This is a genomic window from Marinobacter sp. bablab_jr003 (genome assembly GCF_016464245.1).
In the GTDB taxonomy this organism is placed as follows: Bacteria; Pseudomonadota; Gammaproteobacteria; order Pseudomonadales; family Oleiphilaceae; genus Marinobacter; species Marinobacter vinifirmus.
In genome coordinates this window covers 1-45,384 of sequence record NZ_JADARC010000058.1, presented here as the reverse complement: position 1 = coordinate 45,384, position 45,384 = coordinate 1, and the positions used below count along the sequence as shown (strand labels likewise).

General features: G+C 59.2%; 42 protein-coding genes and 2 tRNA genes. 16 read left to right on the top strand and 28 right to left on the bottom strand.

Annotation, left to right across the window (positions count from 1 at the left end):
- Positions 1-289 (top strand): hypothetical protein (locus tag H3Z84_RS16915; RefSeq protein WP_206768848.1); only part of this gene is annotated, 289 nt, incomplete at its 5' end.
- Positions 290-404: 115 nt separating this feature from the next.
- Here the strand turns inward: H3Z84_RS16915 and H3Z84_RS06560 are convergent.
- Positions 405-1,013, bottom strand: coding sequence for a tRNA-(ms[2]io[6]A)-hydroxylase (locus H3Z84_RS06560; RefSeq protein ID WP_199456911.1), 609 nt, complete (start codon positions 1,011-1,013; stop codon positions 405-407).
- A gap of 258 nt (positions 1,014-1,271) precedes the next feature.
- Between H3Z84_RS06560 and H3Z84_RS06555 the strand changes: the two genes are divergently transcribed.
- A complete protein-coding gene (locus H3Z84_RS06555) occupies positions 1,272-3,866 on the top strand; it encodes a bifunctional aconitate hydratase 2/2-methylisocitrate dehydratase (protein WP_036219010.1) in 2,595 nt (864 codons plus the stop codon).
- A 333-nt stretch (positions 3,867-4,199) separates the two neighbouring features.
- Here H3Z84_RS06555 and putP read toward each other — a convergent pair whose 3' ends face one another.
- From putP to H3Z84_RS06495, 12 genes are all read right to left on the bottom strand, one after another.
- Positions 4,200-5,690, bottom strand: coding sequence for a sodium/proline symporter PutP (gene putP, locus H3Z84_RS06550; RefSeq protein WP_199456910.1), 1,491 nt, complete (start codon positions 5,688-5,690; stop codon positions 4,200-4,202).
- Between the two features lie 302 nt (positions 5,691-5,992).
- Positions 5,993-6,772, bottom strand: a complete 780-nt coding sequence (locus H3Z84_RS06545; RefSeq protein WP_199456909.1) for an AraC family transcriptional regulator — start codon at positions 6,770-6,772, stop codon at positions 5,993-5,995.
- Between the two features lie 68 nt (positions 6,773-6,840).
- The gene (tmk, locus tag H3Z84_RS06540; protein WP_199456908.1) at positions 6,841-7,476 is read right to left on the bottom strand and encodes a dTMP kinase; all 636 of its coding nucleotides are present in this window, start codon (positions 7,474-7,476) and stop codon (positions 6,841-6,843) included.
- Positions 7,476-8,546 (bottom strand): endolytic transglycosylase MltG, encoded by a 1,071-nt coding sequence (mltG, locus tag H3Z84_RS06535; RefSeq protein ID WP_022988067.1) that lies wholly within the window; start codon positions 8,544-8,546, stop codon positions 7,476-7,478. Before mltG ends, tmk begins: the two co-directional genes overlap by 1 nt.
- Positions 8,546-9,358, bottom strand: a complete 813-nt coding sequence (gene pabC, locus H3Z84_RS06530) for an aminodeoxychorismate lyase (RefSeq protein WP_199456907.1) — start codon at positions 9,356-9,358, stop codon at positions 8,546-8,548. The genes mltG and pabC overlap by 1 nt, the downstream gene beginning before the upstream one ends.
- A 7-nt stretch (positions 9,359-9,365) precedes the next feature.
- Positions 9,366-10,613 carry a beta-ketoacyl-ACP synthase II gene (fabF, locus tag H3Z84_RS06525; RefSeq protein ID WP_199456906.1) on the bottom strand — a complete coding sequence of 416 codons (1,248 nt, stop codon included), beginning with the start codon at positions 10,611-10,613 and terminating at the stop codon, positions 9,366-9,368.
- A 125-nt stretch (positions 10,614-10,738) separates the two neighbouring features.
- The gene (acpP, locus tag H3Z84_RS06520) at positions 10,739-10,972 is read right to left on the bottom strand and encodes an acyl carrier protein (protein WP_022988070.1); all 234 of its coding nucleotides are present in this window, start codon (positions 10,970-10,972) and stop codon (positions 10,739-10,741) included.
- A gap of 131 nt (positions 10,973-11,103) precedes the next feature.
- Positions 11,104-11,847, bottom strand: coding sequence for a 3-oxoacyl-ACP reductase FabG (gene fabG, locus H3Z84_RS06515; RefSeq protein WP_022988071.1), 744 nt, complete (start codon positions 11,845-11,847; stop codon positions 11,104-11,106).
- Between the two features lie 15 nt (positions 11,848-11,862).
- A complete protein-coding gene (gene fabD / locus H3Z84_RS06510) occupies positions 11,863-12,801 on the bottom strand; it encodes an ACP S-malonyltransferase (protein ID WP_199456905.1) in 939 nt (312 codons plus the stop codon).
- 122 nt (positions 12,802-12,923) lie between these two features.
- Complete coding sequence (gene plsX, locus H3Z84_RS06505) at positions 12,924-13,928, bottom strand: phosphate acyltransferase PlsX (RefSeq protein ID WP_022988073.1); 1,005 nt, start codon at positions 13,926-13,928, stop codon at positions 12,924-12,926.
- A gap of 43 nt (positions 13,929-13,971) precedes the next feature.
- Positions 13,972-14,151 carry a 50S ribosomal protein L32 gene (rpmF, locus tag H3Z84_RS06500; protein WP_022988074.1) on the bottom strand — a complete coding sequence of 60 codons (180 nt, stop codon included), beginning with the start codon at positions 14,149-14,151 and terminating at the stop codon, positions 13,972-13,974.
- Between the two features lie 30 nt (positions 14,152-14,181).
- The gene (locus H3Z84_RS06495; protein ID WP_199456904.1) at positions 14,182-14,739 is read right to left on the bottom strand and encodes a YceD family protein; all 558 of its coding nucleotides are present in this window, start codon (positions 14,737-14,739) and stop codon (positions 14,182-14,184) included.
- Positions 14,740-14,889: 150 nt separating this feature from the next.
- On the opposite strand from H3Z84_RS06495, the gene H3Z84_RS06490 reads away from it, so the two are divergent.
- Entirely contained in the window at positions 14,890-15,486 is a 597-nt protein-coding gene (locus tag H3Z84_RS06490; RefSeq protein WP_199456903.1) for a Maf family protein, read from the top strand.
- 39 nt (positions 15,487-15,525) lie between these two features.
- Here the strand turns inward: H3Z84_RS06490 and H3Z84_RS06485 are convergent, their stop codons facing one another.
- From H3Z84_RS06485 to rluC, 3 genes are read right to left on the bottom strand one after another with little or no spacing between them, the layout of a single operon-like run.
- The gene (locus H3Z84_RS06485) at positions 15,526-16,590 is read right to left on the bottom strand and encodes a S49 family peptidase (RefSeq protein WP_199456902.1); all 1,065 of its coding nucleotides are present in this window, start codon (positions 16,588-16,590) and stop codon (positions 15,526-15,528) included.
- Positions 16,591-16,628: 38 nt separating this feature from the next.
- Positions 16,629-17,276, bottom strand: coding sequence for an HAD family hydrolase (locus H3Z84_RS06480; RefSeq protein WP_058340096.1), 648 nt, complete (start codon positions 17,274-17,276; stop codon positions 16,629-16,631).
- A complete protein-coding gene (rluC, locus tag H3Z84_RS06475) occupies positions 17,276-18,358 on the bottom strand; it encodes a 23S rRNA pseudouridine(955/2504/2580) synthase RluC (RefSeq protein WP_199456901.1) in 1,083 nt (360 codons plus the stop codon). Before rluC ends, H3Z84_RS06480 begins: the two co-directional genes overlap by 1 nt.
- Positions 18,359-18,948: 590 nt before the next feature.
- Between rluC and rne the strand changes: the two genes are divergently transcribed.
- Positions 18,949-21,966 (top strand): ribonuclease E, encoded by a 3,018-nt coding sequence (gene rne / locus H3Z84_RS06470; protein ID WP_199456900.1) that lies wholly within the window; start codon positions 18,949-18,951, stop codon positions 21,964-21,966.
- 2 nt (positions 21,967-21,968) lie between these two features.
- Positions 21,969-22,511 (top strand): YecA family protein, encoded by a 543-nt coding sequence (locus H3Z84_RS06465; RefSeq protein WP_058340099.1) that lies wholly within the window; start codon positions 21,969-21,971, stop codon positions 22,509-22,511.
- Here the strand turns inward: H3Z84_RS06465 and H3Z84_RS06460 are convergent.
- Positions 22,508-23,380, bottom strand: coding sequence for a PHP domain-containing protein (locus H3Z84_RS06460; protein WP_022988083.1), 873 nt, complete (start codon positions 23,378-23,380; stop codon positions 22,508-22,510). The two genes, H3Z84_RS06465 and H3Z84_RS06460, sit on opposite strands and share 4 nt — an antisense overlap.
- 85 nt (positions 23,381-23,465) lie before the next feature.
- Between H3Z84_RS06460 and H3Z84_RS06455 the strand changes: the two genes are divergently transcribed.
- Positions 23,466-23,765, top strand: a complete 300-nt coding sequence (locus H3Z84_RS06455) for a YciI family protein (protein WP_058340100.1) — start codon at positions 23,466-23,468, stop codon at positions 23,763-23,765.
- A gap of 121 nt (positions 23,766-23,886) precedes the next feature.
- Positions 23,887-24,552 carry a TIGR04211 family SH3 domain-containing protein gene (locus tag H3Z84_RS06450; RefSeq protein ID WP_199456899.1) on the top strand — a complete coding sequence of 222 codons (666 nt, stop codon included), beginning with the start codon at positions 23,887-23,889 and terminating at the stop codon, positions 24,550-24,552.
- Between the two features lie 84 nt (positions 24,553-24,636).
- Here the strand turns inward: H3Z84_RS06450 and rraA are convergent, their stop codons facing one another.
- Together rraA and ppsA are read right to left on the bottom strand one after the other, a co-directional pair.
- Positions 24,637-25,116, bottom strand: a complete 480-nt coding sequence (rraA, locus tag H3Z84_RS06445) for a ribonuclease E activity regulator RraA (protein ID WP_022988086.1) — start codon at positions 25,114-25,116, stop codon at positions 24,637-24,639.
- A gap of 31 nt (positions 25,117-25,147) precedes the next feature.
- On the bottom strand, positions 25,148-27,520 hold the full coding sequence (ppsA, locus tag H3Z84_RS06440; RefSeq protein ID WP_199456898.1) for a phosphoenolpyruvate synthase: 2,373 nt from the start codon (positions 27,518-27,520) through the stop codon (positions 25,148-25,150).
- A gap of 112 nt (positions 27,521-27,632) precedes the next feature.
- Here ppsA and H3Z84_RS06435 point away from each other — a divergent pair, with 112 nt between their 5' ends.
- The gene (locus H3Z84_RS06435; RefSeq protein WP_094624245.1) at positions 27,633-28,448 is read left to right on the top strand and encodes a pyruvate, water dikinase regulatory protein; all 816 of its coding nucleotides are present in this window, start codon (positions 27,633-27,635) and stop codon (positions 28,446-28,448) included.
- On the opposite strand, the gene H3Z84_RS06430 is transcribed toward H3Z84_RS06435, so the two are convergent.
- On the bottom strand, positions 28,445-31,369 hold the full coding sequence (locus H3Z84_RS06430) for an insulinase family protein (RefSeq protein WP_199456897.1): 2,925 nt from the start codon (positions 31,367-31,369) through the stop codon (positions 28,445-28,447). The two genes, H3Z84_RS06435 and H3Z84_RS06430, sit on opposite strands and share 4 nt — an antisense overlap.
- A gap of 100 nt (positions 31,370-31,469) precedes the next feature.
- On the opposite strand from H3Z84_RS06430, the gene H3Z84_RS06425 reads away from it, so the two are divergent.
- The 3 genes from H3Z84_RS06425 to H3Z84_RS06415 all read left to right on the top strand — a co-directional run bounded on the left by H3Z84_RS06425 (position 31,470) and on the right by H3Z84_RS06415 (position 34,438).
- Positions 31,470-31,925, top strand: a complete 456-nt coding sequence (locus H3Z84_RS06425; RefSeq protein ID WP_094624247.1) for a hypothetical protein — start codon at positions 31,470-31,472, stop codon at positions 31,923-31,925.
- Positions 31,926-32,040: 115 nt separating this feature from the next.
- On the top strand, positions 32,041-33,336 hold the full coding sequence (locus H3Z84_RS06420) for a PEGA domain-containing protein (RefSeq protein WP_199456896.1): 1,296 nt from the start codon (positions 32,041-32,043) through the stop codon (positions 33,334-33,336).
- Between the two features lie 55 nt (positions 33,337-33,391).
- Complete coding sequence (locus H3Z84_RS06415; RefSeq protein WP_199456895.1) at positions 33,392-34,438, top strand: response regulator; 1,047 nt, start codon at positions 33,392-33,394, stop codon at positions 34,436-34,438.
- Here H3Z84_RS06415 and H3Z84_RS06410 read toward each other — a convergent pair.
- The gene (locus H3Z84_RS06410) at positions 34,418-34,963 is read right to left on the bottom strand and encodes a nucleotidyltransferase family protein (RefSeq protein WP_416225963.1); all 546 of its coding nucleotides are present in this window, start codon (positions 34,961-34,963) and stop codon (positions 34,418-34,420) included. The genes H3Z84_RS06415 and H3Z84_RS06410 overlap by 21 nt on opposite strands.
- A gap of 175 nt (positions 34,964-35,138) precedes the next feature.
- Here H3Z84_RS06410 and H3Z84_RS06405 point away from each other — a divergent pair, with 175 nt between their 5' ends.
- Positions 35,139-35,990, top strand: a complete 852-nt coding sequence (locus H3Z84_RS06405; RefSeq protein ID WP_199456893.1) for a 6-carboxytetrahydropterin synthase — start codon at positions 35,139-35,141, stop codon at positions 35,988-35,990.
- 197 nt (positions 35,991-36,187) lie between these two features.
- On the opposite strand, the gene H3Z84_RS06400 is transcribed toward H3Z84_RS06405, so the two are convergent.
- The 3 genes from H3Z84_RS06400 to gltX all read right to left on the bottom strand — a co-directional run bounded on the left by H3Z84_RS06400 (position 36,188) and on the right by gltX (position 37,944).
- Positions 36,188-36,263, bottom strand: a tRNA-Glu gene (locus tag H3Z84_RS06400).
- A gap of 7 nt (positions 36,264-36,270) precedes the next feature.
- A tRNA-Ala gene (locus tag H3Z84_RS06395) sits at positions 36,271-36,346 on the bottom strand.
- Positions 36,347-36,462: 116 nt separating this feature from the next.
- Positions 36,463-37,944 carry a glutamate--tRNA ligase gene (gene gltX, locus H3Z84_RS06390; RefSeq protein WP_058340108.1) on the bottom strand — a complete coding sequence of 494 codons (1,482 nt, stop codon included), beginning with the start codon at positions 37,942-37,944 and terminating at the stop codon, positions 36,463-36,465.
- Positions 37,945-38,084: 140 nt separating this feature from the next.
- Here gltX and H3Z84_RS06385 point away from each other — a divergent pair, with 140 nt between their 5' ends.
- Positions 38,085-38,999 carry a zinc ABC transporter substrate-binding protein gene (locus tag H3Z84_RS06385; RefSeq protein ID WP_199456892.1) on the top strand — a complete coding sequence of 305 codons (915 nt, stop codon included), beginning with the start codon at positions 38,085-38,087 and terminating at the stop codon, positions 38,997-38,999.
- On the opposite strand, the gene H3Z84_RS06380 is transcribed toward H3Z84_RS06385, so the two are convergent.
- Entirely contained in the window at positions 38,976-39,890 is a 915-nt protein-coding gene (locus H3Z84_RS06380) for an AEC family transporter (RefSeq protein WP_199456891.1), read from the bottom strand. The genes H3Z84_RS06385 and H3Z84_RS06380 overlap by 24 nt on opposite strands.
- A 257-nt stretch (positions 39,891-40,147) precedes the next feature.
- Between H3Z84_RS06380 and rnk the strand changes: the two genes are divergently transcribed.
- Both rnk and H3Z84_RS06370 read left to right on the top strand, forming a co-directional pair.
- Positions 40,148-40,534, top strand: a complete 387-nt coding sequence (gene rnk, locus H3Z84_RS06375; RefSeq protein ID WP_022988098.1) for a nucleoside diphosphate kinase regulator — start codon at positions 40,148-40,150, stop codon at positions 40,532-40,534.
- Positions 40,535-40,635: 101 nt separating this feature from the next.
- On the top strand, positions 40,636-41,814 hold the full coding sequence (locus tag H3Z84_RS06370) for a cytochrome P450 (protein WP_199456890.1): 1,179 nt from the start codon (positions 40,636-40,638) through the stop codon (positions 41,812-41,814).
- Positions 41,815-41,904: 90 nt separating this feature from the next.
- Here H3Z84_RS06370 and selD read toward each other — a convergent pair whose 3' ends face one another.
- On the bottom strand, positions 41,905-42,942 hold the full coding sequence (gene selD / locus H3Z84_RS06365) for a selenide, water dikinase SelD (protein WP_199456889.1): 1,038 nt from the start codon (positions 42,940-42,942) through the stop codon (positions 41,905-41,907).
- A 169-nt stretch (positions 42,943-43,111) separates the two neighbouring features.
- Here selD and H3Z84_RS06360 point away from each other — a divergent pair, with 169 nt between their 5' ends.
- On the top strand, positions 43,112-44,275 hold the full coding sequence (locus tag H3Z84_RS06360; protein ID WP_199456888.1) for a trans-sulfuration enzyme family protein: 1,164 nt from the start codon (positions 43,112-43,114) through the stop codon (positions 44,273-44,275).
- Positions 44,276-44,345: 70 nt separating this feature from the next.
- On the opposite strand, the gene H3Z84_RS06355 is transcribed toward H3Z84_RS06360, so the two are convergent.
- Both H3Z84_RS06355 and H3Z84_RS06350 read right to left on the bottom strand, forming a co-directional pair.
- Positions 44,346-45,122: an SDR family oxidoreductase gene (locus tag H3Z84_RS06355; RefSeq protein WP_199456887.1), complete on the bottom strand. Its 777-nt coding sequence runs from the start codon at positions 45,120-45,122 to the stop codon at positions 44,346-44,348.
- A gap of 160 nt (positions 45,123-45,282) precedes the next feature.
- On the bottom strand, positions 45,283-45,384 hold a 102-nt coding region (locus tag H3Z84_RS06350; protein ID WP_199456745.1), incomplete at its 5' end, for an IS3 family transposase.

Genomic DNA, 45,384 nt, shown 5'->3' with positions numbered 1-45,384 from the left:
CAAAAGAGGTTTTTGCCAGGTCGATGCCGATCACGGTATTCTGATGCATGGTCTCCTCCTTAACTCTTGGATAGTGTCTGCAACCTCTATCCTGGCGCATTGCGACGCCGATTTGGAGTGGGGAGGAGACCATCCCATCTCTGAAAAACACGGAAAGAAAAGATTAAAGAATTTTTTGCCACTAAATCCACGAAAGGACACGAAAAGAAAAGCTTTAAAGATTTTTAGCCACGGACACTCACGGAATTACACGGACAACAACACAGAGAATTTTATCTGTTGTCAGTGAGCGTCCGTGAGTGTCCGTGGCAAAATAGTTCTTATTTTTTCGTGTTCTTTCGTGGATTTAGTGGCAAATCTTTTTCCTTTTCCGTGTCCTTCCGCGGATTCCGTGGCAAAAAATTTCAGTTAACCAAAGGCCCACTATGAAACCGGAACGCCGAATCCGGCTCTTCAATCAACTTCTGTTCAATAGCCATAAAATCCGCTACCCGCTCATCCACCGGGCCGCCGTTGGCCTGTACCGCCAGCTTCAGGTAATCCTGGTAATGCCGCGCTTCGGATTTCAGCAGGCTGTTGTAGAACTCCGCCAGCTTCTCATCCAGGTGCGGTGCCAGGGCTGCGAAGCGCTCGCAGGAGCGGGCCTCGATGATGGCACCGACAATCAGCACATCCACCAGGCGGCCCGGATCGTCCTTGCGCACGGCTTCGCGCAAGCCGGCGGCGTAGCGGGCCGGCGTCAGGTGGGTGTAGGCCACACCCCGCTTGTTCATGATCGCCAGCACCTGCTCGAAGTGCCGCAACTCTTCCCGGGCCAGGCGGGACATTTTGTTCAGCAGGTCGGTGTTGTCCACATACCGGTACATCAGGCTCAGGGCCGTGGAGGCTGCTTTCTTTTCGCAATGGGCGTGGTCAATCAGCATCAGGTCCTGGTTGGCCAGGGCATTCTCGATCCAGCGCGATGGCGTTCGGCAGGGCAGGAAATCGTGTATCTCTTGCAGGGCTTCGTTCATGGCTTTGCCAACGGTCCGGTTCAACAAGCGCGGGAGTATAACGCACCTAACAGAACTCTCCGACCTCTGTCCAACTTAACTTTATAAGGGCTTTCCTATAGAATGCAGCGCCAGATCAAGGAGTCTCTGAATAAATCCTGAAACCCCATCGGTGATTTGAGGCCTTATTCAGAGGCTCCTGCGGCCTTTTCGCCAAAAAACTCCCGCCGGGCACCACGCCCACAGCGCGGAACATTCCAACTGATGAGGGTCCATATCGTGTTAGAAGCCTATCGTGAACACGTTGCTGAACGTGAAGCCCTGGGTATCCCGCCCAAGCCCCTGAACCCCGAGCAGACTGCTGGTCTGATCGAGCTGCTGAAGAACCCGCCGGCCGGTGAAGAAGCCACCCTGGTTGACCTGCTGGAAAACCGCGTTCCGCCGGGAGTGGACGAAGCTGCTTACGTAAAAGCTGCGTTCCTGACCGCGATCGTTAAAGGCGAAGCTGCTTCCCCGCTGATCGACAAGAAGAAGGCTGTCCAGCTGCTGGGCATGATGCAGGGCGGCTACAACATCGCTACCCTGGTCGACCTTCTGGACGACAGCGAGCTGGCCGAACTGGCTGGTGAAGAACTCAAGCACACCCTGCTGATGTTCGACGCGTTCAACGACGTTAAAGAAAAGATGGACGCCGGCAACGCCGTTGCCAAGTCTGTTGTTGAGTCCTGGGCCAACGCCGAGTGGTTCACCAACAAGAACAAGGTTCCCGAAAGCACCAAGATGGTGGTGTTCAAGGTAACCGGCGAAACCAACACCGACGACCTGTCCCCGGCTCCGGATGCCTGGTCCCGCCCGGACATCCCGCTGCACGCCCGCGCCGCCTATAAGATGGAGCGCGACGGCCTGAAGCCGGAAGAGCCCGGCGTAACTGGCCCGATGAGCCAGATTGAAGAAATCAAATCCAAGGGCCTGCCGGTTGCCTTCGTAGGTGACGTAGTCGGTACCGGTTCTTCCCGTAAGTCTGCCACAAACTCTGTTCTGTGGTTCTTCGGTGACGACATCCCGGGCGTGCCGAACAAGCGTGCCGGCGGTGTGTGTATCGGTAACAAGGTTGCCCCGATTTTCTTCAACACCATGGAAGATGCCGGCGCCCTGGTTTTCGAAGCACCCGTAGACAACATGAACATGGGCGACGTGATCGAAATCCGCCCGTACGAAGGCAAGATCCTGAACGAAGCCGGCGAGACCATCTCCGAATTCAAGTTCAAGTCTGACGTCATCCTAGACGAAGTTCAGGCCGGCGGCCGTATCCCGCTGATCATCGGCCGTGGCCTGACCGCCAAGGCGCGTACTGCACTGGGCATGGGCCCGACAGACCTGTTCCGCCTGCCGAAAGATCCGGAAGCCGGCACCAAGGGCTTCACCCTGGGCCAGAAGATGGTCGGCAAGGCCTGCGGCCTGGAAGAAGGCCAGGGCGTGCGCCCGGGCACTTACTGCGAGCCGCACATGACCACCGTTGGTTCCCAGGATACCACTGGCCCAATGACCCGTGACGAGCTGAAAGACCTGGCGTGTCTGGGCTTCCAGGCTGACCTGGTTATGCAGTCTTTCTGCCACACCGCCGCTTATCCGAAGCCGGTTGACGTTGAAATGCAGCACACCATGCCGGACTTCATCCGCACCCGTGGCGGTGTTTCCCTGCGTCCGGGCGACGGTATCATCCACTCCTGGCTGAACCGCATGCTGCTGCCGGACACCGTGGGCACCGGTGGTGACTCCCACACCCGTTTCCCGATGGGCATCTCCTTCCCGGCCGGTTCTGGCCTGGTAGCGTTTGCGGCAGCCACCGGTGTTATGCCGCTGGATATGCCGGAATCCGTTCTGGTTCGCTTCAAAGGCGAAATGCAGCCGGGCATCACCCTGCGTGACCTGGTACATGCCATTCCGCTGTACGGCATCAAGAACGGCATGCTGACCGTTGAGAAGAAAGGCAAGATCAACGAGTTCTCTGGCCGCATCCTGGAAATCGAAGGTCTGGAGCACCTGACCGTTGAGCAGGCGTTCGAATTGTCTGACGCTTCTGCTGAGCGCTCTGCTGCCGGTTGTACCATCAACCTGTCTGAAGAGTCTGTTGCCGAGTACCTGCGCTCCAACATCGTGATGCTGCGCTGGATGATTGCCGAAGGTTACGGCGATCCGCGTACCCTGGAGCGTCGCGCCCAGCAGATGGAAGAGTGGCTGGCCAATCCGAAGCTGATGCGTGCTGATGCAGACGCAGAATACGCCCACGTGGTCGAAATCGACCTGGCCGACATCAAAGAGCCGATCGTGTGCTGCCCGAACGACCCTGACGATGCCAAGTTCCTGTCCGAAGTGGCTGGCGACAAGGTAGACGAAGTGTTCATCGGTTCCTGCATGACCAACATCGGTCACTTCCGCGCTGCCGGCAAGCTGCTTGAGCAGAACAAAGAGCCGCTCAAGACCCGTCTGTGGATGTCTCCGCCCACCAAGATGGACCAGCAGCAGCTGATGGAAGAAGGCTACTTCAACACCTACGGCACCGCCGGTGTTCGCACCGAGATGCCGGGCTGCTCCCTGTGCATGGGTAACCAGGCACGTGTAGCTGCCAAGTCTACGGTTCTGTCTACCTCTACCCGTAACTTCCCGAACCGTCTGGGCGATGGTGCCAACGTGTACCTGACCTCTGCGGAACTGGCAGCTGTGGGCGCGGTACTGGGCAAACTCCCGACTCCGGCGGAGTACATGGAGTACGCCAAGGACCTGAACAGCATGTCCAAAGAGATCTACAAGTATCTCAACTTCGACCAGATGGAAGAGTACACCCAGAAGGCATCTGAGGCTTCCGTAGCCTGAGATCCTCTGAGGTAGCTTTACCTCTGATCTGAAACGCCAGCCTTCGGGCTGGCGTTTTTTTATGCCCCAGGTTTACCCAAATAATTGTTTTTCAGGAAATCCGGTGCCGCTGTTACCGGCCCTAAACTCAGGCTCGGGAGTTTTGCCGGCCCCGCGGCGGGGGAGTCTTTTCTTCCGGGAAAAACAACTCGCTTCGCTCAGACATCTTTTTCCCTGCAGAAAAGGCTCCCCCACCCCGTGGCCAGCGCAGAACCATGTGTGGGTTTCAGGTACAAAAAAGGGCTCCCCTTGGGGAGCCCTTGTCAGAACACTGATGTGAATCAGTGGATTCTGTTACCGCTGGATATGCTGGTACTCACCAGAATCCTTGGTGGCCAGGCTGACCACTACGATGGCAATGAAGGCGGCAACGAAACCAGGGATGATTTCATATACGCCCGGGCCACCCATGAAGCTGCCATTCCAGCCCAGGGAGATCCAGATCATTACAGTCGCAGCACCCACGACCATACCGGCAATGGCACCGGCGCCGTTGGTGCGGGACCACATCAGGGACAGCAGGATCAGCGGGCCGAAGGCGGCACCGAAGCCTGCCCAGGCGTTACTGACCAGGGCCAGGACCTGTGAGTCCGGGTCAGAGGCGATAACTGCCGCTACCAGGCCAACGGCTACAACGCAGGCACGGCCGACGTTTACGCACTCTTTGTCGGTCGCTTCTTTGCGCAGGAACAGGCGGTAGAAGTCCTCAGTCAGTGAGGAAGACGATACCAGCAGCTGACTGGAGATGGTGCTCATGACCGCCGCCAGCAGGGCTGCGTAAAGGAAGCCGGTGATCAGCGGGTGGAACAGCAGGTCAGACAGGATGATGAAGATGGTTTCCGGGTCTGCGATGTCCATACCGTTACGAACGGCGTAGGCACGGCCGAAGATACCCAGTGAGATGGCACCGATCAGGGAGATACCCATCCAGCCCATACCGATGTTACGGGCGGTCGGAACGTCTTTCAGGGAGCGGATAGCCATAAAGCGCACAATGATATGCGGCTGGCCAAAGTAGCCAAGACCCCAGGTAACCGCTGACAGCCAACCGATAAAGGTCAGGCCTTCGGTCCAGGACAGCAGGGTCGGGTCGACGCTGTTCAGGGTTTCAGAAGCCTGGGCGAAGCCGCCACCGCCTTCACCGAACAGAACCACCGCCGGCATGATCACCAGTGCCAGCATCATGATGCAGCCCTGCACGAAGTCGGTCATGCTCACTGCCAGGAAACCGCCTACTACGGTGTAGGCCAGAACCACGCCGAGGGTGATTACAATACCCACTGCATAATCGCTCAGGCCGCCGAAGTTGAAGATGCCGGCAAAGGCACTTTCAAACAGCTTGCCGCCGGCAACCAGGCCGGATGCGGTATAAACCGCAAAGAAGATCACGATAACAATGGCAGACACGGTTCTCAGGGACAGAGCCTGAGTCGGGAACCGGTTTGCAAGGAAAGACGGGATGGTGATGGCGTTACCGTAGTGAACGGTTTGTTCCCGCAGGCGGGGTGCCACCAGAACCCAGTTAAAGAATGCGCCCACAAACAGGCCGATACCGATCCAGGCTGAAGCCAGACCGGATACATACAATGCCCCGGGCAGACCCAGAAGCAACCAGCCACTCATATCGGAAGCACCGGCAGACAGTGCCGCTACTTTCGGGCTGAGTGCCCGCCCACCGAGCATGTAATCTTCAGATGAAGACGTAGATCTCTGCATTGCATAAATGCCAATGGCAATCATGATTGCAAAGTACGCAAATAGACTGATCCAAACGCCAATAGCCATAAGGCTCCTCCGGTTTAAGTGAGTCGGACCTCGGTCCGCTCTCAGAGCACAGCGCCGGCACGCGGCCTGCGGACTGCACTGTTTTTCTTGTTTACCTGAAATCTTCCTGACTGGAGCGGGACTTACCCGCACGGATACTCCTTCACTATAGTCGACCGCCGCTGGTTTGCGACAATCGCCTACCCTGCTTCCGCAAGGCGGGAATACAGACGCTATAAGTTAGTATTACTACGGATTCCCGGCTTACAAAATCCTACGATTGTTTTGCACAATCCTACGGGACTGTCGGCTTTACGGGCAGATCAGGCTACCCGGTCACCAATCTGTAACCGGGACGGGGTCGTTCCCTTGTATTTGCGCAGGGCATTGGTAAGTGCGCTCTGGGAGGAAAAGCCGGTCCGGTAACTGATTTCAGACACCGAGAGGGACGTTGACGACAACAGGCGCACGGCCTGGTCGAGTCGGGTCTGTATCAGAAACTGATGCGGGGTAATGCCCGACACTTCTCGGAACACTTCGTGGAAACGGCTGGTACTCAGGCAGGCTTCCCGGGCCAGGTCCTGCACGGTGATCTTCCGGTGCAGGTTATCGACGATATACCGGCGAATGGCGTCCGGGCTGATGCTGTGCCGGCTGGCACGGGTGGCCTGCCCGTCTACAATCCGGTCGGCCATGGAATACAGGATACTGGCCGCAAGGTGCCGGTGCAGGGGTTCGTTATCCGGGGAGCGGTCGAATTCTCCGGCGGCAAACTGCACAAGGCCCTGCAGCCGGTTGTCCATCTGGATAGTGCGGGGCTTCTCGAAGACCCCGGCCATGCGTTCGTAGTCGGCATGGGCCGGGGAATCCAGGACAGGGCTCAGCGGGTCCAGGTTAATCACCAGCACGTGGTTCTCGTGGTCCCCGCAGTAGTCGTGCCGGGCTTCGGTTGGCACCAGGCAGGCTTTCCAGGTGTCCAGAAACGAACCCACGCCGTCGACACTCAGTTCGGCAGCGCCACGCACGCCCACCACAATCTGGTGATGTTCGTGATGGTGTTGGTGTGAATTGACCGGCAGTTTCAGAAGCTTTGCGTCAAGCATTCAAGCTGCACGCCTTTAATCGAGAATGTGTTGCAATTAAAGCAGATCGCGACAGAAAGTGCACGAAATCAACTATCAACGCGGGCAAGGGCCGACAGCAATGCCGTCACACTTTCCGAAACCTGCGCCAGGGGCAAGGCGGCATTCACAACATGGTATTGCATGGGTGCAGCGGTCGCCCGGGCCAGGTAGGTATCTCGAATCCGCTGGAAAAAGGCCAGCTCTTCCTGCTCGAACCGGTCCAGTTCGCCCCGTTTCTTTGCACGGGCCATGCCGGTTTCTACCGGTGCGTCCAGCAGGACAACATGGTCCGGCCGCACATCGCCCTGCACCAGGGTTTCCAGCAGCGCTATGCGTTCCTCAGGCACTCCCCTGCCCCCGCCCTGATAGGCGAAAGTGGCATCGGTAAAGCGGTCACACAGCACCCACTTGCCTGCGGCCAGGGCCGGCAGAATCCGGTTATGCAGGTGCTGGGCACGGGCGGCGAACATCAGCAGCAGTTCAGTAGTTTCATGCACCGGCTCTTCCCTGGGGGCCAGCAACAGCTCCCGGATCTTTTCCGCCATGGGCGTGCCACCCGGTTCGCGGGTAACCACCACATCAATTCCCAGCGATGTCAGCGTGTCTGCCGCGTTCTGCAACTGGGTGGATTTACCAACCCCCTCGGTGCCCTCAAAGGTAATAAAACGGCCTCTGGCAGCCATCAGTTTTCCTCGTTGTCATCTGCGCCGGCATCCGGTGCCGGGAAGGATCGGTAATCTTCTCTGCGGTTCAGCTGGAACTCCCGGACCGCTTTCTGGTGTTCGGCCAGGGTGCGGGAGAACGTGTGGCTGCCGTCACCACGGGCCACAAAGTACAGGGCGTCGCCGTCGTCCGGGTGCAAGGCGGCATGTACCGAATCCCGGCCGGGCAAGGCAATGGGCGTGGGTGGCAGGCCGTCAATCCGGTAGGTGTTATAGGGCGTGTAGGCGCGCAGGTCCCGGGTACGGATACGGCCATCGTAGCTGTCACCCATGCCGTAGATCACCGTCGGGTCGGTCTGCAGGCGCATGCCTTTCTGCAAGCGGCGCACAAACACACCGGCCACCTGCTGCCGCTCATAGGCTACACCGGTTTCCCGCTCGACAATCGAGGCCATGATCAATGCTTCGTAGGGGGAGCTATAGGGCAAGCCTTCTTCCCGGTTCTCCCACTCTTCTTCAAGGACAGCCGTCATCCGCTTATAGGCGCGTTTGAGGATATCCAGGTCGGTCTCGCTGCCACTGAACATGTAGGTATCCGGGAAGAACCAACCCTCAGGGTGTTGGCCTTCGGCGCCAACGGCTTCCATAACCTGCTCGTCAGTCCAGTCTGTGGTTTCTTTCCGGAGCCGTCTGGAGTTGGCCAAGGCGGTTCTCATGTCAGAGAAGGTCCAGCCCTCAATAAACTGGACGGACCAGAGTTTCACCTTGCCCTGTACCATGGTGTCGAGCATGGCCAGTGGCGTCATCCCCGGTTGAAGTTCGTAGTCACCGGCTTTGATACGGGTCTGTTCCGGGTTCAGGCGGCCGTATAGCTTTAACCAGAGCGGATCGCTGACCAGGCCGTCGTCCGACAGCTTCTGCGCCAGCCGGCCAAAGGAGGTGCCCTGCTCTACACTGAACAACACCGGCTCATCCAGGGCAACCGGTTGCTTCAGGGTCTGCAGGCCCTGCCATAGCCACAAACCGGCGCCAGCAGCCGCCAGGATCGCGAGAGCCACAATCAGAATCAGTAACTTCCTGAACACACGCATTATTCCAAAGTTGTGGAGAGACGGCAGATTGTCGCAAGGCACCGCTCTGCAGGCAAATCCTGGCCCGCCAGGTTGCGAACCCTCACTACCCCGAGCACGCTGTTGGTGAGGTACAGGCCCCGGCAAACTTCCGGCTGCAACTGTTCCCTGGTGATGGGTGCTTCCTGGAACGGCTCCCCGGCCTGCTGCAAGCGCTCGATAACCAGCTGGCGCATAACACCAGCCACGGCCACCGAATTCCCGGGGGGTGTTATCCAGCCTTCATCGGTGAGTACAAACAGATTGGTTCGGGTGCCCTCGACAATATGCCCTGCGGCATCTGCCATCAGCACCTCAAAGCAGTCACCGGAGAGCTCCCGGGCCGCCATCACCTGTTCCAGGCGATTGAGGGATTTGATACCGGCCAGCAAGGGATTGACCGTAAGGGGTACTGATGAGAACTCCACCACCACGCCGGCAGAATCGGGCATCGGCGGCGCATCGGAACAGGAAACCAGCAGGTTGGGCTCCATACCGCCCCCCGGGCGATAGCCTCTCCCACCCGCACCACGGGTCAGGATCAACTTCAGGATCCACACCTTCCCGGGGCTTCCGTAACGCTCAAGGGCTTCGCGGCTGGCCGCGAGCAGTTCGTCCTGACGCACCTCAATTCCCAGCCGGGCAGCATCCCGCACCAGTCGGGCCAGGTGGTAATCCAGCCAGGGGGCTGAGCTCCCTTCTGCACGAATGGTTTCAAACAGGCCATCGCCGTAGGCTAGGCCCCGGTCTGCCGCCGGCAAACCGGTTTCATCTGCCCAGAAGCGCTTTACCACAGAGGTCTCAGCCTTCGTAACGGCGGAAAATCAACGTACCGTTGGTACCGCCAAAGCCGAAGGAGTTAGACAGCGCTACCCGGGCATCGGATTTGCGGCTCTGATTGGCCACGAAGTCCAGGTCGCAACCTTCATCCGGGTTATCCAGGTTGATGGTTGGCGGCAGAATGCCGTCGCGCAGGGCCAGCACCGAGAAAATGGCCTCAACGGCACCGGCAGCGCCCAGCAGGTGGCCCGTCATGGACTTGGTGCTGCTCATGGCCAGCTTTTGCGCATGGCCACCAAATACCGATTTAACAGCAGCCACTTCGGCTACATCACCCACCAGGGTCGATGTGCCGTGGGCGTTGATGTAATCCACTTCTTCCGGCTTCAGGCCCGCATCCCGCAAGGCATTGGCCATGGACCGGGCAGCGCCGTCGCCGTCTGCAGGGGGTGCGGTAATGTGGTGGGCGTCATCGCTCATGCCAAAGCCGACCACTTCGCCGTAAATCGTCGCGCCACGGGCTTTTGCATGTTCCAGATCTTCCAGGACCAGCACGCCAGCCCCATCACTCAACACAAAGCCGTCGCGCTCCTTGTCCCAGGGGCGGCTGGCCTTTTCCGGCTCATCATTGCGGGTCGACAGGGCACGGGCGGAAGAGAATGCCGCAATGCCGGAACGGGTGGTGGCCATTTCGGCACCACCGGCCAGCATCACGTCAGCGTCGCCATAGGCGATGGTGCGGGCCGCATAGCCAATATTGTGGGTACCGGTGGTGCAGGCGGTCACAATGGCGATGTTCGGGCCTTTGTAGCCAAACCGGATAGCCGCATTACCGGAAATCATATTGATCACAGACGCCGGCACAAAGAACGGAGATACCTTGCGGGGGCCGGCCTTTTCCATCTGGATAATGTTCTTTTCGATGTACTCCAGGCCGCCAATACCGGAACCGATGGCAATGCCCACCCGCTCCTTGTCGAGCTTGTCGAACTGTTCCAGGCCACTGTCGTCCACCGCCTGCTGGGCGGCAATCAGGCCATAGTGAATGAAAGCGTCAAGCTTGCGGGCTTCTTTGGAAGACAGCCAGGGTTCGATATCCAGGTCCTTCACCGCCCCGCCGATACGCGTGCCGTATTCACTGGCATCGAACCGGTCGATCTGGCCAATGCCACTGCGCCCGGCACACACTGCGTTCCAGGAGGTACTGACATCGTTCCCTACCGGGGACAACATCCCCATGCCTGTAATGACAACCCGTCGCTTGCTCATAACCCCACTCACCTGAATATTCCGTGTCGTTTTTAACCGAAATGCTGATATTCAGCCAATAAAAAAGCCGTCCTTCAAGAAGCCTAAAGGACGGCTTTTAGCCTGGCTATCTGATCTACTGAGTATCAGGTATGCGCGACAATATAGTCGATTGCGTCCTGAACGGAGCCCAGCTTCTCAGCCTCTTCATCAGGAATTTCAGTTTCGAATTCCTCTTCCAGGGCCATAACCAGCTCAACAGTGTCCAGTGAGTCAGCGCCAAGATCCTCTACAAAAGAAGATGTGTTCTGAACTTCGGACTCTTTAACGCCCAGCTGCTCACAAACAATCTTCTTCACGCGCTCTTCAACTGTACTCATAATGTCCTCACTTTAGTGTCAACCAAGCAACTCAATGGCTGCCAGTTTAGTTTAAACCCTACCTGCAAACAAGCAGGGATTCAGTTAAACATGTTGTGCGACAAGGGGTTGCACTACAGCCCGAAACGGGCTTAACCCATGTACATGCCGCCATTCACATGAATGGTTTCTCCGGTAACGTAAGCTGCGCCCTCAGAGGCCAGGAAAGCCACCACAGAAGCTACTTCTTCCGGCTCGCCCAAACGCCCTGCCGGAATAATTTCCAGCATAGCGTCACGCTGCTTGTCGTCCAGTTTTTTGGTCATATCGGTGTCAATAAAACCGGGCGCTACACAGTTAGCGGTAATGCCACGGTTAGACATTTCTTTGGCCAGGCTGCGGGTGAAGCCCTCAACCCCGGCCTTGGCAGCGCAATAATTGCCCTGCCCCGGGTTGCCCATACCGGCAACCACGGAACTGATATTGATAATCCGGCCCCAGCGGGCCTTGGCCATACCACGCAAAACGGCCTTGCTGGTACGGTAAACACTGGAAAGGTTGGTTTCCAGCACAGACGTCCAGTCGTCGTCTTTCAAGCGCATCAACAGGTTATCACGGGTGATACCCGCATTGTTGACCAGGATCTGCGGAGCACCAGACTGTTCGGTCAGCTGCTTAAGGCCCGCCTCGATGCTGTCGGCATCGGCTACGTTCATCACAATACCGTAGCCCTTGAAGCCAGCAGACTTCAGGCCTTCGGTAATGGATTCAGCACCTTCAGCACTGGTAGCCGTGCCCACAACTTCCGCACCCTGCCGGGCCAGCTCATGGGCAATGGCCTTGCCAATCCCCCGGGTAGCACCGGTTACCAGTGCAACTTTGCCTTCCAAAGACATAAACAACTCCGTTTATCAGGACTGGCCAAACGCCTTCAGGGCGGCTGCCAGAGAATCGGGATCTTCGATGCTGTTCACCGCCAACTGGCGGTCAATGCGCTTGGCCAGCCCGGCCAGAACCTTGCCGGCACCACACTCAACCGACACGTTAACGCCCTCGGCAACCAACGCCCGCACAGAGTCTGTCCAAAGCACCGGAGAATACAACTGCTTCAGGAGGTTTGCCTTGAGCGTATCGGCATCTTTAACCACGGCTGCATTCACATTCTGAACCACCGGAATGACAGCATCGTTAAAGCGGACATCTTCCAGTGCTTCAGCCAGCTGCTCGGCAGCGCCTTTCATCAGGGAGCAGTGGGAAGGCACGCTCACCGGCAGCGGCATGGCCTTGCGGGCACCCTTTGCCTTGCAAACCTCAATTGCGCGCTCTACCGCCGCAGCGGAACCGGCAATCACCACCTGGCCGGGTGCGTTGAAGTTCACTGCTGCAACCACGTCGCCCTGGGCGGCTTCTTCACAGGCCGCAACCACATCGGCGTCCTCCAGGCCAAGGATAGCTGCCATCTTGCCTTCACCGGCAGGCACGGCATCCTGCATCAGCTCGCCGCGCAGTTGAACAAGCTTAACAGCTTCAATGAAGTCCAGGCTCTCAGCAGCCACCAGAGCGCTGTACTCACCCAGGCTGTGGCCAGCCACGAAGTCAGGGCGCGGACCTTCAGACACGCACCACTGGCGCCACAAGGCGACACTGGCGGTCAGCAACGCAGGCTGGGTTACCATGGTCTGATTCAGCTCTTCAGCCGGCCCATGCTGGCACAGGTGGGACAAGTCATAGCCCAGAACATTAGACGCTTCATCAAAGGTTTCACTGATCATAGGCCACGCCTCGGCAGCAGCAGAAAGCATGCCTACCGACTGGGAGCCTTGTCCGGGGAAAATAAACGCTGATTTCATGGGCGGAATCTTATCGTCATTGAAGGGTGGGTGGAGATTAGCCAATAGTACAACTCAGGCCAATTATCCGCGAATAAGGGCGCAAATGCGGGCAGACTTTAGTCTCAGCAGCCGTTGGCGACCTATAAAATCAGGTCATCGAGCCGTTCGTTGATGCGACGGGGCACTTCCAGCTCCACTTCGCGAACTGCCTGCCGGATTGCCGCCAGCATCGCACGCTCGTTGGCGTTGCCGTGGCTCTTGATAACGACTCCCTGAAGCCCCAGCAAACTGGCACCGTTATGCCGTGAAGGGTCCATCAGCTGCAACAGCCGGCCGATAATCGGCTTGGCCAGGAGCCCCACAAAGCGGCCCCAGAGCGAACGGGTAAACGCCTGCTCCAGCAGCTCAATCAACAACCCCGCAACACCTTCACCGGTCTTCAGGGCAATATTGCCTACAAAGCCGTCACACACTACAACATCGGCCACATCACGGAAAAGGTCGTTGCCCTCGACATACCCTATGTAGTTCAGAGTGTCGCACTGGGCAAGCATATGGGAGGCCAGGCGAACCTGTTCGTTGCCCTTGATCTCTTCCTCACCCACGTTCAGCAGGGCCACGCGAGGTTCGGCCAGGCTACAGATGGCGGTGGCCATCAGCGACCCCATCAAGGCGTACTGGTAGAGGTTTTCGGCGCTGGAATCCACGTTGGCGCCAAGGTCGAGCACGTGGCAGCGGCCCCGCAACGAGGGAACCAGCTTGGCAATGGCCGGCCGCTCAATGCCGGGATACATGCGGATAATAGATCGCCCGAAAGCCATCAACGCACCGGTATTTCCGGCACTGACACAGCCCTGGGCTTCGCCGTCGCGCACCAGGGAGAGCGCAATGGCCATAGAGGAGTTTTTCTTGTGTCGCAGCGCATGGGAAGGGCGCTCGTTCATGCGCACTACATCCGCCGCTTCAACAATGCGGATTCTGGCATGCCCATCACGCAACAAGGCCTCGAGCTCGCTCCGGATACCTACCAGAACGAGACTCAAGGCCTCATTTTCGCGCACTGCTTCCAGCGCTGCATGGACCACCACTGAAGCGCCACGATCACCGCTCATGGCATCAATGGCTATGGTGACTGGTTTACTCACCACGGGTCCATGCGACACAGGTCAGAAGAGTTTCCCGACGATCTTACTCGTCGCGAGCTTCAACAACCTGCTTGCCGCGGTAGAAACCGTCCGGAGATACGTGGTGACGACGATGTACTTCACCAGTAGTTGCGTCGGTGCTCAGAGCAGCAGTGCTCAGGGCATCGTGTGAACGGCGCATGCCGCGCTTGGAACGGGTCTTGCGATTTTGCTGTACAGCCATGATTATGCTCCTGACCTGATTACGAAAACGTTAGTGCTTGGTGTTCTTGAGGCCCGCCAGAACACTGAACGGGTTATCCTCGCGTTTCTTTGCCTCGGGCTTCTCGGCGGCCTGCTTTGGTTCCAGTGCTTCCAGTTCCTTGCTCGCCGGGCAATCCTGGCGTTCATGCAGGGGGAACGGCGGCAGAACCAGCAACAGTTCATCTTCCACCATGGCCCACAAATCTGCGTTGTAGTCTTCCATCGGGAAGGGTTCCAACGCCTTGGGCAATCTCTGAGCCTGCTCATCGTTGAGCACAAGCCCCAAATCAAAACGGGATTCCAGCGTTGTCTGCATGTTATTCATGCAACGCTGGCATTCCAGTATCACCGGTGCGGATACTTCACCCGACACCAACCGGCGACGTTCGCTATCCATATAAAAGGAAAGCTTAACGTGGCACTCGCTGCCTTCCGGCAACCCCGGAACCGCTTCGGAGAAACGAACAAGCCCCGCGAGCGGAATAACTCCCTCCAGGGTCGTGTTCTGCTCCGCCAACCGGTTAGGGTCTACGGATTTTGGCAGTTGAGCATTCGGTGCTTCAGACATAGGCGCGCAATTTTAGGGGCGAGACCGCCTGCTGTCAAAGACTTAATCGCTTTTAACCCACCCCTTCCCGTTTAAGTAGGGGTATTTTACGATAACCTCCGGCGTTTCCACCTGAATCACCGCACCATACACCGGAACCAGAAGGTATTCATGAACCAACCGCCCCTGCTGCTCGCCTCATCCTCCCCTTACCGCAAAGAGCTGCTGGCAAGGTTGGGGCTACCCTTTAACAGTGCGAGCCCGGACATTGATGAAACACCGGCTCCCGGCGAATCCGCCGAACAACTCGCGCTCCGGTTGGCCACCGGCAAGGCCCGGGCGCTGGCAGAACACTACCCGGACACAATCATCATCGGCTCCGACCAGGTGGCCACACTACCGGACGGCACCTTACTGAACAAACCCGGCAGCCACCGGAAGGCCCGGGAACAACTAGACCTCAGCAGCGGCAACAGCGTGAGATTCCTGACCGGGCTTGCAGTACTGGACACCCGCACCGGCACCCTGAAAACCCGGTGCGAACCTTTCGAGGTCCACTTCCGGGAACTGACAGCTGAAGAAATCGAAAACTACCTGAATAAGGAACAGCCCTACGACTGCGCCGGCAGCTTCAAGATGGAAGGGCTCGGTATTGCCCTGTTCCGAAGCATGGAAGGGCGAGACCCGAACAGCCTGATCGGCCTGCCACTGATTGCGCTGATCGACCTGCTCAGGGAACTGGGCGTTAATCCGCTGCTGCAGCCCTGATCAAGCCGGACCAGGACTGCTTCACCCGAAAAGCCTGGCTCAGCGAATCTCCAGGCGGGACTCCAGCATGCGGCTGACCACGCCCTCACCCACCGCAACACCAAGCTGGTCCACCAGTTCCTGGAACGGCGAACGGTTGCGACTGTAATCAACCAGTTTTTCTTCGCCCACCAGCTGGCGAGCCACCCAGGAGGTGCTACCCAGCCCGTCAATCAAGCCAAGCTCCAGCGCCTGCTCGCCGCTCCACACCAGGCCGGAGAACAATTCTTCGTTATCCGCCAGGCGGTCACCCCGGCCAGCCTTAACAGCTTCCACGAACTGCTTGTGGGTGTTTTCAAGCACGCTCTGCCAGAAGGCAACCTCGCCTTCACGCTCGGGTGAGAACGGATCCAGGAACGCCTTGTTTTCGCCAGCGGTATAAAGCCGCCGATCAACACCCAGCTTCTCCATCAGGCCGGTGAAACCGAAACCACCGGCAACCACGCCGATAGAACCCACCAGGCTTGCCCGGTTGGCGTAGATTTCATCAGCCGCCGCGGCAATGTAATAGGCACCCGAAGCCCCAATATCGGAAATCACCGCATACAGCTTTTTATCCGGGTACTCTTCCCGCAGGCGCTTGATCTCGTCGTAGACATACCCGGACTGCACCGGGCTGCCACCCGGGCTGTTGATGCGCAGCACAACCGCCCTGGAGTTCTCGGCCTCGAAAGCCGAGCGCAGCGCACCCACCAGGTTGTCGGCACTGGCCAGCTCATCCGCCGCAATGGTGCCATTCACTTCTACCAATGCCGTGTGGGCACCGGTGGCACCCGCCATGCCATCACCGATAGGAGACCGGATCAGGAACAGCAACGCGAACAGGTAACCGAAGGTCAGAAACTTGAAAAAGATGCCCCAGCGCCGGCTGCGTCGCTGCTCCGCCTGCAACGACATCACCAGCTTCTCGATCAGCCGCCAGTCCCGGCCAGACTCCGGCGGCATAGCCGGCTGCTTCCTGCCAAACCAGCCTTTCTTACCGGAAGACGCACCCTGCCCCTTTTCTTCAGGTTGCGCCGGCTCATCGCCCCAGCCGGGCTGCTTGTCCGAATCCCACTCGCTCATCCGCTATCCCTTAACCGATCAATGCGGTAACAAAACCATTAAAGCCCCAGAACCCGACGCAATTCGTCTACCGACGTGACGACCGCGTGGGGGTCGTATTCCTGCAGCACATCCCGCTGGTGCACACCCCACTCAACGCCAATGGACGGCATACCGATACGCCGGGCCATATCCAGGTCGTAGCGGGTATCACCAATCATCACCGCCTCTTCCGGCTCATAGCCGTAGAACGCCAGGATCTCCTCCAGCATCAGCGGATCCGGCTTGGAACGGGTTTCGTCCGCACACCGGGTGATATCGAAGTGCGGGCCCAAGCCACTGGAGGTCAGGGCCCTCGCCAGGCCGCGCCGGCTTTTGCCGGTCGCCACAGAGCAGCCGCGCCCGGAACGCCGGATATCGGTAACCACGTCAGCCATACCGTCAAATACGTTCTGCGGGGTGGTCACCTTCTGGAAGAAATACCCTGCGTAACCATCGCGGATGCGCTGCATTTCGTCGCGGGTCAGCCCCGGATACAGTTTTTCCAGTGCCTCGATCATGCCCAGGCCGATGATATCCCGATAGGCCTCACGCTCCAGTTCCGGATACCCAAGCTCGGTGGCGGCCTGGTGCAGGCTGTCAGCAATGTGGTCTACGGAATCAATCAAGGTTCCGTCCCAGTCAAAAATCACTACTTTTACATTCATCAGAACTTACCTTTACTGCGACGGGCAAGCGCATCAACCAGCTTGCCGAAAGGGGTATCATACGGAGCTTCCAGCCGCATTGCTTCACCGGAACCGGGCAATGTGAACTCCAGTGCCCGGGCGTGCAGCATCAACCGTTCACCACCCACGGCCCGGAACGCCTTCAGGCTGGCGTCATCCATATACTTGTCGTCTCCGGCAATCGGGTGGCCCGCCCAGGCACAATGTACGCGAATCTGGTGGGTACGGCCGGTAACCGGCGAAGCCTCAACCAGCGAATAACCCTCAAACCGCTGCAAACACCGATACAGCGTGAGCGATTCCTTGCCCTCGCCACTCACCTTCACCCGGCGCTCGCCGTTAGGCATCTCGTAACGCAACAGCGGCTCGGCCACCCGCGCCAGCTTTTCCGGCCAGGTGCCCGCCACCAGCGCATGGTAGTGTTTACGTATCCGCTTGTGGCGCAGTTCATCCTGCAGAAAACGCAGGGCTGATCGTTTCTTCGCCACCATCACCAGCCCGGAAGTATCACGGTCAAGCCGGTGCACCAGTTCCAGGAACTTCGCCTGTGGCCGGGAAGAACGGAGCACTTCGATCAGCCCGAAGCTCAAACCGCTGCCGCCGTGCACGGCAATACCGGAGGGTTTGTTCACCACCAGCATATCGTCGTTTTCAAACACCACGGCTGCTTCCATGACGCCCTGCACCCGGTCACCGGGCTTTGGCTGCTCCGCTTTCGCCTGCTGCACCATGGGCGGAATACGTACCACATCACCGGCCTGCAAGCGGGTATCCGGCTTCACGCGCCCTTTATTAACCCGCACCTCGCCCTTGCGGACAATCCGGTACACCGTGCTTTTGGGCACACCCCGCAAGCGGGCCATCAGAAAGTTATCCACCCGCTGGCCGGCCATATCCTCATCTACGCTGATCCATTGCACCCCCTTCTGCACCGTGCGCTCCGCCGGCGCGGCAGCCGGCGCAGGTGCCGCAGCCCTGCCCTGCCCTGCCCGGGAAGAGCCCGGCCGGCCCGGTTTGCCAGCCCTGGACGGCTTGTTACGGGAACCAGAATTACGCGCCATGGGAAACCTTTTGCGGTGGATGAATGCAGGATTGAATGATCAGCCCTTTACTGTTATATTCCGGCGTGCTCTGCCGTTTGTCTACGGCCTGACGAACTCTGGTCAGAAGCCGGAGCGGCAGCAGTATACCGACACTGATTAAGAGATTGAACGCCGCAAGCCCAATCATTACCGGGCACGGCGGGAGACAAACTTCCGGACTCACAGGCCAGACCCAGAGAGGCTGCACCTGACCGGGAGCTGAAACAACCGAACGGAAAACCGTCGGGCGACATCGCGAAGAATCATTGCCACGCGAACCCGGGCCGTCTGCAAACCAATACGACGTGAGACCCAGGAGTTTGTGTGAACCTGAAAACGGATATTATGCGTCAACAGACACTCAACCTGAACGAACTCTCCCTGCCCACAGGCAGGCGAATCACAGGCGGTGGTCTCAGACTTACAGGATCTCACCCCATAAGGGTATGATCCGTCTGGCCGCCGGCCCCTCCCTGCTGTAACAGGGCCTGCGGCACGCACATCCTGCTTCGCTGATGCGAACCCTCCGGTTTTCTGTCACTAACAAACGACAGGAACCCTTTCTTTCCATGAAAAGAATGCTGATCAATGCAACTCACCCCGAGGAGTTGCGCGTAGCGCTTGTAGACGGCCAACGGCTGTTTGACCTGGATATCGAATCCAGCACCCGCGAACAGAAAAAATCCAACATTTACAAAGGCCGCATCACCCGCGTAGAGCCCAGCCTGGAAGCTGCCTTTGTCGACTTCGGCGCCGACCGCCACGGCTTCCTTCCCCTGAAGGAAATCTCCAAGGAATACTTCAAGAAATCCCCGGGCCAGATCGAAGGCAAGATCAACATCAAGGATGTGGTCTCCGAAGGCCAGGAAGTCATCGTACAGGTCGATAAAGAAGAGCGTGGCAACAAGGGCGCAGCCCTGACCACCTTCATCTCCCTGGCCGGTCGCTACCTGGTGCTAATGCCGAACAACCCCCGTGCCGGCGGCATTTCCCGCCGTATCGAAGGTGAAGAGCGGGCCCAGCTGAAAGAAGCCATGAACGGCGTCCAGGTGCCCAAGTCTATGGGCATCATTGTGCGTACTGCCGGCATCGGCCGTACCACCGAAGAGCTCCAGTGGGACCTCGACTACCTGGTGCAGTTCTGGGAAGCCATTACCCAGGCGGCCGGTGAGCGCAAGGCTCCGTTCCTGATTCACCAGGAAAGCAACGTGATCATCCGCGCCGTGCGCGACTACCTCCGCCAGGACATCGGCGAAGTCCTGATCGACGCCGAAAGCGTGTACGAAGACGTCCTGAGCTTCGTTCGCGCCGTCATGCCCACCTTCGAAAACAAGATCAAGCTGTACAAGGATGAAATCCCACTGTTCAGCCGTTACCAGATTGAAGGCCAGATTGAGACCGCATTCCAGCGCGAAGTAAAACTGCCGTCTGGCGGCTCCATCGTGATCGATCCGACCGAAGCGCTGGTATCCATCGACATCAACTCCTCCCGGGCCACCAAGGGCCACGATATCGAGGAGACTGCCCTGCAGACCAACCTGGAAGCGGCCGAAGAGATCGCCCGCCAGTTGCGCCTGCGCGACATGGGTGGCCTGATCGTGATCGATTTCATCGACATGACCCCGGCCAAGCACCAGCGTGAAGTCGAGCATAAAATGCGTGAAGCCCTGGAAATCGACCGGGCCCGCGTTCAGGTTGGCAAGATCTCCCGCTTCGGCCTGCTGGAAATGTCACGGCAGCGCCTGCGCCCGTCTCTGGGTGAAACCCGCAGTGAAGTGTGCCCTCGCTGTGAAGGCCAGGGCACCATCCGGGGTATCGAATCCCTGGCCCTGAGCATCATGCGCCTGATCTACGAAGAGTCTTCTAAGGAAAAAACCGCCGAAGTCCGCGCCATGGTGCCGGTCTCTGTGGCCACCTTCCTGCTCAACGAGAAGCGCAAGCAGCTGGCCGATATCGAAGCCCGCCAGGGAGTCTCTGTTGTGGTTGCCCCGGTGCCCAACATGGAAACCCCGCACTTCGAAATCATTCGCCTGCGCCAGGATGAAGCCACCCCGGAACACGTTTCCAGCCACCAGGTTGCCCAGCAGTACAACGAGCGCGAGGAAGAAGCCGTTGTTGAAATGCCCGGCACCGAAAAGCCGGTACGCGAACAGGCCGCTGTAAAAGCCATTCGCCCGGCGGCTCCTGCGCCCACTCCGGCAGCGGCGCCAGCCAGCCAGGAAGCCAGCGAGCAGGAAGAAGGCCTGTTCCGCAAACTGGGCAAGAAAATTGCCTGTTTCTTCCGCGGCGACCAGCCGGAAAGCGAAGGCACCACCAACCAGCGCAGCACCACCCGCGAGCGTACTGACGACCGTCGGCCCCAGGCCCGCCAGGATCGCCGGAAAACCCGCGTAGCCCGTGATGATCAGCGCAGTGGCGGTGGCAGCAGTAACCGCAACGGCAACGATCGCCGTCAGGGCGGTTCCCAGAACCGCAGCGACGACAACCGCAGCCGTAACCGCAACAACCGGAGCGATGACCAATCCCGCAGCAGCGGCAGTCGCCAGGGTCAGCAGGACAAGTCTGCCGACAACAAAGGCGCGGATAACCGCGGAAACGACAACCGTCGCGATAACCGCCGGGATTCCCAGAACCGCAGCCAGAACCGTAACCGTCCGCAGCGGGATCCGAAGGACCAGAAGGACCAGAAGGAAACCCGCGACCAGGCTGACAACCAGCAGCCCCAGCAGGCCAGCGACAAGCCGGCAGCCGATGACAAGCGCCGCAAGCCGCGTCGTCAGCGTAACCGGGACGGTTCTCCGGCCGAGGCTCCGGTGTCTACTCCGGCTGAGCGTAAAGCCGAGCGTAGCGAAAAGCACCAGAAAGACACCCAGCCGGAAAAAGCCGTCGAGCAGGATACTGCCGAGGTGAAAAAAGCTGAGGTAGCCAAGGCCGAGGTAAAGCAAGAGGTTGCCAAGCAGCCCGAGAAGGCTCCGGCGGCTGAAGAAACCAAGCCTGCAGAGCCCAAGGCTGAAGAGACCAAGCCAGAAGCGGAAAAGGCTGAGGCGAAAGCTGAGCAGACTGAAAGCACCGAAGCCAAGGCCGAGGACAAAGCGGAAGCCAAGGTCGAGGAAAAGCCTCAAGCCAGCGAAGACAAGCCGGCCCGCAAACCACGCTCCGGCGGCCGCCCGCGCAAGCCCAAGGCTGCAGAAAAAGCAGAGAAGGCAGACAAGGCAGACAAGGCAGACAAGGCGGATAACGCTGACAAGCCGGAACAAGCCGACAAGGCAGAAACGGCTCCGGAAGCCACCAGCAAGCCGGCTGAAGCGGCTGAGCCTGCCAAGGCTCCTGAAGCGAGAAGCGAGCCCAAGGCTGAGGAAAAGGCTGAAGCCAAGCCTGAGCCCAAGCCTGAAGTGAAGGCCGAAGAAAAGCCGGAAGCAAAGGCCGAGAAGGCGGAAGAGCCAGCTCCCGAAGCCCGGGCCAAGCCGGAAGACGTACCGGTAACTCCGGGCCGCGCTTACAATGATCCAAGAGAGGTCCGCAAGCGTCAGCGAGCGGCCGAAGAAGCTAAAAAGGCCGATGCTGAAAAGCAGGCCGGGAGTAATTGATTATGCTGACCAATTCGGACATCGAAGCGCTGGAAGACATCCTCTTCGCCGAGCCCTGGGGTGACGACGCCCTGGACTTCTTCGGACTGCACGGGGTGGTATGCGCCAGCGTCGTTGGCCCGGTCAGCCTCGGGGCGGAAGATATCTTCCGCCTTGCCACCGGCGCAGATAACCTGCCCGATGGCGGGGTACCCGAGATCTTCGCTCACTGCGTGAACGAACTCTCCAGGGAAATGGCCCACCTGCTGGATATGGGCCAGTCGCTGGAACTCCCGGAGCCGGAAGACGGCGACCCCATGAACGCACTGGAAAACTGGTGCGCAGGGTTCGTAGACACCTTCCTGGATCACGAGGAAGAATGGCTCGAAGCCGCCGGTGAAGAAGAAGTGGCAGACCTGATGGTGCCCATGCTGACACTGTCTGGCCTGTTCGACGATGAAGACTTCCAGAAAGTCCGCAACGACGAGAAACTGGCCAGCCGGATGGCAGAAGCCATCCCGGATTCACTGACCGACTTGTACCTGCTGTTCCACGCGCCGGATTAAACCCCGGCGCTGACCGGCTGCTTGAAATGATGCCAGACGGGCTCCAGCCCCTCTGGCATTTTTGTTATCTTGCCCAGCTCGCACCAGGGCGCACCGGGAAAGTGGAAATCACTGCCCTGCGACGCCAACAGCTTCTCCCGCCTGGCCAGTTCCGCCACAAAGCCCAGGTCACCACTGGACTGCCCGGAAACAGACACCTCGATACCTCGCCCCCCGGCTCTGCGGAAATCCGCCGTCAGCTCCCGCAACTTGGTCGCGGTCAGCTTGTACTTGCGGGGATGAGCCAGCACAGAGATGCCCCCGGCTCGTTCAATCCAGCCAACCACCTCGTCCAGTTCCGGCCAGCAGGCCTTCACATCACCCGGCTTGCCGGTACCCAGATAGCGCTTGAAGGCGGCATCCATTCTGGATACTACACCTTCATCAATAAGCACCCGGGCAAAGTGGGGGCGGCCCGGAACATCCCCACCGGCATGGGCGGTGGCCTTTTCCAGTAATCCATCCACTTTCAGCTTGGACAGCTTGTCGGCGATCAACCGGGCACGCTGCCAGCGGTTGTCATGCTGGCGCGCCAGCGCTGCCAGGAAATCGGCATCCTCGTGATCAAAATCCAGCCCGACGATATGAATGGTCTGGCTGCGCCATACGCAGGACAGCTCAGTGCCGTTAACCAGTGTCATCCCGTGCCCTGCAGCCGCCTGTCGCGCCGGCTCCAGGCCGTTGATCGTATCGTGGTCAGTCAGGGCCAGGTGGGTAACGCCCTGCTCTGCCGCGCGCTGAACCAGCTCCTCGGGAGCCAATGCGCCATCCGACGCGGTGCTGTGGCAATGCAGGTCGATGCATGGATTCTGGTGTTGGGGTATAGTCACGGGCATTCCTGTCATAAAACGTGGCCACAGTGTATCAGCCTTGGCCTGCGGGCCGTTACCCCGGCCCACGATAACCGGAGCACCCATGTATTACGCCATTATCAGTGAAGACATCCCGGACAGCCTGGCCCTGCGCAAACAGGCGCGCCCGGCCCACCTGGCCCGGCTTGAAGACCTCAAAAACCAGGGCCGCCTGCTGGTTGCCGGCCCGCACCCGGCCATCGACTCACCGGAACCGGGCGATTCCGGCTTTACCGGCAGCCTGGTAATTGCCGAGTTTGAATCCCTTGAGCAGGCACAGGCCTGGGCCGATGCCGACCCGTATGTGGATGCCGGTGTTTACAAGGAAGTGAAAGTGAAGCCCTACAAGGTCGCCCTGCCCTGAGCAGCATGAGCGGATTGTAACCCTCGGGCGCTTTTGAACCACGGCCATCCTGTGACAAAATTGGCGCCTTGATTTTCAGGCAAACTAAAGCAACAACCGTCAAACTCAGGGAAACCCGCCCGTGACACCGTTTCGTTTATTTCTCAGCTTACTGCTTATCATCAGCTCGGTTGCCGTGGCCCAGGCCCGAACGGTTTGGGTAGACGACAAAGTTTACCTGCCTGTCCGCACCGGCGCCGGCTCCCAGTTCCGCATTATCGAGAACGCAGTCAGCGGCACCCGCATGGAAGTGCTCGAAACCGGAGACGGCTACACCCGGGTACGCACCTCCAAGGGTAACGAAGGCTGGGTAGCCAGCCAGTATCTGAGCAACCAGCCTATCGCCGAAGACCGCCTGCAACAGGCAACCCGAGACCTTGAAACCGCCCGGACAGAACTGGCCCAGGCCCGGGAACAGCTCAATGCCGTTACCTCCGAGCGCGACGAACTGGAGAGTGCCGAAAGCAACCTGTCCAGCCGGTCCCAGCAACTGCAGACAGAACTGGAGCGCATCAAGAACATCGCCGCCGACTCCATCAACCTGGAGCGCCGCAACCGGGAGCTGCTGGAAGACAACCAGAAACTGCGTAACGACCTGGAAGTACTGACCGCCGAAAACGAGCGCCTGGAAGCCGGCAAAGAATCCGACTTCATGCTGCTGGGCGCAGGCCTGGTGTTTGCCGGCGTGCTGCTGGCACTTCTGGTGCCCATGCTCAAGCCTACCCGCAAGACCGACAACTGGGCCTGATCACCGGCCCTTCAAGTTCCAGTCCTGCAAACAAAAACGGCGGCCAGATGGCCGCCGTTTTTAGTTTTGCTTCCTGCCCCGGAATTACACCAGGGGCTTCTCGGAAACAATGATGCCGTTGTTATCGGCATAGACATACTGCCCCGGGTGGAACGTCACCCCGTGGAAGGTCACCGGAATGTTCAGGTCACCAATACCACGCTTCTCGGTCTTGCGCGGAATGGTACCCAGCGCCTGAACACCCAGATGGGTCTTGCCGATCTCGTCTACATCGCGGATGCAGCCATAGATAACCAGCCCGGCCCAGCCGTTCTCAGCGGCTTTCTCGGCCAGCATATCGCCCAGCAGCGCATTCCGCTTTGAGCCGCCACCGTCAACCACCATCACCCGGCCGTTGCCCGGCAGGCCAACCTGCTCTTTTACGATGGAGTTATCTTCGAAGCACTTAACCGTTACGATTTCGCCGCCAAACTGGCGAACACCACCGTAGTTGTTGAAACCGGCTTCCACCACCTGTACTTCCGGAAACTCGTCGCACAGATCCGGCGTAATAATATTGCTCACCTTGCTACTCTCCTTTTCCGAAGGTTCGTAATCAGTCAATCTTTTCGTCGGCCAGGAAGAACCAGGTATCCAGTACAGAATCCGGGTTCAGGGATACCGTATCGATACCCTCGTCCATCAGCCACTTGGCCAAGTCCGGATGATCCGACGGGCCCTGACCACAGATACCGATGTACTTGCCGGCCTTCTTGCAGGCCTGGATAGCGTTGGACAGGAGGATCTTCACCGCATCGTTCCGCTCATCGAACAGGTGGGCAATGATGCCGGAATCCCGGTCCAGGCCCAGGGTCAGCTGGGTCAGGTCGTTGGAACCGATAGAGAAGCCATCGAAGTGCTCCAGGAACTGATCCGCCAGCAGAGCGTTGGCCGGCAGCTCGCACATCATGATCACCCGCAGGCCGTTCTCGCCGCGCTTCAGGCCGTTCTCGGCCAGCAGGTTCACCACCTGCTCGGCTTCGCCTACCGTGCGCACAAACGGAACCATCACTTCCACGTTGGTGAGGCCCATCTCGTTGCGCACCTTTTTCAGGGCACGGCATTCCAGCTCGAAACAGTCACGGAAGGTTTCGGAAATATAGCGGGACGCACCACGGAAGCCCAGCATCGGGTTCTCTTCGTCCGGCTCGTACAAAGTACCGCCGATCAGGTTGGCGTACTCGTTGGATTTGAAGTCAGACAGGCGAACAATCACCTTCTTGGGCGCAAAGGCTGCGGCCAGGGTGGAAATACCCTCAACCAGCTTGTCCACGTAGAAGTCCACCGGCGAGGTGTAGCCGGCAATGCGCTTGTCTACGGTCTGCTTGATATCCCGCGGCAGGTTGTCGTAGTTCAGCAGTGCTTTCGGGTGCACGCCGATCATCCGGTTGATGATGAACTCGAGGCGGGCCAGGCCCACACCTTCGTTCGGCAGCGCCTGGAAATCAAAGGCACGGTCCGGGTTGCCCACGTTCATCATGATCTTGAACGGAATGCTGGGCATGGAATCGACGGTGTTCTCACGCAGTTCGAAGTCCAGCGCACCCTCGTAGATCATGCCGGTGTCGCCTTCGGCGCAGGACACAGTCACTTCCTGGCCATCGTTCAGCAGCTCGGTGGCATCGCCACAGCCTACGACCGCCGGGATACCCAGTTCACGGGCAATGATCGCCGCGTGGCAGGTACGGCCGCCACGGTCTGTCACAATGGCAGACGCGCGCTTCATAACCGGTTCCCAGTCCGGGTCGGTCATGTCTGTTACCAGCACGTCGCCGGGCTGCACACGGTCCATTTCGTTAATACTGGTGATAATTTTCACCGGGCCACTGCCGATCTTGTGGCCGATACTGCGGCCTTCCACCAGCACCTTGCCGGTTTCTTTCAGCAGGTAGCGCTCCATAACGTTGGCAGACGCACGGCTCTTGACGGTTTCAGGGCGGGCCTGAACGATGTAGATCTTGCCGTCATCGCCGTCTTTGGCCCACTCGATGTCCATCGGGCGCTGGTAGTGCTTTTCGATGATCATGGCCTGCTTGGCCAGCTCTTCTACTTCCGCGTCGGTGATGGAGAAGCTGTTGCGCTCGTCGTGGTCTACCTTCACGGTCTCCACAAACTTACCTTCGCCGGGCTCGGAATGGTAAACCATCTTGATGGCCTTGCTGCCCAGGTTACGGCGCAGCACAGACGGACGGCCCGCTTCCAGGGTCGGCTTGTGTACATAGAATTCGTCAGGGTTTACCGCGCCCTGTACCACTGTCTCGCCCAGGCCATAGGAAGAGGTGATAAACACCACGTCACGGAAACCGGATTCAGTATCCAGGGTAAACATTACGCCGCTGGAAGCGGTTTCACTGCGCACCATTTTCTGGATACCGGCAGACAGCGCCACCAGCTTGTGGTCAAAGCCGTGGTGAACCCGGTAGGAAATCGCACGGTCGTTGAACAGGGAGGCAAATACTTCTTTGACAGAAACACGAACCTGCTCCAGGCCAACCACGTTCAGGAAGGTTTCCTGCTGGCCAGCGAAAGATGCATCCGGCAGGTCTTCCGCAGTCGCAGAAGAACGAACAGCAACCGCCATGGACTCATTGCCATCCCGGAGTTTCGCGTAGGCTTCTTTCAGGGCATTATCAAGAACGCTGGGGAACGGGGTGTCGATCACCCACTGGCGAATCTGTGCGCCAACCCGGGCCAGTTCGTTAACATCGTTAACGTCCAGGGCATCCAGGGCTTCATCAATGCGGTCTTTCAGGCCATCGGTGGCCAGGAATTCCCGGTAGGCGTGTGCAGTTGTTGCAAAACCGCCAGGAACGGTAACACCTGCATTGGCGAGATTACTGATCATTTCACCGAGGGAAGCGTTCTTGCCTCCAACACGGTCAACATCGGACATTCCCAGGTGGTCAAACCAGATAATGTAATCTTCCAAAGCGTGGTCTCCCTTGAGTCTGTGTGGCGCGGAGTCTCGAATATGGCGGCTATGATACTGTAAGCTGCGGGAATTACCTAGGGACTAGCCTAAAACTGAACGGAAAGAAATCATGAAAAGAACGGCTTTTTTTATCTCGGACGGCACAGGGCTGACCGCCGAAGCACTGGGCCACGCGCTGTTGGCACAGTTTGAAAAAATCGATTTCGAACGGGTAACCGTGCCCTATATTGACGACGAAGACAAAGCCCGCGAGATGGTCATCCGCATCAACAAGGCCGCTGAAGTGGATGGCGAACGGCCCCTGGTGTTCGACACCATTGTGAACAGCACCATCCGCGAGATTATCAGCGATGCCGAAGGCTTCATGATCGATATCTTCGGCACCTTCCTGAGCCCGCTGGAGCAGGAACTGAGTTCGTCGTCGTCCTACTCGGTGGGCAAGTCCCACTCCATCAACAACGAAGGCAGCTACGAGCGGCGCATCCATGCGGTCAACTTTGCACTGGATAACGACGACGGCGCACGTACCCGCCACTACGACGAAGCAGACCTGATCCTGGTAGGCGCGTCCCGCAGTGGCAAAACACCTACCTGCCTGTACCTGGCCCTGCAGTACGGCATCAAGGCCGCCAACTATCCGATCACCGAAGAAGACCTGGACGACCAGAAAATGCCGGCGGCCTTGCGGCCCCATAAAGAAAAGCTGTTCGGCCTGACCATCGACCCGGAGCGGCTGGCCACCATCCGTAACGAACGGCGGCCCAATTCACGGTACTCGTCCATCCAGCAGTGCATGCACGAAATCGAAGAAATCGAGCTGATGTACAAGCGGGAACGCATCCCCTACCTGAACACCACGGCCTACTCGGTGGAAGAGATTTCAACCCGGATTATGGTAACCACCGGGTTGAAACGTCACCGTTAAAGCTCCTGGATAGCCAGCCCCAGCCCTTCGGCAACTTCCCGGTTGTCCGGGCTGGTGACTACCGCCACGCTGGCGTTTTCCGGCTTCAGCCAGGTGTCTGCCACCCGGCGCAGCTCATCCAACGTCACGCCCAGCACCCGTTCACGGAACCGGGCGCGCTGCTCTGGTGACCGGCCAAACAAGCCGTTATGGAACGCATGGCGGGCCGCACCGGCCGGAGACCGGGGCCGGTCAAGCTGGCCGATTACGCCCAGAATAGCTTCTTCCAGGGATTGGTGATCATGCTGTTCGGTGCGCAGCCATTCGAGCGCCGCATCGAAATCGTCCAGGGTTTCCGCCAGGCGTGGATCGCGGTACGAGAAGAACCGGAACACACCGTTCACACTGTCCTGCCCGGAACCACCACCGTAGGCGCCGCCCTTCTCACGAATAGCCCGGTGCAGGTAACCGTTACGCAGGAAGCCACCCAATACCGTCAGCGCTGCTGCATCCGGATGGTCCACGGCAACAGTACTGTAAGCCTTGGCGCAGAAGTTCACCTGGGTAGAGGTCAGCCAGGCTTCGCGGGTGTTGTAGTTCACCGGCTCCATGCTCCAGCTTTCGCTGGTTTCACCGCTGTCGTTCTGCCAGCAGGCTTTCAGGTCGTCCAGCATAGGCGCCAGCTGGCCATCTTCGCCAATCAGCAGGAACTGGCGACCCTGGTTGCGGATCTTGTCATGCAGCGCGGCCAGGCTGGCACAGAAATCCTTCAGGGCCTGTTCGTCTTTCAGGGACTTGTCCAGGGCCTTGGTACCCCGAATCCCTTCCAGGCCACCCAACCGGAACGTCAGCCAGGCGCCGGCGCTCAGACCCTGGGCGGCAGCACCCATGGCCAGTGCGTGGCCACTGCCGGTGACCGCCTGTTCGCGGCGGGCACGGGCCTGGGCCACGATTTCGCGAATGCGATCATGCTCGTCAAACCGCACACCGGTATACACATCTTTCAGCAGGCGGGTCAGCGCCGCGCTGTTGCGGGCCAGGGCCTTGCCGCTGAAGATCAGGTAGCCGGACATAGCCTGTACGTCGTCAATCCGGCCCTTGGCGGTGAAGGATGCGCCAATGCCGCCGGATTCTGCGGAAATACGATCCTGCATCTGCAGGTAATCCAGGTCGCCACAACCCAGCTCGGAAATCAGGGTGGTGTAGTAAGGCAACAGCAGCAGTTCGTCTTTGCTCAGGGCCGGAAGTGGCAGCACAACCTGCTGGTACACCAGGCCGTTGGTGCCGCGGGCATAAACCGTAGCGCCAATTTCAGCATCGTAACTGCCGACTGGCTCCGGCATCTGCAGGGGCACATCGTCCAGCCCTACCTTCGGCAGAATGGAATCGTCGTCTTTGCGCAGCTGGCGCTCTTCCAGCGCCTGTGCCCGCTCGACAATCTGCTGCACTTCCTCTTCGCTCAGGCTGGCCTTGCGCTTGGCCAGGGTTTCCCGGATCGCCTTCTGATGCTGGCTTTCCAGGTTTTCGTCCGGGCGCAGGGTCAGGGTTACCCGGTGCGGGTTATCCAACAGTTTGCGACGAATCAGGCCTGGCACGTAGTCCGGGTCTTTGATCTTTTCACGCAGGGTAGCCAGTACCGGCTCAAGGTCCAGCAGCTCCACCGGATCCCCGCCGTGCACCATGGGTGAAATCGCGTGCATGATCAGCTGCAAACCATAGGGGAAGCTGTCGCCAGCGATCTCCCGCTGATGCAGTTCCAACTGGTGCAGAATGGCTTCCAGCCGCTCCTGGCTGATGCCTTCATCGGCCACTTTCTGCAGGGTAGACTCCACCAACTGCTCCAGCTCGGCACGGCGCTCCGGCTCACTGCCCTCAATACCGCATACAAAGGTCATTTCCCGGTTGGAATCTTCCAGCCCGCACATGGGCGATGGCGCGTGGCCCAGATCGGTGGTTTCCAGCGCCCGCATCAGCGGTGATGCACTGTTTTCCAGCAAAACGGAAGACAGCAGCTGGCCTTCAAGGTTTTCCTGCAGGTCAAAGCTGTGGCCCAGCAACCAGCCCATCACAATGTGGGTTTTGTTCTCGGTGCCTTCGCCGTCATTCACCGCATAGCCCTGCTCTACCCGCATAGGGGCGAACATGCGCTTTTCGTCCCGCACCGGCAGCTCGATATCCAGCTTGTCGAACCGCTTCAGGGCCTGCTCTTCGAACTTCTCGTGGTGCTCGTGCGCGGGAATATTGCCGTAGGTGGCAAAAATCGCGTTGCTCGGGTGGTAGTGGTGCTTGTAGAACTTCACCAGGTCATCGTAGCTGAGGTCTACAATATGGTCCGGCTCACCGCCACTGTTGTAGTGGTAGGTGGTGGTCGGGAACAGGTGGCTGGTCAGGTTCTGCCACAGCTGGGAAGTGGGCGCACTCATGGCCCCCTTCATTTCGTTATAGACCACGCCCCGGTACACCAGGTCGCTGGACGGGTCGTCCGGCTTGTCGAACTCCAGGCGATGGCCTTCCTGGGCAAAGTCCAGCGGGTCGAGCTTGGAGAAGAACACCGAATCCAGGTACACCGACAACAGGTTGTCGAAGTCCTTGCGGTTCATGCTGGCGAACGGGTAGGCGGTCCAGTCGCTGCTGGTAAAGGCGTTCATAAAGGTGTTCAGGGAACGCCGGATCATCATGAAAAACGGGTCGCGAACGGGATAACGCTCACTGCCGCACAGTGCCGTATGCTCGAGAATGTGCGCAACACCGGTGGAGTCCATCGGGAAGGTACGCAGGGCTACGAAAAACACGTTCTCGTCGTTATCTGCCGCCAGGTGAAGATGGCGGGCACCGGTTTTCTTGTGGCGATACTCCTCAACCTCCAGGTTAAGGGTGCCAATCCGGTGACTGCGAATTTTCTCGAAAGCCGGATGGATTGCGTTGTCTGTCGCTGCAGCCATTAAAACGATCCTGTGTATTGAACAATTGGAGAATTACAGGGTAACACGTACTATCGGATATGATGCACGGAACGGACTCAACAAGGTAGCCTGCCGATTTATGACAGACCATACCCAGAAGCACATAGACTCTCCTGAAGTAGCCGCCTGGTGGGCCGAACGCCGCCGGTACCTGGAGCAGATCCGCAAAACACCGGAACTCAGACAGCAGTTTCGCAAGGAAGTTGCCCTCTACCTGCTGCGCCGCGCCCTGTGGTGTTACGGTTTCTTCCCCGTGGTGATCGCCTTCTGGCTGCCCTTTGTACTGTCCAGCTTCAACCCGGTGGTTATGGCCAACAGCCTGATCCCCATGCTGCAGGAGTTCGTTGCCTCCAACCCGGAACAACAGGCCACCACCCTGAGCACCCTGACCATCGCCTGGCTGTCCATCGGCAGCTTTTTCCTGGTGTTCGACTTCGTTCTGACCCCGTTCCGGTCACCCTATGAATATGAAGCCGATGTGTACATGAAGGCGTGGGAGCAGGTTAACCATGACCCGCTTCCGGACAAAGTGTGATTTGGCCAGCATTCTGACCAACTACAGGCGGTTTCTGTTACATAACGTTGCAGACAGTGGTTAAGATGAAACCATAACAAAAGCATCCGGAACGTATGGATCACGAGGTTTCATCATGGTCGATTTCAGACCACTGCTGTTCATCAACGCGCTTGCCCTAATGCTGCTGGTTACCGCCGGATTTGCCTCGGTACGCAAAGACATCACCCTGCCCGTAGTCCAGGCGTCCGAGGTGGAAGCCGTCATTACCAAAGCCAGTGCAGAGCCAGGCCCGGAGCCCGCCGAAACCCCGGAACCGGTCTTTGCCGATGCAGAACCCGAACCTGAGCCCGAACCAGAGCCTGCCCCGCAGGTTCAACCCGAGCCGGCCCCGGAACCCGAACAGCCCCTGATTGCCGAACCCTTCTCGGTTGAACCCATGGCCGAAGAGCCGGAAATGCTTGCCATGGCCGAGCCCGTAGTTGCAATCTCAGCCCCGGCTGCCACGCCGGCACCAAAGGCCGAACCCGAAACTGCCGCCAAACCTGCCCCGGAGCCCGAACCGGCCACCACCGGCAAGCTGGTACTGCGCTCCAACGTGGTGGGCGATGTGGTCACCATTAACGGCCGCAACTATGGCGCCACCCGCCTGGATCTGGAACTGGACCCCGGCCGTTACGACGTCACCATTGCCAAGCCCGGCTACCAGCCCTGGACCAATTCGGTGGCCCTGAAAGCCGGCCAGCAGATGACCCTGGTTGGCCAGCTCGAAGAACTCACCCGCGTAGAATTCCGCAACGGCCAGTGGCTGGGTAGTGTTAAAACCGGCGATGGCACATACGAAGACGATACCGGCCTGCGTTACGAAGGCCACTTTATCGATGGCAAGTTCCACGGTGAAGGCACCGCCTGGTATCCGGATGGCAGCCGCTACAACGGCCTTTTCGAACGCAACGAATTCCATGGCAAGGGCACCCTGGCCCGGGCCAACGGCGACACCCTGACCGGCAACTGGGCCCAGGGCAACCTGCACGGACAGGGTTCCCTGACCACCACCGGCGGCATGCTTTATGTGGGCGGCTTCCGCAATGGCGAGTTCCACGGCCAGGGCGCACTCACCTACCCCGATGGCCGCACCTATGAAGGCGAATTCTCCAATGGTGAATTCCACGGCCAGGGCACAGAAATTTTTGCAGACGGGAAGAAGTACGATGGGCAATACATGGAAGGAAAATTCCATGGCAAGGGGCTGCTGCGCAACCCCAACGGAAGCTCCATCGAAGCCACTTTCCGCCACGGTGAACCCTACGGACAGGTTCGCCTGACAACCGCAGCCGGCGAAATATTTACCGCCCGCTCAACGGAACCCGGTGTGTGTTATCGGGAGAAAAGCTATCGGGCCACCCAGTGCCCGCAACTGGAAGGCTGGTAATCAAAAACCCGGTCGCAGCACCCACGCGTCAGCAGTAACAGGTTGAGGAAGTGACATGCCAATCAAGAATGCTCTGCTTGTGGACGACTCCAAGGTAGCCCGGTTTGCCCTCAGCAAACTGCTCGAGAGTCGTGACATGGAAGTGAACATGGCAAGCTCTGCCGAGGAAGCCCTGGACTTCCTGAAAAACAACGGCCGCCCGGATGTGATCTTCATGGATCACCTGATGCCCGGCATGAACGGCGTAGAGGCCACCAAGGCCATCAAGGGCAACCCGGACACCGCCGGCATTCCGATTATCATGTGCACCTCCAAGAAATCCTCCGATTTCACGGATGAAGCCAGGAACTTCGGCATCTACAGCATCCTTACCAAGCCGCCCCAGACCGACCGCCTGGAGCTCGCCCTGCAGGAGCTGGCCAACGATGTAGAGCACGGCACCTTGCCGGAGCCGCCGGCCGAGGTGGAATCCGCCGAGGTCGAACCGAAATCCGAGATCAACCTGAACGGTCACGCCGGTGCCGATGTGGTGCCGCTGACCAGCGACCTGATTGAACAGATTTCCCGCTCGGCGGTTAAAACCCACATCAACAATCGCCTGCACGAGCTGCTGAGCGACCTGTTTGATGAACAGTACGACCACCTGAAACGGGCCCTGGACGACTCCCGGAGCAAGCAGGAAGCCGAGCTGGAAGAACGCCTGAACGCGCTGTCTGCCATGGTAGACGACCGCACCCGCAACCTGCGGGACGACGTAGCCGCCGAGGTAAACATTAACCTGGGCCGGGAACTGTCGGCCCTGAAGAAAGAACTCTCGAAAACCGCCGGCTTTACCCCTGATCACATGGCCGAGCTGAAAGACCACATCACCAATGTGCAGACCATCGACACCGAGTTCTGGCAAACCCTGCAGTCTGAAGCCATTCAGCAGGCCCACGAAATCTCCCGCGAAACCGCGGAAGACATCGCCCAGCGCACCATCGACCTGTACGTCTCGCAGCAGCGCTCCGCCAACTCCCGCATGTACACGCTGGGCCTGGCCGTGAGCCTCGGCATTTTCAGTGTGGGTATCGCCTGGCTGTCAGGCCTGTTCGGTGCTTAACACCGCACGTACCTGACGCCAGTCGCCGGGGGTGTCGACATCCTGTTGCACCCCGGCAATCTCTACCCGTCCGGCTCCCGCACGGTTCAGGATAACACCCGCTCCGGCATCCCCTTCCAGCTGAAATACCTGCGGCCAAAGGGCCCTCGGAATCCACGCCGGCACTCCCGTTCTGCGCCCGTAACTGGCACCCAGGGCTTTTGCCGGGTTATCCCGGGCCTGCCGGGCCAGCTGCTTCAGGCCGTCAACATCCAATAACGGCTGATCCCCCAACACCACAAACACGCCCAATGCCTTCGGCCCCAGGGCGGCCACACCCGCTTTCAGGGACTCCGCCAGCCCTGCCTGCCAGTTGTCGCACACAATCCAGCTTGCCGGCTGCCTGTGGCAGCGAAAACGCACCAGCGGATATCCGGCACCGGCCACCACCGTGATCTGCGCCGACAACTGCCGGGCCTGGCCAATGGCGTTATCCAGCAACGTGCCCCGCCCCGGAACCCGCAACAACTGTTTGTAATGCCCCATACGGGAGGCACGGCCCGCCGCCAGCACCAATGCCGGAAACTGCTGATCGTGAGAACAAGGGTTGATGGTTAAGATGCCGGATTCCTTAATCGCGTGGTTAGCTGCAGTAAACTGCTGAATCCCGCGATTTTTGCTAGAATTCCGCCACCATGCAACCAAATCAGCCGGACCATTCATGAACCACCTCTTTGTCGACAACCTCACCGTGATTGACTTCGCCTACCTGGACCCAAGCCGGGGCCTTGTGGGTGAAAGCTGGATTGCAGACGTGGTTCTGGGCGGCGAACTGGACGATCAGGGCATGGTGTTCGATTTCAGCCTGGTCAAACGCACCATCAAACGGGTGATCGACGAGCGGGTAGACCACCGCCTGGTGATCCCCCGTGGCTATGAAGGCCTGCACTGGGACGAAGAAACCCCGGACACCTTTGTCTGGGACCTGACCGACGGCAGCCGCATCGAACACCGCTCACCGGATGAAGCCGTGGTGTGGCTGTCCTCAGACCGCGTAGTCCCCTCGGCCGTAGCCGCCCTGCTGGAAAAAGAACTGATGGCAGTGCTGCCCGGCAACGTCACCTCCGTGGAAATCAATCTGCGGGAAGACGTGATCGAAGGCGCTTACTACCACTACGTACACGGCCTGAAGAAACACCTGGGCAACTGCCAGCGCATCGCCCACGGCCACCGCTCCCCCATCCGCATCGACCGCAACGGCCACCGGGACTACGACCTGGAAAACCGCTGGGCCAAACTGTGGAAGGATATCTACGTAGGCACCGAAGAAGACGTAACCCGCCGCTTTGTGGGCGACGACGGCGCGGCGTACATCACCTTCGAATACGAAGCCAACCAGGGCGAATTCGCCCTCACCCTGCCGGAAAGCCGCGTATACATGCTGGACACAGACACCACCGTAGAGCTGATTGCCGCGCACATTGCGGACACGCTGAAGGCAGAGTTTCCGGAAGACGAGATTCGGGTGAAGGCTTATGAGGGTGTGGGCAAGGGAGCGATTGCTGCCCGCTAGGGATCCAACTCTCCCAGGGGGCAAACTTTCCCAGGGGTCAGACTCCCCAACGGGGGTCTGACCCCCATTCTCCGAGCTATAAGGGGTCAGACCCCCGTTGGGGAGTCTGACCCCGGGGGCAAATTCTAGGCACAAAAAAACCGCCCGAAGGCGGTTTTTTTGATGGCTATCCGGTGGACTAAACCGTCAAGCCGTATTGGCGTCCCCTAGGGGGTTCGAACCCCTGTTGCCGCCGTGAAAGGGCGGAGTCCTAGGCCACTAGACGAAGGGGACTAGAAATTGGTGGAGCCAAGCGGGATCGAACCGCTGACCTCAACACTGCCAGTGTTGCGCTCTCCCAGCTGAGCTATGGCCCCTCAACGGATGCGTATATTAAGGATCCGCCCCGGGGGCGTCAACACTTGAAAACGCTTTTTTTAAAGTTTTTTGAACATCCCTGTTCACATCGTTCAATTATCCGGCAAACCGCTTATTAAATACCCAAAGCGGCGTATTCTTTCTCGACTTTCTTGGTTTCTTTCTTGGAGAAACCACCCATCACGTCCAGCGCGGTGCGCAAACGGGCGCGGGTCATGTCCGGGCCAAGCAGGGCCATGGAGTCCATCACCGACCAGGAATTGGGCGTTCCGGCAATGGCCACGAAGATCGAGAACATGAAATCCCCCATCTTCAGGTCCATGGCCTTGGCCAGGGCCTTGATGTCGGCAAAGATGGTTTCCTTGCTCCAGTGGCGCTGGGCCTCCAGCTTCCACAGGGTGAACTGCAGCACCCGCTTGACCTGGGCTTCTTCCAGCTTGTTGTGGGCGAAGTCTTCCGGCTTCAGGTTCAGCATGCCGCTGAACATGAACTGGGCCATGGGGGCTACGTCAGAGAACACCTCTGCCCTGCCCTTGATGTGCGGCACCAGCGCTTGCAGGTCATCACGGTTGAACCACCACTGATGCATCCGCTCCATGAACTGTTCGTCGCTCAGCTCATCGCGAATCCACTGGCCGTTCAGCCAGCGCAGCTTCTCTACATCAAACACCGGGCCACCGAGAGACACACGCTGGATGTCGAAGTTCTCGATCATCTCATCCAGGGTGAACTTCTCGCGCTCGTCCGGCATGGACCAGCCCATGCGGCCCAGATAGTTGGTGACCGCCTCCGGCAAAAAGCCCATGCGCTCGTAAAAGTTGATGCTGGTGGGGTTCTTGCGCTTCGACAGCTTGCTCTTGTCCGGGTTACGCAGCAGCGGCAGGTGGCAAAGCTCCGGCATGTCCCAGCCAAAGTACTGGTACAGCAGCTTGTGCTTGGGCGCGGAGTTGATCCACTCCTCACCACGCAGCACGTGGGTAATGCCCATCAAATGGTCATCCACCACGTTAGCCAGGTGGTAGGTAGGCATGCCGTCGGATTTCAGCAGGATCTGGCAGTCCACCTGGGCCCAGTCAATTTCGATGGTGCCCCGGAGCATGTCCTGGATCTCGCACACACCCTCGTCCGGCACCTTCATGCGGATAACGTAAGACTCGCCGGCATCCAGACGGCGCTTCACTTCGTCTGCCGGCAATTCCAGGTCACCCTTGATACCCGGGTTCAGGCCCTGGGCCTTGCGCTCTTCGCGGATGGCGTCCAGTTCTTCCGGGGTGCGGAAGCAATAGAAGGCATGGCCGGCAGTTACCAGGTCTTCTGCGTACTGGCCGTACATGTGCTTACGCTCAGACTGGCGATAAGGGCCGTGGGGGCCGCCCACATCGGGGCCTTCATCCCAGTTCAGGCCCAGCCAGCGCAAGGCCTTGAGAATATCCTGCTCGGATTCCGCCGTGCTGCGGGCCTGGTCAGTGTCTTCAATGCGCAGAATGAACTGGCCACCGTGCTGGCGTGCAAAACACAGGTTGAACAGGGCCACGTAGGCGGTACCAACGTGTGGATCGCCGGTGGGCGACGGGGCAATTCGGGTGCGTACTGTCATGAAACCATCCTGAAAATAAGTGGCCGATTTATAAAGGGCGCATTATAGCGGCCATGGGGCGGTTTCGCATGATCGGCTTTGCACCAACTGCCGTTAATGTAATATTATAACGTTTCAGGAAATCATCAGGATTCAGTACCATGAAACGCAACACCCTCTCTCTCGCCCTTGGCATGGCCGCGGCCGTTACCGCCTTTCCGGCCTCTGCCGCCAACGTTGTTACCTCCATCAAGCCACTGGAACTGCTGGTGAAAGCGGTGGCCGGCGACAGCGTGCAGGTTTCAACCCTGGTACCTGCCGGCTCCAGCCCCCACAACTACACCATGAAACCCTCCCAGCGCCGTGCCCTGGAACAGGCCGACGCCATCTTCTGGGTTGGGCCGGAAATGGAAACCTTCCTCAGCCGCCTGCTCGGTGGCCATGAATTTGACGGCAGGGTGGTGGCCTTTACCGAAGTACCGGAAGGCGAAGACGAGCATCACGAAGAAGAACACGATGACCACGGCCATGCGCACGACCACGGAGACGGCGAAGACCCGCACATATGGACAGACCCGCAACTGGCCCTGGACATGGCACGGGACATTCACGCCAGACTGGTCACGCTGGAGGATATGAATAAAGAAGAACTGGACGCCAACCTGGCCCGGTTCGAGCAAGACCTGAATGCGGCAGAACGGGACATCAAAGCCAGCCTGGCACCGCTTCACAGCATCAGCCTGTTTGCCTACCACAGCGCCTTTGAACGCTTTGCCGAACACTATGAACTGCAGCTGGATGGCGTGCTCACCCTGAACCCGGAGCTGTCCCCCGGCGCCCGGCATATTGCCGAAGTGCAGGACAAACTGCGCCAGGCCAACCAGCCGTGCCTGCTGACCGAACCCCAGTTCAACCGCCAGTGGTGGCGTTCCATCACCGAAGGCCTGGACGTGACCTTCAGCACCTGGGACCCGCTGGCCACCGATATCGAATCGACCAGCGAAGGCTACATCCAGTTCCAGCAATCCATTGCGGACGCTGTACTGGAATGCCTACCAGAACAGGCTCAGCATTAACGGAATGGTGACCATCGCCAGCAAGGTCTGCCCGCTGATGATACCCGCCATCAGCGGCGCATCACCGCCCAGCTGGCGTGCCAGGATGTAGGCCGAGGTGGCGGTAGGCAACGCTGCCAGCAACACCGCCACCTGCACCAACAAACCACTCAGCCCCAGCGCCCAGGCCAGCCCCACCACCATGGTGGGGAAGGCCAGCAGCTTCAACCCCGACGACACCAGGAACGGCGCCGAAGCACCCCGCAAGGCGCTTAGCTGCAAGCCAGCCCCTACCGTCATCAGGCCCATGGGCAGCGCCAGGTTACTCAGGGGCGCCAGAATACCCGCCAGCAGCGGATGAAACCCGATCTGGAACCAGCTCCACAGCACCCCCAGCACCGAACCGACAATCAGCGGGTTGGTCACAATCGCCCGCAGCACCTGCACCACGCTGATCTTTTCCTGCCCCGCTACCAGCGAAAACATCAAAATGCACAGCAGGTTCAGCAACGGCACCATAATGGCCACCGCGATGGCCGTCAGGGACAACCCGTCATCCCCCAGCAGCATTCCGCCCGCCGCCAGGCCCACATAGGAGTTAAAGCGAATAGCGCCCTGATACACCGAGGAAAATACCGGCCCGCTCCAGCGCCAGAACAGCTGAACCGCCACCAGCACCGCCGTCATCGCCAGTAGCATGGCCACAATCAGCAACGCGGTGTCGGCATAGGCCGAGGCCGGCAACCTGGCCTGCCCCAGCTTGAACACCAGCATGGCCGGGAAAAGGATGTAATAGGTGAACCGCTCCGCCTGGGGCCAGAAATCCCCACCCGGGAAGTTCAGCCGCCGTAAAACATGGCCCAACATGATCAATACGAAAACCGGAAACAGGGCCTGTACAACTACCGGCATGCCATCATCCTTTTAACCGTTGCCATTTTGCTCTTTGGGGGTTAGATTCAGCCTATAGCATCCTATAACGGACTGATTCGAACAACGTGAACAGCCAGATTTCCTGTATTCACACATCCTCTTTGGCACTGCGGTCTTCCTCTGCGAACACCGGCAGGGCTGCTATCCGCCTCTGATTTCGCTGAATCCACCTTACAACCCTTCCGGATTCAGCGCTTAAAACCAAACATTGTTGAACCATTTTTCCGGAGATTTCTATGTCTGAATTACCCTCTATTACTGTTGCCGAAGAAGATTACAACCGCCTGAGCACCCTGCTCGAGCGCATGGCCGGCAAGTCCGACGTCGCCGACGGCCTGGAAGACGAACTCAGCCGTGCAGACCTCGTGCCCCTGGCAGAAATGCCCGAAGGCGTGGTCACCATGAACTCGCTGGTGCGCTTTGTGGATGAAGACGCCGGCAAAGAACACGAAATGATGCTGGTTTACCCCCACGAAGTGGGCGATGCAGACCACAAGGTGTCCATCCTGGCCCCGGCCGGTGCCGCCATGCTGGGCCTGAGCATCGGCGACAGCATCGAATGGCCCATGAAAGGCCGCAAGCCCATCCACCTGAAGGTGGTGAGCGTTACCCGCGGCGCATAAGCAATTTCCTTTACAAATGTCATAAATTGACATTTCTCCAAATGGCCAGCGGCCTCCGGTGTTAGCCTGAAAGCAAGCTAACGAGACCATCAGGAGGCCGTATGACCGAACAGCGCCACGAAGACTGGGACCCAAGAGCCGCCAGCGTACAGAAAGACCAGATCCGCGCGTACGACGACATGCGCGAACGCTGCCCCGTGGCCTGGAGCGACTACCAGCAATGGACGCTGTTCCGCCATGCAGACGTCATGGCCGTACTGGAAGACCACGACACCTTCAGCAACGCCGTGTCTGCTCACCTGTCTGTTCCCAACGGCATGGACCCGCCCGAGCACACTCCCTATCGCAAAGTGATCGAACCCTACTTCGCCCCGGAACCCATGGCCCGGTTCGAACCCATTTGCCGTGAGATTGCCCGTGGGCTGGTAAGCCAGTTGGCCAAGGGGGAAACCGTGGATGTGGTCGATGCCCTCAGCCGCCCCTTCGCCCTGCATATCCAGTGCGCCTTCATGGGCTGGCCCGAGCGCCTGCACGAACCCCTGGCGGAATGGGTACGCAAGAACCACCGCGCCACCCTCGCCCGGGACCGCGATGCTATGGCCGCTGTGGCCCAGGAATTCGACGGCTACATTACCGACATGCTTGAAACCCGCCGCCAGGCCGGCGACCAGGCACCGGACGACGTCACCACCTCGCTGATGCGTGAACAGGTAAACGGCAAGCCCATGACCGATGACGAACTGGTCAGCCTGATGCGCAACTGGACAGTGGGCGAACTGGCCACCATTTCCGCCTCCGTCTCCATACTGCTGAACTACCTGGCTCAGCACCCAGCCTTAATGGCCGACCTGAAAGCCGCACCGGAGCTGCTGCCCGAAGCCATCGACGAAATCCTGCGTATGGACGCCCCGCTGATCTCCAACCGCCGGGTAACCACCCGCGAAGTCGAAATCGGCGGCCGCACCATTCCTGCCGGCGAGAAAATCACCATCCTCTGGGCCTCCGCCAACCGGGACGAAGCCGAATTCGGCAACCCGGACAGCTACTGCCCGCACCAGAACGCCGGCAAAAACCTGCTCTACGGCGCCGGCATCCACGTATGCCCCGGCGCCCCCCTGGCCCGCATGGAGCTGCAGGTATTCATGGAAGAATTCCTGAAACAGATATCAGCCGTAGAGAGCGCAGAAGGCCACCAACCAGAACGCGCCATGTTCCCCACCGGCGGCTTCAACCACCTGCCCCTCATCTTCCATGGGGGTCAGACCCCCGGTACATTTTGACCCACAAAATGTATTCGGGGTCTGACCCCGGATACAAAAAAGCCGCGCCGGGTTTGGTACCGGGCGCGGCTTTTTTGATTGCGGGTGCTATCAGTCTTCGATGAACACCAGGCTCTCTTCAGAACCGGCTGCTTCCAGACGACCCAGCGGCTGAAGCTCCAGCCCCTGCTCGCGGGCCTTGGCTTCGAAGGCTTCGCGGCTGCTTTCGGCTACGCTCACCATCAGACCGCCACTGGTTTGCGGATCGCAGAACAGCAGCTTGTCGGCCTCGGTCATGCCGGAGATCGCCTTGCCGAACGCCGCGGCGTTGCGGTGGGTGCCGCCCGGGATGCAGTCGGCATCAATGTACGGCTGCAGGTTTGGCAGGGTCGGAATCGCCTTGCGGCTGACGGTAGCCTTCAGGCCACTGCCCCGGCAGATTTCCAGCAGGTGGCCAGCCAGGCCGAAACCGGTTACGTCGGTCATCGCATTCACGCCATCAATCTGTGCGAACACCTCGCCCACCTTGTTCAGTGTCGACATGTTCTGCACCGCCACGGCCAGGTCTTCCGGCGTTACCTTACCCTTCTTGGAGGCACTGGTCAGAATGCCCACGCCCAGCGGCTTGGTCAGATACAGCAGGTCGCCCGCCTTGGCGGTGTCGTTGCGGATAATGCGATCAACCGCCACCTGGCCAGTCACCGCCAGCCCGAAAATCGGCTCTGGCGAATCAATACTGTGGCCACCGGCCAGGGCAATGCCTGCCTCGGCGCACACGGCACGGCCGCCATCAATCACCTTCGCGGCAATCTCCGGCGCCAGCTCATTCACCGGCCAGCCCAGAATCGCAATCGCCATCACCGGCTTGCCACCCATGGCGTACACATCACTGATGGCATTCGCCGCTGCAATCCGACCGAAATCGTACGGATCATCCACCACCGGCATAAAGAAATCGGTGGTACTGATCACGCCAATCCCGTTACCGATATCGGCCACCGCGGCATCATCCCGGCTGCTGTTACCCACCAGCAGTTTCGGATCATGAAAATCCGGCATATCGGTGTGCAGAATCCGGTCCAGAACATCCGGCGCAATCTTGCAACCACAGCCCGCGCCGTGGCTGAATTCAGTCAACTTGATAGACAAAGCGTCTTCCTTCTTTGGGTTGAAGCAACTCGGTTATCGTCACAATACGCAACAGTCTACAATGCGGCCTACTCCCCGGCCAATAAAACCACCGGGGTCAGACCCCGGGTACATTTGGTGCCATCAAATGTATCGGGGGTCTGACCCCTAAAAAGTGACAGGAACCACCATGAACCACAAAGGCCCCGCCACCCGCATCATCCACAACCGCCGCCACAAGGATCAGTTCGGCAGCCCCTACTCGCCGGTGTACAACACCACCACCTACCGGTTCGAGAACACCGCCGCCTTGCTGGATGTGATTGAAGGGCGCAGCGAAGGCAACCTGTACACCCGCTGGGGCACCAACCCGAGCATCCGTGAACTGGAACAGGGACTGGCCGGGCTGGAGCAGGCGGAAGCGGCGCTGGCGTTTGGCTCGGGTATGGCGGCGATTTCTGCAACGCTGCTGGCCCACGGTCGCAAGGGAATTGTCTGCGTGGGGGACCTTTACGGCGGCACCCAGGAATTGCTTAAAAATCACTGCATGGCCCTGGGCATTCCGGTCACCTTCCTGTTCCGTGAAGAACAGAACCGGCTGGCACACGAGCTGGGCGAATCGGGCAAACTGGTGTATTTCGAAACCCCGGCCAACCCGAACATGGCCATCCTCGACATTCGCGCCATCGCAGAAACCGCCCACCAACACGGCGCCTTAGTGGCCGTCGATAACACCTTCGCCAGCCCCATCAACCAGCAACCGCTGGAACTGGGAGCAGACCTGGTACTACACAGCGCCACGAAATACCTCAGCGGCCACAGCGACATCACCGCCGGTGCCCTGATGACCTCAGCCGAACTGGCCAAACCGGTAGCCGCCTGGCGCAAAAACCTGGGCCAGCTGATCGCCCCGGAAACCGCCGCCCTGCTCTCCCGCAGCCTGCGCACTCTGCCGGTGCGCATCCGCCAGCACAACGAAAACGCCATGGCGGTAGCTGAAGCCATGGAACAGCACCCGAAAATCACCAAAGTGCACTACCCCGGCCTGCCCTCCTTCGAAGGCCACGACCTGGCCCAACAGCAGATGACCGGCTTCGGCGGCATGCTCAGCATTGAAGTGGAAGGCGGCCAGCAAGCAGCTGAAAAAGTGGCAGATTCCCTGAAAATCTTCCTGCTCGCCACCAGCCTGGGCGGCGTAGAAAGCCTGGTCAGCCAACCCAGCGCCACCAGCCACCACGGCCTGAGCCGCGAAGAACGCCTCAAACGCGGCATCGGCGACGGCATGCTGCGCCTGTCCGTAGGCCTGGAAGATGCCGAAGACCTGATCGCCGACCTCAACCAGGCCCTCTCCTGATGCGGGGTCAGACCCCCGATAAATTATCCTCCAGAGCGGATTTTTATCGGCGGGTCAGACCCGCCACCGATCACCGGCTAACCAAAAAATCCGCCAACCGGCGCGTCATAAACCCCGGCAACAACTTGTTGGTGAACCACAACCCCCGGGCCCGCCAGCCCGGGATCACCATAAAGCGCCGGGCATCAATGCCCTTGCGAATCTGCCGCACCGCATAATCCAGCGGCAGGGTGCCGGCCATCAGTTTCAGGGCTTCCGTTTGCTTCGGCCTGTTCAGCCGCTCCGCTTCCACCATCGGCGTTTCGACCTCCGGCGGGCACACCACGGTTACATCAATCCCCTTCTGCGCCAGCTCAATCCGCAACACCTCCGCCAGCCCAACCACACCGTATTTCGAAGCGCAGTAAGCGGCATAACCGTAACAGCCCACCAACCCGGCCATGGAAGCAATCAACACCAACTGCGAGCCGGATTTCAGGTGAGGCAGCGCCCCCACCACCACATTGCGGGTGCCAACCAGGTTAATGTTGATCACCCTGGCGTAGGTGTCGTCATCAATCGCCTCGAAATCCGCTGCGACGCAAATGCCAGCACAGTGAATCATCACATCGGGCTCAGCCTCCCGTGCGGCCTCTGCAAACACCTCCCGCACCTGCTCCGGCCGGGTGACATCCATCGCGTACGCCCGCACCTTGTGCGCCCCGGCCAGCGCCGAAAGCTCCGCCACCGCCTGCTCCGCCGGCTGCACATCAAACAAAGTCACCGCTGCGCCCGTGCGCAAATAACTCCGCGCCAGCTGCAACCCGATACCACTGGCCCCGCCGGTAATAAAAACCTGTCGACTCATAAAACCCACACTCCGCTCATTGAACTTGTTATTCCGGTAAACATACCAACCCACCCCGCCACAAACCTTGGCCCAACCGACACACTGCGGGGGTCAGACCCCCAATACATTTAGCCACACGAAATGTACTGAAGTGACCCCTAAAACTTGGACAGTTTAATCAGGCTGCAGCGGCAGCCTGCTCTCTGTACTCCACCGGAGTCAGGCCATTTAATGTCAGCCGGATCCGGTGGTGGTTATAGTAGTCAATGTACTGCTCAAT

Bases quoted from the DNA above. Each gene is read 5' to 3' on its own strand.
- H3Z84_RS06465 (WP_058340099.1), top strand. From the start codon at position 21,969: ATGCTGACCAATTCGGACATCGAAGCGCTGGAAGACATCCTCTTCGCC.
- tmk (WP_199456908.1), bottom strand. From the start codon at position 7,476: ATGGCTGCCAGAGGCCGTTTTATTACCTTTGAGGGCACCGAGGGGGTT.
- rpmF (WP_022988074.1), bottom strand. From the start codon at position 14,151: ATGGCTGTACAGCAAAATCGCAAGACCCGTTCCAAGCGCGGCATGCGC.
- H3Z84_RS06455 (WP_058340100.1), top strand. From the start codon at position 23,466: ATGTATTACGCCATTATCAGTGAAGACATCCCGGACAGCCTGGCCCTG.
- H3Z84_RS06480 (WP_058340096.1), bottom strand. From the start codon at position 17,276: ATGAATGTAAAAGTAGTGATTTTTGACTGGGACGGAACCTTGATTGAT.
- H3Z84_RS06545 (WP_199456909.1), bottom strand. From the start codon at position 6,772: ATGCTTGACGCAAAGCTTCTGAAACTGCCGGTCAATTCACACCAACAC.
- H3Z84_RS06495 (WP_199456904.1), bottom strand. From the start codon at position 14,739: ATGTCTGAAGCACCGAATGCTCAACTGCCAAAATCCGTAGACCCTAAC.
- fabG (WP_022988071.1), bottom strand. From the start codon at position 11,847: ATGTCTTTGGAAGGCAAAGTTGCACTGGTAACCGGTGCTACCCGGGGG.
- fabF (WP_199456906.1), bottom strand. From the start codon at position 10,613: ATGAGCAAGCGACGGGTTGTCATTACAGGCATGGGGATGTTGTCCCCG.
- H3Z84_RS06385 (WP_199456892.1), top strand. From the start codon at position 38,085: ATGAAACGCAACACCCTCTCTCTCGCCCTTGGCATGGCCGCGGCCGTT.
- fabD (WP_199456905.1), bottom strand. From the start codon at position 12,801: ATGAAATCAGCGTTTATTTTCCCCGGACAAGGCTCCCAGTCGGTAGGC.
- putP (WP_199456910.1), bottom strand. From the start codon at position 5,690: ATGGCTATTGGCGTTTGGATCAGTCTATTTGCGTACTTTGCAATCATG.
- H3Z84_RS06415 (WP_199456895.1), top strand. From the start codon at position 33,392: ATGCCAATCAAGAATGCTCTGCTTGTGGACGACTCCAAGGTAGCCCGG.
- H3Z84_RS06485 (WP_199456902.1), bottom strand. From the start codon at position 16,590: ATGAGCGAGTGGGATTCGGACAAGCAGCCCGGCTGGGGCGATGAGCCG.
- acpP (WP_022988070.1), bottom strand. From the start codon at position 10,972: ATGAGTACAGTTGAAGAGCGCGTGAAGAAGATTGTTTGTGAGCAGCTG.
- H3Z84_RS06425 (WP_094624247.1), top strand. From the start codon at position 31,470: ATGACAGACCATACCCAGAAGCACATAGACTCTCCTGAAGTAGCCGCC.
- H3Z84_RS06430 (WP_199456897.1), bottom strand. From the start codon at position 31,369: ATGGCTGCAGCGACAGACAACGCAATCCATCCGGCTTTCGAGAAAATT.
- rne (WP_199456900.1), top strand. From the start codon at position 18,949: ATGAAAAGAATGCTGATCAATGCAACTCACCCCGAGGAGTTGCGCGTA.
- H3Z84_RS06420 (WP_199456896.1), top strand. From the start codon at position 32,041: ATGGTCGATTTCAGACCACTGCTGTTCATCAACGCGCTTGCCCTAATG.
- rnk (WP_022988098.1), top strand. From the start codon at position 40,148: ATGTCTGAATTACCCTCTATTACTGTTGCCGAAGAAGATTACAACCGC.
- mltG (WP_022988067.1), bottom strand. From the start codon at position 8,546: ATGCGTGTGTTCAGGAAGTTACTGATTCTGATTGTGGCTCTCGCGATC.
- H3Z84_RS06405 (WP_199456893.1), top strand. From the start codon at position 35,139: ATGAACCACCTCTTTGTCGACAACCTCACCGTGATTGACTTCGCCTAC.
- H3Z84_RS06380 (WP_199456891.1), bottom strand. From the start codon at position 39,890: ATGCCGGTAGTTGTACAGGCCCTGTTTCCGGTTTTCGTATTGATCATG.
- H3Z84_RS06370 (WP_199456890.1), top strand. From the start codon at position 40,636: ATGACCGAACAGCGCCACGAAGACTGGGACCCAAGAGCCGCCAGCGTA.
- H3Z84_RS06355 (WP_199456887.1), bottom strand. From the start codon at position 45,122: ATGAGTCGACAGGTTTTTATTACCGGCGGGGCCAGTGGTATCGGGTTG.
- H3Z84_RS06435 (WP_094624245.1), top strand. From the start codon at position 27,633: ATGAAAAGAACGGCTTTTTTTATCTCGGACGGCACAGGGCTGACCGCC.
- gltX (WP_058340108.1), bottom strand. From the start codon at position 37,944: ATGACAGTACGCACCCGAATTGCCCCGTCGCCCACCGGCGATCCACAC.
- H3Z84_RS06490 (WP_199456903.1), top strand. From the start codon at position 14,890: ATGAACCAACCGCCCCTGCTGCTCGCCTCATCCTCCCCTTACCGCAAA.
- H3Z84_RS06560 (WP_199456911.1), bottom strand. From the start codon at position 1,013: ATGAACGAAGCCCTGCAAGAGATACACGATTTCCTGCCCTGCCGAACG.
- H3Z84_RS06360 (WP_199456888.1), top strand. From the start codon at position 43,112: ATGAACCACAAAGGCCCCGCCACCCGCATCATCCACAACCGCCGCCAC.
- H3Z84_RS06410 (WP_416225963.1), bottom strand. From the start codon at position 34,963: ATGGGGCATTACAAACAGTTGTTGCGGGTTCCGGGGCGGGGCACGTTG.
- rluC (WP_199456901.1), bottom strand. From the start codon at position 18,358: ATGGCGCGTAATTCTGGTTCCCGTAACAAGCCGTCCAGGGCTGGCAAA.